The organism is Paraglaciecola arctica BSs20135 (genome assembly GCF_000314995.1).
Classification (GTDB): Bacteria; Pseudomonadota; Gammaproteobacteria; order Enterobacterales; family Alteromonadaceae; genus Paraglaciecola; species Paraglaciecola arctica.
The window spans coordinates 1-57,671 of the sequence record NZ_BAEO01000055.1 but is presented as its reverse complement, the minus strand read 5'-3'; the positions used below and the strand labels follow the sequence as shown (position 1 = coordinate 57,671).

General features: G+C 40.5%; 53 protein-coding genes (1 of these 53 running past the window's edge). 27 read left to right on the top strand and 26 right to left on the bottom strand.

Annotated features, from left to right (window positions below; all coding sequences use genetic code 11):
* The 8 genes from GARC_RS17320 to GARC_RS17285 form a co-directional block, all read left to right on the top strand.
* A protein-coding gene (locus GARC_RS17320; RefSeq protein WP_007622579.1) for a protein adenylyltransferase SelO crosses the window boundary here: on the top strand, positions 1-324 show its final stretch. The gene continues 1,128 nt to the left of window position 1, outside the view; 324 of the gene's 1,452 nt are visible here — the last part of the coding sequence; its start codon lies beyond the left edge, outside the window; it ends in the stop codon at positions 322-324.
* 101 nt (positions 325-425) lie between these two features.
* Entirely contained in the window at positions 426-3,272 is a 2,847-nt protein-coding gene (locus GARC_RS17315; RefSeq protein ID WP_007622574.1) for an EAL domain-containing protein, read from the top strand.
* A 191-nt stretch (positions 3,273-3,463) separates the two neighbouring features.
* Complete coding sequence (ribA, locus tag GARC_RS17310; protein ID WP_007622572.1) at positions 3,464-4,081, top strand: GTP cyclohydrolase II; 618 nt, start codon at positions 3,464-3,466, stop codon at positions 4,079-4,081.
* Between the two features lie 135 nt (positions 4,082-4,216).
* On the top strand, positions 4,217-5,611 hold the full coding sequence (locus tag GARC_RS17305; protein ID WP_007622571.1) for a DUF3300 domain-containing protein: 1,395 nt from the start codon (positions 4,217-4,219) through the stop codon (positions 5,609-5,611).
* A 72-nt stretch (positions 5,612-5,683) separates the two neighbouring features.
* Positions 5,684-6,151 (top strand): GNAT family N-acetyltransferase, encoded by a 468-nt coding sequence (locus GARC_RS17300; protein WP_007622568.1) that lies wholly within the window; start codon positions 5,684-5,686, stop codon positions 6,149-6,151.
* Positions 6,152-6,461: 310 nt separating this feature from the next.
* Positions 6,462-7,466: an aspartate carbamoyltransferase gene (locus GARC_RS17295; RefSeq protein ID WP_007622567.1), complete on the top strand. Its 1,005-nt coding sequence runs from the start codon at positions 6,462-6,464 to the stop codon at positions 7,464-7,466.
* A 47-nt stretch (positions 7,467-7,513) separates the two neighbouring features.
* Complete coding sequence (hemL, locus tag GARC_RS17290) at positions 7,514-8,809, top strand: glutamate-1-semialdehyde 2,1-aminomutase (RefSeq protein ID WP_007622566.1); 1,296 nt, start codon at positions 7,514-7,516, stop codon at positions 8,807-8,809.
* Positions 8,810-8,862: 53 nt separating this feature from the next.
* Positions 8,863-9,945, top strand: a complete 1,083-nt coding sequence (locus GARC_RS17285; RefSeq protein WP_007622565.1) for an adenylate/guanylate cyclase domain-containing protein — start codon at positions 8,863-8,865, stop codon at positions 9,943-9,945.
* Positions 9,946-10,013: 68 nt separating this feature from the next.
* Here GARC_RS17285 and GARC_RS17280 read toward each other — a convergent pair whose 3' ends face one another.
* The 5 genes from GARC_RS17280 to glnK all read right to left on the bottom strand — a co-directional run bounded on the left by GARC_RS17280 (position 10,014) and on the right by glnK (position 15,027).
* Positions 10,014-10,316 (bottom strand): hypothetical protein, encoded by a 303-nt coding sequence (locus GARC_RS17280; RefSeq protein WP_007622564.1) that lies wholly within the window; start codon positions 10,314-10,316, stop codon positions 10,014-10,016.
* Between the two features lie 122 nt (positions 10,317-10,438).
* Positions 10,439-11,353, bottom strand: coding sequence for a Dyp-type peroxidase (locus tag GARC_RS17275; protein ID WP_007622563.1), 915 nt, complete (start codon positions 11,351-11,353; stop codon positions 10,439-10,441).
* A gap of 169 nt (positions 11,354-11,522) precedes the next feature.
* Positions 11,523-13,214, bottom strand: coding sequence for a gamma-glutamyltransferase (ggt, locus tag GARC_RS17270; protein ID WP_039989958.1), 1,692 nt, complete (start codon positions 13,212-13,214; stop codon positions 11,523-11,525).
* A gap of 221 nt (positions 13,215-13,435) precedes the next feature.
* Entirely contained in the window at positions 13,436-14,671 is a 1,236-nt protein-coding gene (locus GARC_RS17265) for an ammonium transporter (RefSeq protein ID WP_007622554.1), read from the bottom strand.
* Between the two features lie 17 nt (positions 14,672-14,688).
* The gene (gene glnK / locus GARC_RS17260) at positions 14,689-15,027 is read right to left on the bottom strand and encodes a P-II family nitrogen regulator (RefSeq protein WP_007622553.1); all 339 of its coding nucleotides are present in this window, start codon (positions 15,025-15,027) and stop codon (positions 14,689-14,691) included.
* 294 nt (positions 15,028-15,321) lie between these two features.
* Between glnK and GARC_RS17255 the strand changes: the two genes are divergently transcribed.
* The 4 genes from GARC_RS17255 to GARC_RS17240 all read left to right on the top strand — a co-directional run bounded on the left by GARC_RS17255 (position 15,322) and on the right by GARC_RS17240 (position 20,017).
* Positions 15,322-15,693 carry a hypothetical protein gene (locus tag GARC_RS17255; RefSeq protein ID WP_007622552.1) on the top strand — a complete coding sequence of 124 codons (372 nt, stop codon included), beginning with the start codon at positions 15,322-15,324 and terminating at the stop codon, positions 15,691-15,693.
* A gap of 111 nt (positions 15,694-15,804) precedes the next feature.
* A complete protein-coding gene (locus GARC_RS17250) occupies positions 15,805-16,629 on the top strand; it encodes a hypothetical protein (RefSeq protein ID WP_226989209.1) in 825 nt (274 codons plus the stop codon).
* Between the two features lie 242 nt (positions 16,630-16,871).
* Positions 16,872-19,169: an aminotransferase class V-fold PLP-dependent enzyme gene (locus GARC_RS17245; protein ID WP_007622550.1), complete on the top strand. Its 2,298-nt coding sequence runs from the start codon at positions 16,872-16,874 to the stop codon at positions 19,167-19,169.
* Between the two features lie 92 nt (positions 19,170-19,261).
* Positions 19,262-20,017, top strand: a complete 756-nt coding sequence (locus GARC_RS17240; RefSeq protein WP_007622546.1) for a sulfite exporter TauE/SafE family protein — start codon at positions 19,262-19,264, stop codon at positions 20,015-20,017.
* A gap of 83 nt (positions 20,018-20,100) precedes the next feature.
* Here GARC_RS17240 and mrcB read toward each other — a convergent pair whose 3' ends face one another.
* Positions 20,101-22,470: a penicillin-binding protein 1B gene (gene mrcB, locus GARC_RS17235; RefSeq protein WP_007622545.1), complete on the bottom strand. Its 2,370-nt coding sequence runs from the start codon at positions 22,468-22,470 to the stop codon at positions 20,101-20,103.
* Complete coding sequence (hrpB, locus tag GARC_RS17230) at positions 22,470-24,929, bottom strand: ATP-dependent helicase HrpB (RefSeq protein WP_007622544.1); 2,460 nt, start codon at positions 24,927-24,929, stop codon at positions 22,470-22,472. The genes mrcB and hrpB overlap by 1 nt, the downstream gene beginning before the upstream one ends.
* 78 nt (positions 24,930-25,007) lie before the next feature.
* Between hrpB and thpR the strand changes: the two genes are divergently transcribed.
* From thpR to GARC_RS17215, 3 genes are all read left to right on the top strand, one after another.
* A complete protein-coding gene (gene thpR / locus GARC_RS17225) occupies positions 25,008-25,547 on the top strand; it encodes an RNA 2',3'-cyclic phosphodiesterase (protein WP_007622543.1) in 540 nt (179 codons plus the stop codon).
* Positions 25,548-25,692: 145 nt separating this feature from the next.
* Entirely contained in the window at positions 25,693-26,547 is an 855-nt protein-coding gene (gene purU / locus GARC_RS17220) for a formyltetrahydrofolate deformylase (RefSeq protein ID WP_007622535.1), read from the top strand.
* A 132-nt stretch (positions 26,548-26,679) separates the two neighbouring features.
* Positions 26,680-27,282 (top strand): histidine phosphatase family protein, encoded by a 603-nt coding sequence (locus tag GARC_RS17215; RefSeq protein ID WP_007622531.1) that lies wholly within the window; start codon positions 26,680-26,682, stop codon positions 27,280-27,282.
* A gap of 18 nt (positions 27,283-27,300) precedes the next feature.
* On the opposite strand, the gene GARC_RS17210 is transcribed toward GARC_RS17215, so the two are convergent.
* Positions 27,301-27,870 (bottom strand): hypothetical protein, encoded by a 570-nt coding sequence (locus GARC_RS17210; protein ID WP_007622529.1) that lies wholly within the window; start codon positions 27,868-27,870, stop codon positions 27,301-27,303.
* 235 nt (positions 27,871-28,105) lie between these two features.
* On the opposite strand from GARC_RS17210, the gene GARC_RS17205 reads away from it, so the two are divergent.
* Positions 28,106-30,274 (top strand): M3 family metallopeptidase, encoded by a 2,169-nt coding sequence (locus GARC_RS17205; protein ID WP_007622525.1) that lies wholly within the window; start codon positions 28,106-28,108, stop codon positions 30,272-30,274.
* Positions 30,275-30,436: 162 nt separating this feature from the next.
* Here the strand turns inward: GARC_RS17205 and GARC_RS17200 are convergent, their stop codons facing one another.
* The 3 genes from GARC_RS17200 to GARC_RS17190 all read right to left on the bottom strand — a co-directional run bounded on the left by GARC_RS17200 (position 30,437) and on the right by GARC_RS17190 (position 32,219).
* Entirely contained in the window at positions 30,437-31,084 is a 648-nt protein-coding gene (locus GARC_RS17200; protein ID WP_007622518.1) for a DsbA family oxidoreductase, read from the bottom strand.
* Positions 31,085-31,386: 302 nt separating this feature from the next.
* A complete protein-coding gene (locus GARC_RS17195; protein WP_007622515.1) occupies positions 31,387-31,695 on the bottom strand; it encodes an antibiotic biosynthesis monooxygenase family protein in 309 nt (102 codons plus the stop codon).
* Positions 31,692-32,219: a DUF2937 family protein gene (locus GARC_RS17190; protein ID WP_007622514.1), complete on the bottom strand. Its 528-nt coding sequence runs from the start codon at positions 32,217-32,219 to the stop codon at positions 31,692-31,694. The genes GARC_RS17195 and GARC_RS17190 overlap by 4 nt, the downstream gene beginning before the upstream one ends.
* Positions 32,220-32,326: 107 nt before the next feature.
* On the opposite strand from GARC_RS17190, the gene GARC_RS27410 reads away from it, so the two are divergent.
* Together GARC_RS27410 and GARC_RS17180 are read left to right on the top strand one after the other, a co-directional pair.
* Complete coding sequence (locus GARC_RS27410; protein ID WP_007622509.1) at positions 32,327-32,821, top strand: hypothetical protein; 495 nt, start codon at positions 32,327-32,329, stop codon at positions 32,819-32,821.
* 131 nt (positions 32,822-32,952) lie between these two features.
* Positions 32,953-33,573 carry a DUF2726 domain-containing protein gene (locus tag GARC_RS17180; protein WP_007622507.1) on the top strand — a complete coding sequence of 207 codons (621 nt, stop codon included), beginning with the start codon at positions 32,953-32,955 and terminating at the stop codon, positions 33,571-33,573.
* 346 nt (positions 33,574-33,919) lie between these two features.
* Here GARC_RS17180 and GARC_RS17175 read toward each other — a convergent pair whose 3' ends face one another.
* The gene (locus GARC_RS17175) at positions 33,920-34,609 is read right to left on the bottom strand and encodes a choice-of-anchor E domain-containing protein (RefSeq protein WP_007622505.1); all 690 of its coding nucleotides are present in this window, start codon (positions 34,607-34,609) and stop codon (positions 33,920-33,922) included.
* A gap of 544 nt (positions 34,610-35,153) precedes the next feature.
* On the bottom strand, positions 35,154-36,089 hold the full coding sequence (mdh, locus tag GARC_RS17170) for a malate dehydrogenase (protein WP_007622503.1): 936 nt from the start codon (positions 36,087-36,089) through the stop codon (positions 35,154-35,156).
* Between the two features lie 415 nt (positions 36,090-36,504).
* On the opposite strand from mdh, the gene argR reads away from it, so the two are divergent.
* From argR to GARC_RS17150, 4 genes are all read left to right on the top strand, one after another.
* Positions 36,505-36,969 carry a transcriptional regulator ArgR gene (gene argR, locus GARC_RS17165; protein WP_007622501.1) on the top strand — a complete coding sequence of 155 codons (465 nt, stop codon included), beginning with the start codon at positions 36,505-36,507 and terminating at the stop codon, positions 36,967-36,969.
* A gap of 2 nt (positions 36,970-36,971) precedes the next feature.
* Positions 36,972-37,544, top strand: coding sequence for a paraquat-inducible protein A (locus GARC_RS17160; protein WP_007622500.1), 573 nt, complete (start codon positions 36,972-36,974; stop codon positions 37,542-37,544).
* 84 nt (positions 37,545-37,628) lie between these two features.
* On the top strand, positions 37,629-39,224 hold the full coding sequence (locus tag GARC_RS17155; protein WP_039989956.1) for a S41 family peptidase: 1,596 nt from the start codon (positions 37,629-37,631) through the stop codon (positions 39,222-39,224).
* A complete protein-coding gene (locus GARC_RS17150) occupies positions 39,221-39,598 on the top strand; it encodes a hypothetical protein (RefSeq protein WP_226989207.1) in 378 nt (125 codons plus the stop codon). Before GARC_RS17155 ends, GARC_RS17150 begins: the two co-directional genes overlap by 4 nt.
* Positions 39,599-39,751: 153 nt before the next feature.
* On the opposite strand, the gene rpsQ is transcribed toward GARC_RS17150, so the two are convergent.
* Genes rpsQ through rpsJ form a run of 11 tightly spaced genes read right to left on the bottom strand, consistent with a single transcriptional unit; the run spans position 39,752 to position 44,695 of the window.
* Positions 39,752-40,003: a 30S ribosomal protein S17 gene (rpsQ, locus tag GARC_RS17145; RefSeq protein ID WP_007622496.1), complete on the bottom strand. Its 252-nt coding sequence runs from the start codon at positions 40,001-40,003 to the stop codon at positions 39,752-39,754.
* A 1-nt stretch (position 40,004) separates the two neighbouring features.
* Positions 40,005-40,208, bottom strand: coding sequence for a 50S ribosomal protein L29 (rpmC, locus tag GARC_RS17140; RefSeq protein ID WP_007622494.1), 204 nt, complete (start codon positions 40,206-40,208; stop codon positions 40,005-40,007).
* Positions 40,208-40,618, bottom strand: coding sequence for a 50S ribosomal protein L16 (rplP, locus tag GARC_RS17135; RefSeq protein ID WP_007622493.1), 411 nt, complete (start codon positions 40,616-40,618; stop codon positions 40,208-40,210). Before rplP ends, rpmC begins: the two co-directional genes overlap by 1 nt.
* A gap of 2 nt (positions 40,619-40,620) precedes the next feature.
* Complete coding sequence (gene rpsC / locus GARC_RS17130) at positions 40,621-41,322, bottom strand: 30S ribosomal protein S3 (RefSeq protein ID WP_007622491.1); 702 nt, start codon at positions 41,320-41,322, stop codon at positions 40,621-40,623.
* A 9-nt stretch (positions 41,323-41,331) separates the two neighbouring features.
* The gene (gene rplV, locus GARC_RS17125) at positions 41,332-41,664 is read right to left on the bottom strand and encodes a 50S ribosomal protein L22 (protein ID WP_007622489.1); all 333 of its coding nucleotides are present in this window, start codon (positions 41,662-41,664) and stop codon (positions 41,332-41,334) included.
* A 10-nt stretch (positions 41,665-41,674) separates the two neighbouring features.
* A complete protein-coding gene (gene rpsS / locus GARC_RS17120; RefSeq protein WP_014107406.1) occupies positions 41,675-41,950 on the bottom strand; it encodes a 30S ribosomal protein S19 in 276 nt (91 codons plus the stop codon).
* A 15-nt stretch (positions 41,951-41,965) separates the two neighbouring features.
* Complete coding sequence (gene rplB, locus GARC_RS17115) at positions 41,966-42,790, bottom strand: 50S ribosomal protein L2 (protein WP_007622483.1); 825 nt, start codon at positions 42,788-42,790, stop codon at positions 41,966-41,968.
* 14 nt (positions 42,791-42,804) lie between these two features.
* Positions 42,805-43,107: a 50S ribosomal protein L23 gene (gene rplW, locus GARC_RS17110; protein WP_007622481.1), complete on the bottom strand. Its 303-nt coding sequence runs from the start codon at positions 43,105-43,107 to the stop codon at positions 42,805-42,807.
* Positions 43,104-43,709, bottom strand: coding sequence for a 50S ribosomal protein L4 (gene rplD, locus GARC_RS17105; RefSeq protein WP_007622479.1), 606 nt, complete (start codon positions 43,707-43,709; stop codon positions 43,104-43,106). The genes rplW and rplD overlap by 4 nt, the downstream gene beginning before the upstream one ends.
* A gap of 18 nt (positions 43,710-43,727) precedes the next feature.
* The gene (gene rplC, locus GARC_RS17100; protein ID WP_007622478.1) at positions 43,728-44,366 is read right to left on the bottom strand and encodes a 50S ribosomal protein L3; all 639 of its coding nucleotides are present in this window, start codon (positions 44,364-44,366) and stop codon (positions 43,728-43,730) included.
* A gap of 17 nt (positions 44,367-44,383) precedes the next feature.
* Entirely contained in the window at positions 44,384-44,695 is a 312-nt protein-coding gene (rpsJ, locus tag GARC_RS17095; protein WP_006012796.1) for a 30S ribosomal protein S10, read from the bottom strand.
* A gap of 535 nt (positions 44,696-45,230) precedes the next feature.
* Here rpsJ and GARC_RS17090 point away from each other — a divergent pair.
* From GARC_RS17090 to GARC_RS17080, 3 genes are all read left to right on the top strand, one after another.
* Positions 45,231-47,384 carry a GspE/PulE family protein gene (locus tag GARC_RS17090; protein ID WP_007622477.1) on the top strand — a complete coding sequence of 718 codons (2,154 nt, stop codon included), beginning with the start codon at positions 45,231-45,233 and terminating at the stop codon, positions 47,382-47,384.
* A gap of 268 nt (positions 47,385-47,652) precedes the next feature.
* Positions 47,653-51,000 (top strand): amidohydrolase family protein, encoded by a 3,348-nt coding sequence (locus GARC_RS17085; protein ID WP_007622476.1) that lies wholly within the window; start codon positions 47,653-47,655, stop codon positions 50,998-51,000.
* 64 nt (positions 51,001-51,064) lie between these two features.
* Complete coding sequence (locus GARC_RS17080; RefSeq protein WP_007622474.1) at positions 51,065-51,748, top strand: cytochrome b/b6 domain-containing protein; 684 nt, start codon at positions 51,065-51,067, stop codon at positions 51,746-51,748.
* Positions 51,749-51,751: 3 nt separating this feature from the next.
* Here the strand turns inward: GARC_RS17080 and GARC_RS17075 are convergent, their stop codons facing one another.
* Positions 51,752-52,222, bottom strand: coding sequence for a c-type cytochrome (locus tag GARC_RS17075; protein WP_007622472.1), 471 nt, complete (start codon positions 52,220-52,222; stop codon positions 51,752-51,754).
* A 117-nt stretch (positions 52,223-52,339) separates the two neighbouring features.
* Positions 52,340-53,770, bottom strand: a complete 1,431-nt coding sequence (locus tag GARC_RS17070; RefSeq protein ID WP_007622470.1) for an alpha/beta fold hydrolase — start codon at positions 53,768-53,770, stop codon at positions 52,340-52,342.
* A 187-nt stretch (positions 53,771-53,957) separates the two neighbouring features.
* On the opposite strand from GARC_RS17070, the gene GARC_RS17065 reads away from it, so the two are divergent.
* Both GARC_RS17065 and fusA read left to right on the top strand, forming a co-directional pair.
* The gene (locus GARC_RS17065) at positions 53,958-54,974 is read left to right on the top strand and encodes a GGDEF domain-containing protein (RefSeq protein WP_007622467.1); all 1,017 of its coding nucleotides are present in this window, start codon (positions 53,958-53,960) and stop codon (positions 54,972-54,974) included.
* A 560-nt stretch (positions 54,975-55,534) separates the two neighbouring features.
* Positions 55,535-57,625, top strand: a complete 2,091-nt coding sequence (gene fusA / locus GARC_RS17060) for an elongation factor G (RefSeq protein WP_007622453.1) — start codon at positions 55,535-55,537, stop codon at positions 57,623-57,625.
* The last annotated feature ends 46 nt before the right edge of the window (positions 57,626-57,671 follow it).

Here is a 57,671-nt window from a genome sequence, read left to right as displayed (position 1 = left end):
AGTGATAATCAATCATTACGGGATCAGTTTATTAATCGTGAGAGATTTGATGAATGGGCAAAACACTATACTTTAGCGTTAATGGAACAAGGCATCAGCCAAACACTACGACAAGCAAAGATGCGTCGACACAACCCACATATATTATTGCGCAATTATTTAACTCAACAAGTGATTGATCGAGCAGAAGAGGGGAACTTTGATATGTTTCACCAATTTATTGCTGCTTTGAAAAAACCATACGAAGAAATTGAGGAATACCAAAAATTCTCTGCTCCTCCTCCCGATTGGGGAAAACAATTGGAAATATCCTGTAGTAGCTAAGTTTATTATTCTTGAGTTCGCACAGATATTTTTGCAAAAATAGTAGTAATAAAGTGCAATATGCGCCAACGTATATTACCCGTCATATTTACAGAGCAACCATGAAATCACACTATTCAATTGGTATAATATTATGTTTTTTAAGTGCTTTTTGGCACTCAAATAATATCGCATCAGAGCAAGTAGTGATATCAAAGCACAACTCCCATGTAAACTTACTAAGCCAAATTGACTGGTTAATCGCTGATAAGCGAACGCAATTATCTGACATCCAAAATTTACAAGATTGGCAACCTAGCTATAAACCTAATCAAGTAAACCAAGATAAAAGCCTATGGGGGAAATTCAACATTGTGTTTGATGCTCCTAATGAGGAACAGTACTTTTTGACTATTGGCAATCCTCACTTAGATTATGTTGATGTTTTTTTACTAGATGAAAAAGGTCGAATTTTAGGCTCCTACCTAATGGGTGGCAATCGAGATTTTGCAAAACGTGCATTTAGTCACCGATTATTTCTTACCCCAATAAGTGCAGAACAACAAGCGGTTACGGTTTTTTTAAGAATTAACGACGATGGCCCATTAGTCTTTTCTGTCGACCTAGACAAGCAATCATCATTGCTCGAAAGAGAGCAATTACTTGTAGCAATTATTGGTTTTATTAGTGGTGGCCTTGCTTTGCTGGCCTGCTATTTTTTGATTACTTATATATTTATGCGCAGCCCAGTGCGTTTTTGGTTTGCACTTTCCAGTGCAACTTTTTTATTATTGTTTTTAAACACTAAGGGCGTTTTAGGTCAATTAACGGGGATCACTGCCTACATATCCAATCTCAGCTGTGCATTGTTTGGGTTATTATTATTAACTTCGGCAAAAGTCATCTTTGCAATATTAGAAGAGGTCCCTACTGTTTGGCGCTATGCTTTATATAGTTTCGGGTTTATTACTCTGGGCATGGCTTTTTCCACAGATAGCGGACAACAGATAATATTTGCGGTGCTGATGGCGGCTTTATCTGGCTCACTTATCACTATACTTGGTTTTTTCTATCATAAACCCGACAAAAAAATTGCTAACTTGATTTGTTTATTGGGACTAACCTGCATTGCATTAAGTGGCTTTGGTCAGGTGACATTATTCTTATCTGGTATCCCATTAACTCAGAAGATATCTCTGCTGTTAGCAGTGTTAATCATACTAGGCATTATGCTAATCGCACTGGCGATTGAAGCTCATGAACGTGTGTTGACCTACCGTCGCAACATACAACAACAACTAGCCATTACAGATCTTCAACACTTTTACGACTTATTTAAAAATTCTGCAGAAGGGTTATATACCTCAAGTGTGGACGGTCAGCTCAAAAGCGTTAATCCTGCTATGTGCACTCTATTTGGTTATACCGACGAAGCTGAAATGTTACGTGAGATAAAAAATGCGTCGCAGTTTTATGCCAACCCCCAAGACCGCGCGATTATGCTGGGAGAAATACATAAAGGCGATAAAGTCATTGGCAAAGAAATAAAAGGCGTGCGCAAAGATGGTAGTGAATTTTGGTTTGCAATCTCAGGCCAAATCAAACGAGAACACGATAAACAGTATTTGTATGGCTCCATATCAGATGTCACTGAGCGCAAGCAGTCAAATATTAGTTTGGAGTATCTAGCCACACACGATTCACTCACAGGAGTCTACAACAGGCGTGAATTTGAACGTCGACTTCAAAGCGGTTTAGTTAATGCGCAAAATCAAAATAGTGATCTAACCCTACTTTACATGGACTTAGACCAGTTTAAGGTGGTGAACGATACCTGTGGGCACAAAGCAGGCGACTTATTAATCAAACAACTATCACAAAAATTAGATGCAGTAGTGATGGATAAAGGTATTTTAGCGAGACTTGGAGGTGATGAGTTTGGTGTATTACTTGAAGGTGATAATGCGCAAATGGCCTACTTGCTGGCTAACAAACTACTGAATGCAGTACAAGAATTTCGTTTTGTTTGGGAAAATCGGATCTTCACCTTAGGCATTAGTATTGGACAAGTGCCTTGGCAGCCTAATATCAATTCCCCAGAGCAATTATTAAGCATGGCTGATGCAGCCTGTTATTTAGCCAAAGAACGTGGCCGTAATCAAGTACATACTTATTCTAGTGAAGACAAACATATGCAGCGTTATGAGTCTGAAATGTCTTGGGTAACTCATATCAATCATGCCCTGCAACACGACAGTTTTGAATTGTATTACCAACATTATCAAGCACTAAGCCAACGTTCTGAAGGACATCATTATGAAATATTGCTCAGAATGCGAGATCAGGAAGGCAATATTGTCGCTCCTGGAGCTTTTTTACCTTCTGCCGAACGCTTTAACCTCACCGCAAAAATAGATCGCTGGGTTATAGAAAATTACTTTAGTTGGTTAGACAACAATCCCCAACATAACGCGGAACTGACACGAGTCAGTATTAATTTAAGTGGCCACTCTTTAGCCGATAAAGAGCTCAAATTATTTGTTTTAAATGCCTTTGAAAAACATAAAATTCCTTATAAAAAAGTGTGTTTTGAAATCACTGAAAGCATGGCCATTTTAAAGATGGATGAAACATTAGAGTTTATAAATACTTTCCACAAATTAGGCTGTTTGTTTGCCTTAGATGATTTTGGTAGTGGATTTTCTTCCTACAACTATTTAAAAAACCTGCCTGTTGATCAAGTCAAAATAGATGGTAGTTTTGTAAAAGATATATTGGTTGATCCTGTAGATATGGCCATGGTCAATTCCATTAAAGACGTGGCTAAAGCCATGGGAATGGAAACAGTCGCCGAGTTTGTTGAATCAACTGAAATAATGGTAGAACTAGGTAAAATGGGGGTTGATTTTGCCCAAGGATATGGTGTTGCTAAACCTCATGCGTTGACTGATTTTATTCAACTTAGATAATTATACCCAAACCACCTAAAAATACACATTTTGAGGTGGTTTGAGTATATCAGCTATTGTAAAAGCCTAAATCATTCCCATATACTCAAATACTTCCGGATAAGATATGTACTTAAATTTGCATGTTCAAGTACCCCGTAAATGGGCAAATAGCTTACAACTTTCCCTTTAATTAAGTACGTTTTACAAATATGAAGCCTAAATTAGATCAGTATCAATATGTTAGTTCTGCCAAATTACCCACTCATTGGGGTAAATTTCACATCCATGGTTTTATTGATAATGTACTAGGGCAAGAACATGTCGCCCTTTCATACGGTAAATGGGACATAGATGATATCGTGCCTATTCGTATTCATTCTGAATGCCTTACTGGTGATGCATTGTTTAGTACCCGATGTGACTGTGGTGCTCAACTAGAAAAGGCCTTGCAAAATATAGTTCAGCAGGGCAAAGGTGTACTCTTATATCTGCGTCAGGAAGGCAGAGGCATTGGTTTGCTAAACAAAATTCGCGCCTACCGTCTACAAGATGAAGGCATGGATACTGTTGAAGCAAATGAGCACTTAGGTTTTGATGCTGATATTAGAGATTATGGTATCTGTAAGTTGATTTTAGATAAATTGAACGTTAAAAATGTCAACCTTATGACCAATAACCCAAAGAAAAGTTTAGCTTTAACCAATATGGGTATTAACGTGGCACAACGTACTCCTATTGATCATGGAATAACCGATGACAATAGAAGTTACATTCGTACTAAAACAGAAAAGTTAGGCCATCAGTTCGATAAAGATTTGCTTAAATAACCTGAATTCGGATTAAATACCACTGCGCATTCAGCCATGGTTAAGACTAACAAAGGTATAACCTAATCTACAGTCTTAAGTGCGACCTCCATTTTTTGGTCACACTGGGATTTTCGATTACAGAAGGAAAGGGTTATGCGAAGTCAAACCAAGTACCTATTCATTTATTTATGTGTTGTTTGCCTATTGATAGGCAACCTTATACAAATTGCCCAAGCGCAGCAGGTTGTAGACTCAGACGCCTCTGAAGTTGTTGAGATTGACCAAGCACAACTTGATCAAATGTTAGCGCCTATTGCTCTATACCCTGATACCTTACTCTCACACATTTTGGTGGCCGCAACCTACCCTTTAGAGGTGATCCAAGCCGCACGTTGGCGAGCCACAAATAAAGATCTAGATGAACAACAAGCCCTTGATGCGGTAGAGGACAAAGATTGGGATCCCAGTGTTAAGGCTTTGGTACCTTTTAACGACTTATTACAGACACTCAGCGAAGATTTAGACTGGTTACAAGCCTTAGGTAGCGCTTTTTTAGTGAACGAAGAACAATTGTTAGCTAGCGTCCAAAACTTACGCCAAAAAGCTTACCAACAAGGTAATTTGACAAACAATGACTATGTGAACGTTGCACAAGAAAACGATGAAATCGTAATAGAAACCGTGCATAAAGAAGTTATTTACGTACCTTACTATGATACCCGTGTTGTTTATGGTGACTGGTGGTGGCATAACTACCAACCACTTTTTTGGCATAGACCTAGTCATTACGTTTTCAATTCAGGCTTCTATTGGAGTATTGGTTTCAATATGCGCCCAAACTTTTATTTTGGTGGTTTTAATTGGCGTAACCGCCATGTAGTGGCTAATTATGACTACCGTAGCCACGCCAATAGACGCTGGTCTAATAATCGCCAAGTTGTTCGAGTCACAGAATATCCTCGTTGGAGCCATAACCAACACCATAGACGTGGTGTGCAATACCGGGTTAATGGGCAGAATATTGTACGTCATATCAATGTCGGAAATAATAATATTAAGAGCAACAAACACTATCAACAAATTGATAAACAGAGAGTGTTAAATGTAAGTGATTATGCTAGAAAAGATCACAAACGTAATGCGGTACAAGTTAAACAGCACTTAACTCAACGTTCGACATCGGAACGTCATATTAAAACGAATAAGAGCAGCAATCGGGTAACTAACAAACAGCGGGTTATCGAACAGCACCAGAGCCCAAATCAACACAAACAAAAGCTGAAAAATGGTTATCAAGCTAACAAAACAGCTAAGTTTGATTCAGTGCAAAGGAATAGTGAGAAATCACAGAAGCATTCATCACAAAGAACACAAAATAATACCCAGAAACGCTCTACGGTTAACACTCAAAATAGTGCCAGAACTTACAATTCGAATCATAAAAGTAGTTATAAAAGTAATAGCCATCGCGCCAGTTCAAATAAACAAAATAAGTCCAGGCCGATAAAAGTTCACCGTCAAAGTAAGAGTAAAGATAAACAAAGATAATCCACTATTGAAAACGTTAAATGGCCTAAGTTATTATTCTTAATAATATAAAAATAATAACCTAGGCGTTTTGTGCGAATAGAAATAGATAAACTAACCCACCCCAAAGTAGCTAAACTATTGCAACAACATTTAGACGATATGTACGCCACTTCACCAGTTGAAAGTGTCCATGCCTTGGATCTAGACAAACTTCGCAAAACGGATATCACCTTCTGGACTGCTTGGCGACAACAAGAGCTATTAGGTTGTGGTGCTTTAAAAACCCTATCCCCGCAACATGCTGAAATCAAATCGATGCGCACGGCTCGCCAGCATTTACGTCAGGGTGTAGCAGCTCGGATACTCGAACATATTATCCAGCAAGCAAAAACACGTGATTTAAAACGTTTAAGTTTAGAGACAGGCTCCCAACCTTTTTTTCAACCTGCAATTGCACTGTACAAGAGTTACGGTTTTGAGTTTTGTGAGCCCTTTGCAAACTATAAAACCGACCCCAATAGTAAATTTATGACATTGTTATTAGAAAGGGTCTGTTGAGCTTTCATATGTCGCCGAGACTGAAGTCATTTATTTGGATACCGAGGCGCTCATTTTGAAGTTTAGTCATCCTAAACGAAAGATGAGGAACGAAGATAGGCGAATAAATGGCTCAGCCCGTAGGGTTTTCCTCGAAACGCCCTCACTCGGCGTTAAAACCAGTTTATTTGGATGCCCAAAATTCACAGGTTTTGCCTTGATTGAGAACATTTCGAAGAAAATCTCGACGACATATGAAAGTTCAACAGACCCAAGTCACTAACTTTGTTAAAATACTCAACATCCTAAGGTAGTATAAGTTACACAGCAAATGAATTTTAAAGGTAGCCATATTTTGTCGGTCAGTCAGTTTGATCGCGACGCAATTGAGCGAGTATTTAATGTCGCCCATCAAATGTTGCCTTACGCCAAACGGCAAAAGCGTACAACAGTGTTAAATGGCGCTATTTTAGGCAATTTGTTCTTCGAGCCGAGTACCCGCACCAGAGTCAGTTTTGGTACCGCATTTAATTTGTTAGGCGGTGAAGTACGTGAAACTACAGGGCTGAGTAACTCTGCTTTAGCTAAGGGTGAATCTTTATACGACACGGCACGAGTGCTAAGTGGTTATTCAGATATTATTGCAATGCGTCACCCTGACTCAGGATCTGTGGCTGAATTTGCACAAGGCAGTCGAATTCCTGTTATCAATGGTGGTGATGGTGCTAATGAACACCCTACTCAAGCATTATTAGACTTGTACACTATCCAAAAAGAACTACTCGATCATGGCAGTAGCATCGATGGTATGCATATCGCCATGATTGGTGATTTAAAGTACGGCAGAACTGTACATTCGTTGTCTAAATTATTGTGTTTATTTAACAATGTGCGTTTTACTTTGATATCACCTAAAGAATTAGCCATGCCCACCTATATTATCGATGCAATTGAAAATGCAGGGCATAAATACACCATTACCCATCAATTTGAAGGCAGTGTAGACGCAGATATTTGTTACCAGACACGGATCCAGGAAGAACGTTTTCCCTCCCAGGAAGAAGCGAATCAATATCGAGGGAAATTTCGCTTAAATCAGCAAATTTACACTAAACATTTTCAATCTAAAACGGTAATAATGCATCCACTACCCAGGGACTCGCGGGCAGAGGCCAACGAACTAGACAACGATTTGAATCTTAATCCTAATCTCGCTATTTTCCGCCAAACCGATAATGGTGTATTAGTACGCATGGCATTGTTTGCCATGACCCTTGGGGTCGAAAATATTGTTACCCAGTTTGATCGTGAAGTGCTCTGGCACGTAAACAGTTAGACTGCTAATTAAAAGCAAATAAATTCATTTAATAAAAAGAAGTCATTATGCAAAAATCAAAAAGCCTTTTCGCTCGCGCCAAGCAACATATCCCTGGCGGCGTCAATTCACCCGTTCGAGCTTTCAAAGCCGTAGGTGGTACACCTCCTTTTATCAGCAAAGCTGATGGCCCTTATATTTTTGATGTAGATGGCAAACGTTATATCGATTACGTGCAATCCTGGGGACCCATGGTGTTAGGCCACAACAATCCTAAAATTCGTCAGGCTGTGATTGATGCCGCAGCTAATGGATTAAGTTTTGGTGCACCGACTGAAGCAGAAGTGATCATGGCTGAAAAAGTCAGTGAACTAGTTCCCTCAATGCAAGTGTTACGTATGGTGAATTCAGGTACAGAAGCCACCATGAGCGCCATACGTTTAGCGCGAGGTTTTACCAATCGCGATAAAATTTTAAAATTTGAAGGTTGTTACCATGGTCATGCCGATGCGTTACTCGTAAAAGCAGGGTCTGGTGCACTCACGTTTGGCGTGCCTAGCTCACCAGGAATCCCAGCTGATTATGCTAAACATACCCTTACAGTGGAATACAATAACCTTGATTCAGTAGCTAATGCCTTTAAGCAACATCCTGAAGATATTGCTTGTATCATTGTTGAACCCGTCGCAGGTAATATGAACTGTATTCCCCCAGTTGATGGTTTTTTGCAGGGTCTTAGAGATATTTGTGACCAATACGGCGCGCTGCTTATTTTTGATGAGGTCATGACGGGGTTTCGTGTGGCAAGAGGCGGAGCCCAAGAAAAATACAATATCAAACCAGATCTCACATGTTTAGGTAAAGTAATAGGTGGTGGCATGCCAGTAGGCGCATTTGGTGGCAGAGCTGAAATCATGAGGCATATTTCCCCAGACGGCCCGGTATATCAAGCAGGCACATTGTCGGGAAATCCCGTTGCTATGGCAGCTGGTTTGGCATCCTTATGCGAAATCGAGCAAGTTGACTTATACGAACAACTTGCAAAAACCACGCAAACCTTAGCTGAAGGATTTAAAAAACTGGCGAACAAACATGGAATTCCGATGTCTGTTAACTACGCCGGCAGTATGTTTGGTCTGTTTTTTACCGACGTAGAGCGCGTCACCAATTACCAACAAGCCATTAGTTGCAATACCGAACAATTTAACCATTTCTATCATGGTATGTTAGAAAATGGCGTGTACTTAGCCCCTGCATCCTATGAAGCCGGTTTTGTATCTGCAGCACATAGTGATGAAATTGTGCAACAAACATTAGTAATAGCAGATAAAGTATTGGCTAATGTCGCAGCTCGCTGCAGTTAAAAATTATGAAATGAATAATAACTCGTTAGTTATAAAGAGATAAAATACACCTAATGCTTGAGCAAGTATTACAACCATTACCGCTGTTTTTATTAGCTATTATTGCACTCTACACAATAGTGTTAGTTGTGCTTCTTAAAAAAACAGCGGGTCTAACTGGTAGTACTTCAAGCAAGATCAAAAAAATACAACAATCTCAAAGTGAAGCAACACTACAACATTATAAAAACAAAGCCGACGAAGCCATGCGTTTAAACCAAACTTTTCGTAAGTTTGTACCTAAACAATTTGTTGATCACTTCGCCAAACATGGCTCAGAAACCTTAGAACTTGGCCGCGCAGACGAAGACGAACTGGCTATTTTATTTTCAGACATTCGTGGTTTTACTAGCTTATCCGAACAAATGAGCCCTCAAGAATTAATGAATTTTTTAAATTCCTATTTCTTGCGAATGAATGAACCCATTCATAAAAATAATGGTTTTATTGATAAATTTATCGGCGACGCTGTGATGGCGTTATTTGATAGACCTGCAGGCTCTAATACTGACAAAGCCCAAGACGCGATCCGTGCCGCACTCGATTTACGTTATGCAATTAACCTTTATAATGAACATCGAGCAAACTGTAATTACCCACCAGTAAATATTGGTATTGGCATCCATTTTGGCCCAGTGATTATTGGTACAGTTGGTTCAGATGACAGAATGGACACAACGGTAATAGGTGACAGCGTCAACATTGCCTATCGACTTGAAGCCCTAGCGCCTAAATACAATACCGACATCGTCATTAGCGCCCAGACTCTGCATCAAGCAGAAGCTAAAGGCTTGTTCGAATATCGCTTACTCGATTGGGTAAGAGTTAAAGGCAGAAAAGCCCCGATTGAAGTATATGAAATTATCGATCATCAAGACACAAACGTAAAACAATTGAAGTTAGCTAACGCTAAATTAATTGAACAAGGTTTGGATTATAGAAAACAACAAAACTGGCAACAAGCTATCATCCATTTCCAGCAAGCTCTGGATATGTACCCAGAAGACAGCCTCGCTATTCATCACCTCGAACAATGTGCCAAGTTACAACATTCAGCATTAGCCGATGATTGGGATGGTTCAATATTATTGTTGTAAATGCATTCCGGTTTTTTAAAGAGGGTCAGTGTTAAATAGCGCCTCAGGGATCGTTAATCAAAATCTTATCAAATCACTTTCAGCTGCGACCACAATTCACGCCAGCGTTTTACCTTTTCAGTTTTATCTAAGGTTTTAGGCGAAACAGTTAAACCACCCTGCAAGTTATCAAATTCATCTAACAGTCTGGCATTTAGACTGCCTATAGAAGCATCTTCGTCAATATAACCAACACCTACAACTGTTTGGAATTTTGCACAAAGTAAAAACTTAGCTTGCTCTGAGCCTTGTATTTCATGGCTCAGTGGCGTTTTAGATATAAAGGTAATCTGACTATGGGGATCAGATAAATATTCAATTCCTCGTTGCATACAATAATCGCAGTCACACTTACGTGACCTACAACGGCTTATCGCATCAGGGCTAGAAAAGTGAATAACTACTTTTCCACAGCTACATTTCCCAGAATATTGATACATAAGGTTAAGTGAACTTAGTCTTTAGCTTGTTGTTTGATAAAAGTAACTGATGGCGCAAAAAACGCCCCGCCAGTTTCGGCTGTAGTATAGTCGAGTAACTTATCGTAATTACCTTCTTCATCACCAACAACCCTACTTTGCAGTTGTTTAGCAAAAGGTTGTGGGCTATTCGCGCAAGATACAAAATATAATCCCTGAGTAGACATGTCTCCATAAGGCATATTCTGTGTCAGCATACCTCCACTTTGGCTGGCTAATTGAACACGTGCAGTATGGGAGTCCGAGACTAAATCGGCGCCATCTAGTGTTGTGTTATCGGTTTTCTTGCGACCAATGATCTGTTGTTGTTTAGCAACGGGCAATAACTGCCACTTTTGCATATTGTGCTGGTATCTTTGGATATGCACATAACTTCCGCCAGTAAAATCAGGGTCATCGTCACCTACTATAGCAACATTAAATTTCTGCATGCCTCTTGGATTTTCAGCACCATCAACAAATCCGGTTAGATCTCTGCCGTCTAAATATCTAAATCCTCTGACCTCTTCATATAAATCTACGTGAGGCTTTAACAATTGAATAATCTCAACACCAATAGCATGGCAAATATCAATACGATCAGCCTTAACTAGGATAAATAAATCACCAGGTGAGTTTGGAGAATTGCGATCTTCACAATGTATATTTGGAAAGGGTGCAAGTTCTCTGGGGATAATATTTGGATACAGTTCGTACCAATAATCGGTGCCTATGGCGAGCACACCAGACACCATAGCCTCGTAATATTCATCATCGAAATGAGACAATAAATCCAAAATTCGCACTAATTTGACGCGTATCGCTTGAGGGTCGTCGTCAACCACAGTAAAAGTCAAAAACAAACCATGTAAGTTAGGTTCTGCGCAGATGCCTTTTTGAGCTTGAGTCATAGTGCTAAAACCATAACAGCGCTATTGGTACTCAAAAATAAGAATATTCGCATTTTTTAAATTCCCCAGTAATAGACTTCAAAACCCGCATAGTGTATCGATTTTTAATGTGCTGCTATGACCTGTTACATCAGCCGCAATCATATTTTATCGTTTGCACTTTTATTACCTAAAAACCCGCCGCTTGCCCGTCTTTACGACTTTCTGACGCACCGTAATATACCCCTGTTTTGGGATCGCGCATAATAGCTTGATAACCACCATATGAACCCACTACATCCCGCAGTATATGACCTTTTTTAGTTAGCTCTCTTCTGACTTTAGAATCAAAACCTGACTCTAGGCTAACATAACCTCCGTCGGTCATTAACTCACCTGTAGGTTGGCTAGAACCAGAATGTAACATACGGGGCGCATCACCGGCTTCTTGCAAATTCATCCCAAAATCTATCAAATTCACCACAATTTGTGCATGTATTTGTGGCTGAGTTCCGCCGCCCATCACCCCGAAACTGACCCAAGGTTGACCATTACGGGTAATAAAAGCTGGGATAATAGTATGGAATGGTCGTTTATTAGGCGCATAAACATTAAAATGCCCTTTTTGTAAACTAAACAACTCACCTCTGTCCTGCAGCATAAAACCTAAACCTGTGGGTGTCATACCCGATCCCATACCACGATAGTTGCTTTGAATAAGGGACACCATATTGCCGTCTTTATCAGCGGTGGTGAGATAAATGGTATCTCCTTGATTTAACCCCGCATCAATACGTTTAGCTGCTTTATTATTGTCGATTAACTTTCGGCGCTGCTGGGCATACTTTTTAGAAGTTAACCAATCTACCGGAATATCGTTAAAGGCAGGATCCGCGTAATACTTGGCACGGTCTTCAAAAGCCAGTTTTTTAGCTTCGACGAAAGTGTGGATATATTGTTCTGAGCCAAACCCCATGCCCTCAACATCAAACTGTTCCAAAACATTCAGAATTTGCAGAGCAGCAATGCCCTGACCGTTAGGTGGTAATTCCCAAACATCATATCCTTTGTAATTAGTTGAGACTGGTTCAACCCACTCAGAGGTATGGCTGGCTAAGTCTTCATAACTTAAAAAGCCTCCTTGTTCTTTCATATAAGCTGCTATTGAGCGAGCAATATCTCCTTTGTAAAAAACATCCCGCCCACCGGTGGCAATTTTTTCATAAGTAACCGCTAAGCCTTTATTTTTAAATATCTGGCCTTTAGTTGGCGTCTTGCCATTAGGCATATAGGTTTCTTTAAAGCCTGCAAACTTACTTAGTTTAGGCGCACTTCGCTGCATGTAATAAGCAATTAGTTCGCTAACAGGAAAACCCTTTTTAGCATATTCAATACTAGGGGAAAGAATGCTGGTCATGGGTAAACTACCAAACTTAGCATGTAACTCAAACCAACCATCAACTGCACCGGGGACAGATACGGGTAAAGGCCCATGGGAAGGAATACTGTCTAGTCCTTGTAACTTAAAGTGCTCTAATGTCAGGGATTGTGGTGAGCGGCCCGAGGCATTAAGCCCATATAATTTCTGAGTTTTAGCATCCCATACAATAGCAAACAAATCCCCTCCTATGCCACTGCCAGTTGGCTCAACTAGCCCTAACATAGCATTGGCTGCAATGGCTGCATCTATAGCATTTCCACCTTGCCTGAGAATTTCCAAACCAACCTGAGTAGCCAAAGGTTGACTGGTTGCAACCATGGCATTTTGTGCTATCACTTCAGAACGAGAAGCAAAAGGTTCACCCGTTATTCGGTCATAAGCATAACTTTGAGAGCTAGTTAAACCCCAAATTACCAGACTCATTAATATAGATATTTTCATTGGCCACAATATGAAGGTTAACAGTGTTATTAGGATACTCTGATTTTGCTGTTCAATGCACTGACTTATACCAATCCGTATTAAACCCTGCAGAGTAAGACCTATAAAAAAGCCCCGCAAATGCGGGGCTAATAATTATCTAATCAATAAGTTAACTAAACGTCTTTATTACAACTAACTTATCTCTTCACTCATCTATCAATGACGAATGGTTGAGTACTTTACTTAGTGAAGTCAGGGTAAGCTTCTAAACCACACTCACTTATATCTACACCTTCGTACTCTTCTTCTTCAGTAACACGAATACCAATTACTGCTTTGATGATTGCCCAAACAATAAAGCTAGTACCAAACACCCATACAAAGATAGTAGCGGCACCAATCAACTGACCACTAAAAGTAGACCCATCGTTGGTCACTGGCACAAGTAGCAATCCTAATAGACCCACTACACCATGAACTGAAATGGCGCCAACTGGATCATCAATCTTAGCTTTATCAAGAGCAATAATGCTAAGCACAACGAAGATACCACCTAAAGCGCCAAACAAAGTTGCCTGCAAAGGTGAAGGAGTTGAAGGTTCAGCTGTAATAGCCACTAAACCGGCCAAAGCACCATTTAATGCCATAGTTAAGTCAGCTTTCTTAAATAAGATGTGGGCTAACATAAGCGCAGCAACTAGGCCACCAGCAGCAGCGGCATTAGTATTCATAAATACCACAGCAACGCTATTTGCACTTTCAACACTAGCAGTAGCTAAAACAGAACCGCCATTGAAACCGAACCACCCCATCCATAAGATAAATGTACCTAAGGTTGCCAAAGGTAAGTTAGCACCTGGTATAGCATGAGCTTTACCATCGGCTGTATATTTACCTTTACGAGCACCTAGTAATATCACACCAGCTAAAGCTGCTGACGCACCAGCCATATGCACTATGCCTGAGCCTGCAAAGTCAGAGAAGCCAAGGTCGCCTAGGGTGTATAAACCAAATACAGATTCGCCGCCCCACGTCCAAGCACCTTCCATAGGATAGATAAAGCCAGTAAGAACAACAGCAAAGGCTAAGAAAGCCCAGAGTTTCATACGCTCAGCAACCGCTCCTGAAACAATAGACATAGCAGTAGCTACGAATACCACTTGGAAGAAAAAGTCAGCAGATGGAGCATAAGTAGCTGGTTCCGCTACCCCTGTTGCGCCATCAGCAGTGATGCCACTTAGGAATAACGTAAAATCACCACCGCCATACATGATTGAATAACCACAAACCATGTACATGATGCAAGCAATCGCATACAAAGCGACGTTTTTAGTTAAAATTTCGGTAGTGTTTTTAGCGCGAACTAGACCCGCTTCGAGCATAGTAAAACCAGCGGCCATCCACATGACTAACGCACCGCATATCAAAAAGTAAAAAGTATCTAGGGCATAGCCCAATTCAAAAGTAATTTCCACGGTTCCTCTCCTAAAATCTAAATGGCTTCGCCATCTGTTTCGCCAGTACGAATACGAACGGCATGCTCTAAGTCATACACAAATACTTTACCGTCACCAATTTTGCCGGTTTTAGCAGCGCCAACAATGGCTTCAACTAAACGCTCGACGTGGTCGTCTTGCACGGCAACTTCAAGTTTCACTTTTGGTAAAAAGTCCACTTGATATTCCGCGCCACGATATAATTCGGTATGACCTTTTTGACGGCCAAAGCCTTTCACTTCGGTAACAGTCAAACCATCGATTCCGATTTCAGAGATTGCTTCGCGCACATCATCAAGCTTGAAAGGCTTAATGATCGCAGTAACTAATTTCATGGTGTAGCTCCCAGTTTATTGTTATGTGTTGTCAGTAATTGATAGAACTACAACAAGTCCCATGCCATATTTTTTTATCAACAAAATCAACATCTTAACAAGTCACGACTACTAATTACTGCATTTGGCTGCGTTTTTTTGGTGCAAAAGGTAATAATGGGATCAAGTTGGTGCATGTATTCAAAATGGGGCTTTGCTCAATACACAGTCTCAGCTTGAAAGAAAGATATCAGTGCGACATACTCAATTTTGGCTTACTCTTCAACTACACATTCGATGGATAATATACAAAAAATGCAATACCACATTTCCATTACAGAAAACATTGCTTGCATTACTCTTGAGGGCAATCTGAACTCATTAGACTTGATGTTTATGTTCCAAAGCAAAGAGTACAAAAGTGTCATCAGTCAATATAAAAAAATCCTAATTGACTACACCAATATCTCGGGAATATCGTTAACCACTGAGGATGTAGTTGCAATAACAATGCTTGGGAAGATGGATTTAGAAAATATTGGTAAAGTCACTATTGTGGTAGCGGTTAATGAGAACGAACATGATGTGATGGAAAAAGTCACTAAAAGTATATTTTCTGATAGCCAGTCCGAAGTACTTGTTACTGACTCTAGAAGTAGTGCCTTGAAAATACTGCATTTGTCCTAACTACTCCCACTCACCGTTATTGAATTTTGGTATCATTGCTATTTTGAACTAATTCAAAACAGGGTACTCTATTAAATCCTAAACATTCATCAAGGCCATGCGCGAGCAGCAGTGTTTAAAAGAAACAAGTTTCTATTTTTATCAGTTTTTGCGCACCTGGTAGTTATATATGTAGTTGCTCAGTCGGTTATATTTCCTTCAGTATTAGACTCGCCCCCAAAAAAGCCAGAGGTCATTCAGGCAATATTGATTTTTGATTTGCCCTCCAATACACCGGAAATCCCTGTAGATATTATTGAAGAGGAAAAACCTCAGCTAGTTGAGCCAGAAGAAGAGCTTCCCGTTGTCGAAACACCCGCAGATAGCGAAATTGCAACCACTTTGAACTCAGAGGTTCAATACCCTCCAGTTTCACCGCAAACGCAAACGCCTCAGCCAGAATTAGCTGAAGAAGTACCAGAAGAGATACCTGAAGAGCCCGTACAAAACGATGATATTAATGAAATCATCATTACGGATAGAAACATTGCAGTAACACCTAGTCCAGAAATCCGTACTCTTTCGAGCAGTATGGCAAGACGCCATCTAAACAGCTTTAACCAACAGCAGCAAAATAGGTTGGCGGAACAAGCATCTCGGAATTATCAGCAACATAAAAATTCGCCAATAATAGATGCAGAAGTCAAAGATCCTTTTATGACCGAAGATGAAAAACTAAGAGACAGCCTAAAAGTGCGTGCGGATTGCAGTAGTACTAGCAAACAAACAACTGCCGTACTATTAGGTTTTCTGGGGGCTCAAATTGATTGTTCAAAACCACCACCTATTAGTGGTTTTATCCAAAACAGGATAAATAAACAATCTCATTTACCTGGACAATATAGGCAAGAAGATCAAAAAAGACCGCAATCCGTTGTCATTAAAAAGACACCCTAGCCAGGTATTTAACTTCAAACTCTTATCTAACAAAACAGTAAAATTTACTCCCAACTCATCACTATGAGAATATTTTACTAACCAACCATAGTAACTTGAAATATAAAACTACAGGATCGTTATTTTAAAAGATAATAAGCAAAGAAAAACCTTACGATAGGTGAAAAAATTCCCTTAAGTTTGAAGTTGTTGGATCTAGCGCTTTTGCTGCAACGATTTACAGAATAATTTGAGAGAGTTTTATGATTAATTTACCTAACACCCCAAAGCAACCACTCAGCTTAATTTATCTGGATGCAAATGCTACGACTCAAGTGCTCCCGCAAGCCGCGAAGGCTGCTTTATCAACCATGGAAACACTCTTTGGCAACCCCAGTAGTAGTCATGTTACAGGGCTTCAGGCAAAACAGATAATTGAGGAAACTCGGCAGCAGGCAAAAAATATTATTGGCGCTGGTGACGGTAAAGTTATATTTACTAGTGGCGCTACAGAAGGCATTCAAACAGCTATTTTATCAGCATTATACAGTGCGAAAAAAACGCTTGATAGCAGTAAAAAATATTGTCTTTTGTATGGTGCTACTGAACATAAAGCAGTACCTGAGTCACTCAAGCACTGGAATAACATTCTTGAAATAAACGCCGAAGTGAAAGCAATTCCAGTGAATGAAATGGGTCAGCTTGATATGGATTTTATCGCAAAAGAGGTACCCAATGCCTTAATAATTTGTACCATGGCGGTTAATAACGAAACCGGTGTTTATCAAGACATCCAACTTTTAGACCAAACCATACGTGCCAATAATAAAAGTACTGCGTGGATGGTAGATTGCGTACAAGCATTAGGCAAAACAGATTTGAACTTGGCTAATACCAGTATTGACTATGCCCCCTTTAGTGGTCATAAGCTTTATGCTCCTAAAGGCATTGGTTTTATGTATGTTAAAGAAAACGCACCATTTACGGCATTTATTGCCGGTGGCGGCCAAGAAAGTGGTTTACGATCAGGTACTGAAAACTTACCAGGTGTAGCGGCTTTAAATGTAATATTTAGTATGCTCAACGGCGATAGTAAGAATACTTTTACACCTTTAAAAACACTCCACTTATTTCGCCAACAACTTGCCACTGCTTTAACCCAAGCCTTCCCGAAAATTGTGTTTAATCATAGTTTTGAAAATTCAGTACCAACTACCCTTAACTTTGCTATCCCTGAGTTTAGCTCTAAAGAAATAATGGATTTATTCGACGCCGCGAATTTAAGGGTCAGCTCAGGCTCTGCATGTAGTTCAAAGGTCACACGCAGTTTTGTATTAGACGCTATGGGACTTCCTGCATGGCAAAGTGGATCCGCAATTCGAATGTCCTTTGGGCCAGCGATGACACAACAACAAATTGACGAAGCTTGCACTCGAATAGTTTTTGCAGCTCAAGCGTTGACACAAAGCTGTTTAACTATAGACACAGATATCATTGCTGACAAAATACCCCTAGAAGGTCTAATTCAATTTAAAGTCGGTGGTGGATGCAGCTGGTTGTATGTGGATAAAAACACTAAATCTGCAATATTTATCGACCCGTTGCCCGAGTTAACTGAACGCCTGAAAACACTGCTGACCTGCCAGGACCTAAATTTAGTTGCCGTTATCGACACTCATGGCCACGCTGATCACCAGTCATGTCGAGGAGATATTGCCGAAGATTATTTGGCCCAGCAGCAAACAGACATTCTTGGATGGCCAATTAACTCAAAGACAACAATAATTCATGGCAAACCCTACTCCTACATTATCTTGGGCGATAAGTGGCTAGTCAAAGTAAACACGCCTGGCCATACCGCAGATAGTATTAGCCTATTACTTTGTGATCCTGCTAACGCTGCAACAGACGAATTGGTTGTTCATTACGGGTTTTGTGGTGATTTGCTCTTAATGGATAGTCTTGGCAGAACCAATTTTTCAGGCAGTAGTGCAGCAGCTATGTTTACAAGTTTGCAGTTATTAAAATCGCTTATCGGCACTGACAGCCTTATTTGTCCCAGTCATGATTATAATAATGAGTTTACTACTAGTATTACAGCCGAAATATCACGCAACTCGTTACTTGCACAAGTTATTGCTGACGAAATAGACAGCAAACAATTTGAAGTTCAAAAAACACTAATGGATACACATATTGTCGATCAATCAGGCTCTGAAATTATGTGTGGAGCTTTAATTGGTGATTGCCAAAAAGTATCAGTGCGTGAATATACTAGTCGCAGTTTGGCCGAAGCTTTAGAACAACCAAATAATATGAAATTAATTGACCTTCGTGAGCCCTACGAATACGCACTGCAGCACGACAAAAATTTCGAAAACAATGTGCCCTTGACGCAATTAGTCGAATTTGTGCAGCAACATAAACATAATAAACAACAACAACTCATACTGGTTTGTCGCAGTGGTAGCCGTTCTCAACTGGCTGCACAAGCTCTTGTACGCTTAGGATTTGAAAATGTCGGCCACTTAAAAGGTGGTTATGCATTGCACCAATACTAAGGTGTGTTCTTTTGTGTCAAAGCAGTATCTAGTTGCAATAGTGCAAAAATCAATAGCTAGTATTTCTATTGGTATAAGTAAGAGTTTATAAAATGTTTATTGTTTTTATTGGTGCAAGCCTTATTGGCCTGAGCCTAGGTATTTTAGGGGCAGGCGGTGCAATATTAACAGTTCCGATGCTAATTTATGGTTTGGGTTATTCTGAAAAAGTAGCCATAGCAAGTGCATTGCTTATTGTTGGTTCTATTAGTGCAACCACAGCTTTAATAGGTATAAAGCAAAAGAAGGTCGACTGGACACTGGTCATTTATTTTGGCGGACCAAGTATGCTCAGTGCCTATGTGGGAGCTTGGTCAAGTAGCTATGTTTCAGGCGCAACACAAGTCATAGTATTGGCAATTGTTATGCTTGCCGCTGCTTGGAGAATGTTTCACTCTTTTAAACCGCAAGCGCCTAACGAGTTAAATCGCTTGTTAACCATAATGCAGGGGATTGGTGTAGGTTTATTGACAGGCTTTGCTGGTGTTGGAGGTGGTTTTTTAATTGTGCCAGCCCTAGTTTTATTAGGTGGATTAGTAATGAGCCAAGCAATTTTTACTAGTTTGGTGGTGATATCAATCAATTCAGGTGCGGGATTTATTAAATATCAATCCATTCTTCACGAAAGTAACCTGCTATTGGATTGGTCGACTATTACCATAATATCAATTATAGGTATTCTGGGAAGTTTTATAGGTCAACGTTATTCAATGAAATTACCACAGCAAAAAATCAAACATGCTTTTGCCGTATTTTTAACCATAATGGCAATATTCATATTATGTCAAAAACTAATGATTAACACATGATAAGCGACTTACCATGCCCGACTAGTGGCGCTTATCAGCAGCTATAATTTAAATTACCCAGCTACAGTAAACACCTATATTTACTATCCAAATATCTTTTCCCACAAACTTTTGGGCTTATCAGGCACAGTGGACTCACCAAAACATTTTTTAGGTACTGGGGGCAGAGCATCGATGATAGCTGGCACACTAAAAGTGTCAGTACAGCCTGCTTTGCTTAAATGTCCTGTTGCATTATCAAAGTGGGCAATGCCTAAACCATCAGGGAAACGTCTCACCAGCGACTTAGGCTCTTGTTGTTGCTGATAAGCAATAAATAATTGCATGGCACCACTAGCACCACTTAAGTTAACAGGCTGATTGTTATCTTTGCCTATCCAACTGGTTACTAGAATATTTTTATCAAAACCACTGAACCAACTATCGCGATAATCATCTGTTGTACCCGTTTTGCCTGCCATATTGATATCAGGGAATTTATCTTTTATAGCTTTTGCCGTGCCCTCTAGCGTTACTTTGTGTAGTGCATAATTTAGTAAATAAGTAGCCTGTTCATCCACTCGTTGCTCTTCGGAAATATCGAAGTGCCACAATAACTTATCATCTGCTGACATAATGGCAGTAATGGAATGCAGAGGTATATAACGACCGTTGTTAGCTATGGTTTGATACATCTGGTTCACTTGAAGCGGCGAAAAATTTACCGCTCCCAAAGTAAGCGCCGGATACAACTCGAGTTCCTCTTCCACCCCTAAGCGCCAAATAGTATCGGCAATGTTCCCTAACCCTAGGTTCATTCCTAAAGTAACAGTGGGCACATTCAGCGACCGACTCAAAGCGGTCAATAGTGGCACTTCACCGCGGAATTTTTTATCTGAATTTTGTGGCTCCCACATTTTTCCATAGGTACTTTTAAGTTTTATTGGCTCGTCTTTTAAGTGTGTGGCTAAGTTATAGTCTGCTGCCTGCTCTAGCGCGGTAAGGTAAATTGCGGGTTTGATCAATGAACCAATAGAACGTTTGGCATCCAACGCTCTGTTAAAACCAGCATAATCAGTATTTCTGCCCCCAACAATCGAACGAATTTCTCCAGAATCAATGTTGGTTACTATCATAGCCGCCTCAAAACCGCTTAAGCCAATGCGTTTTTCCTGTACTGCGACACCTCGAGAAACCGCACGTTCGGCCTTCACTTGTGCATTAGAGTCTAAAGTCGTGAACACTTTTAAACCCGACTGGCGAATATCTGGGTTGTCTAGCACCATTCGCAGCTCACGTCTTACTTGATCCATAAAAGCCGGATGTTTATCTTTTTTCAAGCTGGCGCCAGTAGCCAGTTTAATCGGCAGCTTTACTAAATCTTGGTATTGGTTGGGTGACAAATGGTTACTTTCAAACATCGAACGCAACACTATATTGCGTCTTTCTAGAGCTCGCTCAGAATGTTTACGGGGATTGTAATATGAAGGGCCTTTGATAATGCCAACCAAGGTGGCCATTTCATCAATACTCAGTTCATTCAAGGGGCGGTCGTAATAAAAATAACTGGCTAAACCAAACCCATAAACACCGGTATCTCCATTTTGTCCTAAAAACACTTCGTTTAAATAAGCTTCGAGGATCACATCTTTGCTATATTGGACTTCAATAAGCAGTGCCATCATTGCTTCTTTTGCTTTACGAACTAAGGATTTTTCGCGGGTTAAAAACAGGTTTTTAACCAACTGCTGAGTCAAAGTACTGCCACCCTGAACGGTGCGCCCCGCTGAAATATTCGCCATTAAGGCTCTGATGATGGATAGTGGCGCCACTCCAAAGTGTTGATAAAAGTCCTTATCCTCCACTGCTACTAATGCCTGAGTCAAAATAGTCGGGACATCGTTGATTTGTACCAACATACGATCTTCTCGGCCACTACTGACCAAACGAGTAACCAGCCAAGGCTCGAGATAAACAGAATTAATACTTTGGCCCAGTTTGAGCTCTTGGATCTGGCTGATACGCTGATTTGTGATGCTTATCTCAATGTAACGTAAATCCTCAGTGCCGTGGGAGAAATCAAATTTACGACGCTGGATACGGATGCGATTATTTAAGACTTGGTATTCGCCAGAGCTGTCTGCACGGGTGACTTTTCGATAACCCAGCAACTGTAATTCTTCTACAATCTCTTTAATGCTGATTTCTTGTTTTACCCTCAAAAGCATCGGACGGGCATAGATTTGCGCTGGCACTTGCCATTTATTCCCCGCAAACTTCGCCCTTATTTGGGCGTCCAGATAAACCCCATAAGCCCCCACTACTAAGATAAATACACTCAGTAATTTAAGCCAATGTCGCCCAATCCAGCAAAAAGGGTTAAGCCGTTTCCAAATAGAAACTTTGCTACCTGAAGTCGATTTCGCTGTAGCAGTTTTTGTGGTTTTGGATTTACTTGCGGGGCTTTTACTCATTATTTACTGCTCATTCTTTTTTTAGTACGTGTTGTAGCTTGGGCATTGGCTGGATCATCAGGCCAGAAATGTCGAGGATAACGGCCTTTCATTTCTTTTTGTACCTCTTTATAACTGCCTTGCCAAAATCTAGGCAAATCTTGAGTCGTTTGTATCGGTCTACCTGCTGGAGAAAGTAACTCAACGGTAATGGGGAATTGTTGTGCAACTACTGGGTGAAGCTGCAATCCATACAATTCAGTCATACGTACCGATAACATCACGGTTTTGTCACTGGTATAGGTCAACTGGGCACTCCTACCACTAGGCAATGCCAAGCGTTTCGGTAACTCTTTGTTCAAATATTGTTGCTGCCCGTAGTCCAATTCATTGAGTAATTGTTGTAAAAAATGGCATTGAGTAAATTGCTGCCAAGTTAATGTATCAGTGAGGTAAGGAATTAACCATCGCTCAATTGAATTAAGCAATCCGGATTCAGTGAAATCTGGAAGTGACATTGCACCAGAAAAACTTGCTGCAATTTGAACTCGATAAATAAGTTGCTGTGCGTCTTCATTAAAAGGAATACTTGTTATGCCTTTGGCATGAATGACATCTTGCCAAATAGTCTGAATATGTTGCTGTGAAGGACGCTTGATGGATTGTTTGTTGATAACAACCTTGCCCAAGGTCTTTTGCATTTCGGACACTATTCTTTGGTTAACATTATCCCACTCAACACGCTCCTTTTTCTCTATCAAATAATAAAAATATTGCTCAATTTGCGACAAGGTTAAAGACTCAGCATAACGGATTTGCGCATTATCTTGTTGTCTATCACTGGTTTGCATATTCGCTATAGCTAGCCAAGTGTGTGCGGTTAAAGCGTCGTCTTCAAACAATACTGCGCCGCTTCCATTTACTAACTGATAACGTTCATCTTTTCTCTGTTTTGCGAGCCATTGCGGAAAAGCATAACCAACCAAAACAGCGGTATCTTCGATTGGCCAAATTAAAACACCACACGCCAATTTCGAATGCCATTGACGGATAGCTTGCCAAATAAGATGATTTTTTTGCTGTAATACAAAATGTAACCTAGCAGATAAGCTTGCACCGTTATTGGTTCTGCCCATAGGATCTTTATTTTCAATAAGTGCCGCTAACGCACAAGCCAGACTTAAGTGCTCTTTGCTCATCTGCGCACTTTTCACTAACATAACGGCGATACTAGGGTGGCAACCTAAACCATGGGCCTTGCGCCCTAAAGCGGTCAGTTTGTTGTTCTTATCAAATAATTCGAGCTGACTTAACAGAGCAAATCCTTGGGATAACTGAGCATCACTAGGGTGATCTAATAAAGCCAGCGTCCTAACATCCGCTCCCCAAATGGCACTTTCTAAAATAAAACTGCTCATATCACTCTGCATGATCTCAGGCGTACTTTGTTTGGCTAAGCGATCGTGCTGCTCTTTACCCCACATTCTGTAACATGTGCCAGCAGTTAACCGCCCTGCTCTACCTGCCCGCTGGGTTGCAGATGCTTGAGATATTTTTTGGCTTTGTAGGTGAGTGATACCGCGATTTAACTGAAAAATGGCCTTTTTTTCAATACCACTATCGACAACTACTTCAATACCCTCAATTGTTAAACTTGTTTCAGCGATATTGGTCGCGAGTACAATTTTTCGTTTTCCTTCGGGGTGAGGCAATAAAGCTTGTTGTTGTTCATTCTTAGATAATTCTGAGAACAACTTAAAAACCTCAACCTCAGTTCCAAAATATTGACTTAAACGCTGTGCGGCTTTGTTAATATCGGCTGCACCGGGTAAAAAAACCAAACAATCATCCTGATGTTTTGAGAAAACTTGGATCACTAGTCGACTGACTTTTTCAAATAAATGTAAGCCTGAATTGTCCCCTTGATACACTATGTCTACTGGATAACTTTTACCTTGAGACTCTAATAATTTAGCTTCAGGCAATAATTCACTTAAGGCTCCAACATCAAGTGTGGCCGACATCACTAACAAACGTAAATCTTCCCTAAGCGCCTGTTGCACCTCAATACACAGAGCCAAAGAGAAATCGGCATGTACACTGCGTTCATGAAACTCATCAAAAATCACTAAGCCCACATCAGGTAGTTCGGGCTGGTTTTGCAACATTCGGGTTAAAATGCCTTCTGTGACTATTACTAACCGTGTGTTAGCACTTACTTTTACTTCACCTCTTATTCGATAACCAATCGTTTGTCCAACAGACTCACCCAATTGGCTTGCTAGGTAAGCAGCAATAGCTCTAACCGCAATACGTCTTGGTTGTAGCAGGATGATCTTTTTGTCTTTAAATATTTCTAATTTGAGTAAAGACAAAGGCAAACACGTCGACTTTCCCGCCCCTGGAGGAGCGACAACAATGGCGTCACCAACTATAAGTTGTTGATGTAAAGCGGGTAAGATATGTTCAACAGGTAACAAATGAAATCTCTTTGGGTTTAATTATAAATTTGAGTAGAGTGTCTAGCAAAGATGATAACAAACATAAGGGGTAGCAGTATGCGGGCATTTTTTGGTTTATCACCCGATACTAAAACAAAATTGGCAATAGAGGTATGGCGTAATAAAGCTTTTCCGAAATTCGATGCACCGGTAGCGGCTGCCAATTTTCATGTCACCTTAGCGTTTTTGGGGCAAATCTCGCCTAAGCAAATGGATACATTATCTGAGGGAGTCGAGCAAATTTCTGATCTACATACATTTAATGTTTCCCTAAACCGTGTGGGTTATTGGTCAAAACCCAAGGCACTTTGGCTAGGCTGTGAAGATACTCAAATTGAACATCTACAACTTGCAAAACGCCTACATCAAATAGCTAATTCAGTAGGCTTACAACTCCCTAAACAAGATTATGTGGCGCATCTCACTCTTGCCAGAAAGTGCGCAAGCAATCCACCAGCATCTTTAATCGAACCAATATTTAATTGGCATAACGCTGAATTTCATTTATACGAGTCAGTTTCCGGTAAAAAAGGGGTGTCTTATCATATTCGCCAATCTTGGCCATTAGCTAAACGATTTGCTTTTAAATCATTCTGAGTTTAGGTGTTTACTTAGTAATCATTGCGTTAAAAATGCAAATGACAAGTACTATGTTTATTCTGAAATAGCAGTTTTTGTTCTTTACGCCATTGGCTTTAACGGGTGACAATAAGCCGCAAAGGAAATATAGGTTTTAATAGTTATGCCGCAAACATTTAGATTAGTCATCGATTGCCCTCATCAAGTAGGGTTAGTCGCAGCCGTGAGCCAATTTTTAGCTGACCAAAATGCCACTATTGTCGAGGCTAACCATCATACAGATCAGCAAACCGGACGTTTCTTTATGCGTCATGAGATCAAAGCGGCTTCGATTAATATGAGCATAGAAAGCGTCAAACAAGCGTTTACTCCTATTGCTAAAAAATTCCAGATGCATTGGAAAATTGCTGATTCACACAAAAAACAAAAAGTAGTGATGCTGGCTAGTCATGAGTCGCATTGTTTGATGGATATTTTGCATCGCTGGCACAGCGGTGAATTGCAATGCGATATACCTTGTATCATTGCCAATCACCCACAAATGAAACAATTTGCAGACTGGCACAATATCCCCTTTCATTGGGTGGATTTTAAAGACCAACCAAAAGAAAAGGCCTTTGCTGAAGTAGAAAAACTTATCGAAGCATATGATGCAGATTTAACCGTACTTGCTAGGTTTATGCAGATTATTCCTGAACACCTTTGCAAAAAATTAGCAGGTAAAGCGATCAACATTCACCACAGTTTTTTACCTTCATTTGCCGGCGCTAAACCTTATCTGCAAGCTTATAATCGTGGCGTTAAGTTAATTGGTGCCACTTGCCATTATGTGACTAGTGATCTAGATGAAGGACCTATCATTGAACAAGAAGTAATGCGAATTAGCCATAGTGATACTTCTGCAGATATGGTGCGTAAGGGTAAAAACTGTGAAAAAACCGCCTTAGCTAATGGAGTGCGTTACCATTTAGAAGACCGCGTTATTATTCATAAAAACAAAACTGTGGTTTTTGCATAGGGGCTGGGCCATTTATTCGCCTACCTTCGTTATTTACATTTCGTTTAGAATGACTAAACTTCAAGGCAAATGCCTTGGTATCCAAATAAATGACCTCAGTCTCGAGGATATATGAAGGATGAACAGCCCCTTATGTCTATTTATCTGATCCGCCACGGCCAAACTAACGGCAACAGGGATAGAATTGTACAAACACCTGATACTCCCCTTTCAGAACTAGGCCATCAACAAGCAAAACAACTAGCTCTGAGTTTTCAGCATATTGCCATAGGCAACATCATCAGCAGTGACTACATACGCACCCAACAAACAACGGCTCCTCTTCGAGCAATAAAACAATCGGCATTCAGTCTACAACCGCTACTTAGAGAAAGAAGTTTTGGCGATTTACGTGGTAAAGCCTACGCCGACATCACTCCTGACATTTTTGCTGAAGGATATGCACCGCCCAACGGTGAAACTCATCCGCAATTTATAGAGCGAATAAAGCTTGCGTGGGATTTTATATTGGCGACCTATCAGAATACTGCTGGGAGTCTAATTGTTATGACACATGGCTTAGTGTTGCGCGAATTGATTAAACAACATTTGATAGTAGCTGATGATATGTCGCCATTGTCAGATTTTCAAAATACCTGTATTACAGAAGTGGATGGTACAGATAAAAAAACAGTCTTGAGATTGTGCGATGCACAACATTTGGAAAACAAAGATGTGCTAGGGACAGCGGTTTAGATTGTTGATAATACAGGGCTAAAAATAGCCGTTGTAACTTAAAGCAATTTTGATGTTGGTTGCCCCGCTTTCAAATACCCCACCAAAGTCATCTGAAGCGCTCCATTTTTGACTGGACGCCGTCCATTCCCAATAATGTTCATTAGCAAAACCATCAGTGCGAGCATTCAGCAACCACTCAGTATTTTTGGGTAAGTCAAACTCAACCCCTTGAGTGGTTTTAAATTCAGTTTTTGATTGAGCAATCAAGCCGAAACCTATGCTAAAACCATGACTAACTTGATATCTAGGGATAAATGAAAATTCTTTCACTGAAACTTTTTGACTAAACACTCCCCAAGAATGTTTACCTTTGGCATAACCTAAGCCCACTTCAAGTACAAAGTTTTCGGTTAAAGGTTGGGTCAAAGCGGCTAAATACTCTTTCTGCTTACAGCCAGTAAATTTTATTGCAGACTTAGCTAGGTTGAATTCGATATTTTGTGGAGCCCAAGTTTGCAACCAGCTCATGGTTGTTGCAAGTGCATCTGAACTAGCAGCACAATGACTCGATACCAGTATACATGCAGCTAGTAGAACTGATTTCATGTCAGCCTCTCAACTTGGGTTTCAACATCATCACACTGTAACCAATGCACATCTAATTACCGTATAGCCAAGGCTACTCCGGTATGATAAATCATACCAAAATAGCAGGTTATGAAATTCAAAGTTCCCCCCTTACTCCCTTGTACTTTGATGCCAGAACATTACACTCACATCCTCGTTAGATTACTTTCTGACGAACTAAATCAAAACAATAAAAAATATCAGGCAAGGAATTATGAAAAAAAACCTAGTAGTGCTAGTTAGTAGTGCGGTATTAGTGGCATTAAGTGCATGTAGCGAAAATCTCTCCACGAAAACCCAAGAAACAAAATCAGCAACTCAAGTAAAAATACAACATCAAAATCCTTTATTAGCAGAATATGCTGGACCTTACGGCGGTGTTCCAGCTTTTGATAAGATGGCCTTAACAGATCTTAAAGCGGCGCTAGAAAAAGGTATGGCCCTGAAGTTGGCAGAAATAGATACAATAGTAGACAATCCAGAGCCTGCGAATTTTCAAAACACTATAGTGGCTTTAGAAAAAGCCGGCAGCGATTTAAGCAGAGTATTTAGCTATTGGGGTATTTGGGGTTCTAATAAAAACAGTCCTGAGTTTCGAGATATCCAAAAAGAAATGGTGCCAAAAATTTCTGCTTTTAATTCAACTATCACAGGTAACGAAAAACTGTTTGCTAAAGTAAAAGCCGTTTACCAAAGTGAAGAATTAAAAGCCTTAACCAGTGAAGAACAAAGAGTCACATGGTTAACCTATAATAGTTTTGCTCGTAACGGCGCAACACTAGAAGGCGAGGCTAAAGCCCGTTACGCTGCCATCAATCAAGAAGTAGCCGGTTTACAAACACAGTTTGCTAACAACATTTTGGCAGACGAAGAAAAATATGTGTTATTTCTAAATACCGACCAATTATCGGGTTTGTCAGAGTCATTGGTTTCGGCTGCGGCAAACGCTGCAAAGGGACTTGGTAAAGAAGGACAATATGCCATTACCAATTCTCGCTCTTCAATGGACCCATTTTTAACTTACTCCGACGAGAGAGAATTGAGAGAAAAGGTTTGGAAAACCTACTACAGCAGGGCTAACAACGGTGACGAGTTTGATAACAATGAACTGATCAAAAAAATCCTCACTTTACGTGATGAGCGTGTTGCACTGCTTGGTTACGATAACTATTCACAGTGGCGTTTAGAAGATCGCATGGCGAAAAACCCAGAAAATGCCATGGACTTAATGAAAAAAGTTTGGCCGGCAGCAATAGCACGTGTGGATGAAGAAGTGGCAGATATGCAAGCGATAGTAGATGCACAAGGAGCCAAATTTAAAATCGCACCTTGGGATTATCGCTATTACGCTGAAAAAGTCCGTAAAGACAAATACTCACTAGATTCAGATGAAGTAAAACAATATCTACAATTAGATAAGTTACGGGAAGCTATGTTTTATGTAGCGGGACGTTTGTTTAACTTTGATTTTACTCCTGTTCCAGAAGGTTCAGTACCGGTATTTCATGAAGACGTAAAAGTGTGGGAAGTTAAAGATAAAACTTCTGGCGAACATATTGGCCTTTGGTATTTAGACCCATTTGGTCGCAAAGGAAAACGTTCTGGTGCATGGGCCACCACCTATCGTAGTCATACCACTTTTGATGGTAAAAAGACGGTACTTTCCTCTAACAATTCTAATTTTGTTAAAGGTTCACAAGGCAAGCCAACACTCATATCTTGGGACGATGCAGAAACCTATTTCCACGAATTTGGGCATGCCTTGCACTTTTTGTCAGCCTCGGTCGCTTACCCGACTTCACACTCTGGGGTACGAGATTACACCGAATTTCAATCTCAGTTGTTAGAACGCTGGTTAACCACAGACGAAGTGATAAATAACTATTTAGTGCACTACAAAACAGGTGAGCCGATACCAGCTGATTTAGTGGCTAAAATCAAAAAAGCCGCCACTTTTAACGAGGGTTTTAAGACCACTGAATATATGGCGTCAGCCATTATGGACTTGTTATACCACACTACGGATCCGGCCAAAATTGAACCGCAGACCTTTGAAAAAGAACAATTAACCGCGCTGGGTATGCCAGAAGAAGTGGTAATGCGCCATCGCAGTACCCAGTTTGGACATGTATTTTCAAGTGAAGGGTATTCCTCTGGCTATTATGGTTATATGTGGGCAGAAGTACTCACCTCAGATGCTGCTGAAGCTTTTGCTGAAGCTCCCGGTGGTTTTTACGATAAAGACGTCAGTAAAAAACTAGTGGATCACTTGTTCTCGATCCGCAATGCTATGGATCCAGCTGAGGCTTATCGTTTATTCAGAGGACGTGATGCTAAAGTAGAAGCGCTGATGCGAGATAGGGGCTTTCCAGTCACCCAATAAACCCCATATTTATATACATAACCCGATTTCAGGTTAAATAGTGTTGAATAGTGTTGAATATTTGAGAAGTATGGACTCCCTACATTATAAAGAGTCCATACAGATTAACCTGTAATCATCATCCTCAGTTCAGTTTAAATAAGCTGAACTCTGGTTAAATACTCATGCTTCATCGGCAATTTGTTTTAATGCCTGCTCAAATACTTCAGTAGGCTGACCACCACTGATCAAATGTTTGTCATTCACTATCACCGCTGGTACCGAACTCACTCCGGCTGCTTGATAATGTTGTTGCAGTTTTCTCACTTCAGCCGTGTATTTATCTGAATCCAATATCTGCTTAGCTTGTGCTACATCTAACCCAAGACTTTCCACAACAGCTAACAATTGCTGATGATCACTAGGGTTACCACTTTGCTGAAAATACAAATCAAACAACGCCAACTTTAACTCAGTTTGTTTGCCAAACTCATGGGCCCAATGTAATAAACGATGTGCGTCAAAAGTATTGTAAATTCGACCGCCACCACGATTGCCAAATTCATAACCTACTGAAAGGCCACGCTCTTTAATTGCGGCTCGGTTTTGCTCAGCTTGTTGCTCGCTGATGCCATACTTCTGGGTAATGTGCTCGGTAATTTCCTGCCCTTCTTTTGGCATCTGAGGATTGAGCTCAAAAGGTTGCCAGGTTATATCAGCTTGAATATCTGGAGCTAAATTGGTTAAAGCTTGGTTTAATGCTTGATAGCCAATAATACACCAAGGGCAAGATACGTCGGATACAATGTCGATTTTCAATTGAGTAGTCATAACTTTCCTTTTTTGAGTCAGTCCTTAAAGGACAGTTAATTTACATTTATTATTTCAAGCTTATACCAATCCGCATAAATAAGTGACCTCTCAGCGAGATTTTAAAAGGGCTTAATCAAGGCGCTTGAATGAAGTAATAGTTATTCTATTGCGAATTCGAGCAACGCAGAGTAAGCCCTTTTAAAACTCGCCCTAAAGGGAAAGCACCAGCCATTCTTGCACTTCGTTCTCACTATTTGAAAGGGCTTGCCATTCCTGCATAGTGACGCCTTGTGCAAAAATGGCTGGTGATTTCTGAGTGGTCACTTCTTTATGCGGAATGGTATTAGAGATTGATAATGCTCCACTACAGGAAATGGCTGGTAGAAATAATGAAGTAAAGCTTTCCACTTTTTATAATCGCTGGATTGACGAAACCCAATGCTGTGATCTTCTAGCGTTTGCCATTGCACCAACAGCAAATAACGATTATCAGTTTCAATACACTTATGTAATTCATGACAAATGTAGCCGGGCAAAGCAGAAATGATTTTTTGCGCTTGTTGAAATGCTTGTTCAAACGCCTGCTGTTTACCTGGAATAACATCTAATACTGCTTGTTCTAATATCATGTATTTTTTCTATGTTTATGGGGAGTAAAACACAGTAAACAATAACCTAAAAGATGCAGTATTCCCTCCAACAATATGGCAATTAAAAAACCACATATGACTCCCCATATCAACGCTTGAGGGTCGATAAGTATCATGTAGCTATATTGCTCCATGGTTTGTTGAATAATTTGTTTGTCTGCTGCTGTGATGACATGAAGTACTCGCCACAAAGCAGCTTGTTGCAGAGTCTGAGCCTCAGCCTGAAGTGATGCGACACGGTCAGAGATGTAACGAATGTTACGGGCATCATTGTTAAAGACAGGATCGTCACTGCTTTCATAATGCTTGACAAGATTTTGTACACTGCCATTAAAATAGCGATCAGCGGTTTGTTGAAACCCTGCCAAAATCTGTAGTGCTTCTGTTAGGTGGGCATCTATGCGTTTTTCATATTGATCAACAACGGCGGGGACCTGAATGCCAATCAGTAAACCACTGCAAAACAGTATAAGTCGTAAATATTCTATGCAAAATTTTATCATTTCTATACTCATTCACGGGCAAACATACCTTTGTCCGCCTGAATTGCCTTGCCGCTAAGGTGATGAACTTCTATAGTAAACAAAAGCGCTACCTAGGGGATATATGTTTGTTAAATTTTAAATTGAAAATTTCAGTCTTGTTGGCTGCATTGACGAGTATCTCATTGCAGGCTCAAGATTACGAAGTTGCAGATACCCTGCCACAGCAAACTCAACTAGAAGTTACAAAAACGGAAGCCCAAGAGCCAGTGACCGCAGATACATCCATTCAAGAATCAAAACCAGAACCAGCAGAACTAGATAAAATACCAGAAACACTCAGCCCAACTTGCCCCACGGATTTCTACACTTTACCTTTATATCCTAATGCCAAATTTTGTCAGTTATTTGCACAAGGTCTACCTGCCAGCATGTCGTATTTTACGATCAGCGACCCCCAAAGTGCCAAAGAGTTTTATATCAACCAACTAGGCCAAGCCGAAGATCAAAAAATGCTCAAAGGCCGTATTGTACTGCAATATTCAAATGGTCAAAAAGTAATAGTGATATCTAAAGATGGCCAAGGTAGTCAAATCGACATACTCGTTAAATCAACTGGTTAAGCTTAGTTTTAAGCTATTTCCTCAATAAAAGTTAAAAGCCTCATTTTCTTCCCACCATTGGCACTTTCTTTGCTTAGTCATAAATAGACTAATACCTAGTCAATTTTCTGACATTGGCTTTTGGAGATACCATGGAACTAGCAATTGTATTGATGATGTTACTGATCATAGTAGCTGTAGGCGCAATGAAACTATATGAGCCCAGTTTGGCATTCCCTTTTAAAAAGAAAGGCAACTTGTTTACACCCGTTGAACGTACATTTTTAGGACTTATCGAGGAAGCCGTAGGAAACGAATTTCGCATCTTATGCAGAGTGAAGATGAGCGATATATTGACTATTCATCAAAAAACAGATAAAAAAACCAGTAAAAATGCAGCTTCACGAGCAGGCAGTAAACATCTTGATTTTGTGCTTTGTTCCAAAGCAGACATGTCACCTATCATGGCTATTGATTTAGTTCATAACAATGGCAAAGATGGTTACAAGAGTCAGCGCGACTTTTATGTAAGCGGCGCCCTTGATGCAGCGCATATACCTCACGTCAGGATAAAAGTTCGATCTGGCTACAAGGCACAAGATATTAGAGAGTGTATCCAAGCTAAACTACCTAAAACAAAGTTGAAGTTACTGAACGCACCAGTGCCTCAAAGTGGTGGTCGATTGGCCGCAGAATTCGCTAGGCAAGCTAAACCTACACGACCTATTCAAACTAATAAAACTGTAGCTAGTCGACCTGTAGCTGCAGCATAGAAATCGACGTAAAAGCCATCTTAAAAGAACTAATTAGAAAAGTTTGAGATGGCTTGTTTGTCCTTTGAGAATAACTGTTCCACCTAAACCCTGCCAAATGTATTTAAATTAAACCCACTAAACAATTACTCAAACGCTCTAATAATTATAGTCTTGCCTTATTCTACTAAACCTATGTTTTAACCTGCTATATCTTAGCTAATGACACGTTACCATTTGTAATACTTCTTCTTTATTAATACAAATCTAGAATTTTTTAATAAAACAGTTTTTCACACAAAAAAAACCACCCGTAAAGGTGGTCTTAATAATTGCCTATAATTGACAATCTATATTTAGCTACTTATTAGCTAGTTTTTTTATTACGTCTTGTAACAGCCAAACCCAACAGACCCGCTCCAAACAATAAAGCAGATGCAGGTGCAGATACTGGTGTAGCAGTGGTTTCAGTATAATCGTACGAGATACTAGCTGAGCAGAATGCCGATGTCGTTTGGTCATTACTGATATTAGCGCCACCGCCAACAAAAGTAGAACCAGATAGTGTAGAACAAGACGTATCAAAAAGGCCAGTACCAACAAAAGCAGTTAAATCACCACCAGTTAAGGTTACTGAATAACTAGCTATGTCTGAGACAGGGCCAAGATTTAGTGACGCGCCACTACCTAGATTTACAAATCCAGCAGTTGATGCCAATTGTGTTACGAAAGCTGGTACTGGAGTTGTCACGCCAACAGAACTTGCATCAAAGAAAAAGTTAAGTACCGAAGTAAAACTAAAGTTAGCCGGATTAGCCGCATTATTTGTTAACACAGTTGAACTTAAAGACTCTCCACTTAACGTTAGAGTAGCTGAGTTTAGAGTACCTAGCGCACTATCAAACTGACTTAACGACCCTGTTTGGTTGATTTCGGTAACTTCGAAAGCGTTTGTAAAAGAACTTGTGATGACAGTTGCCTGGGCGCTTGAGGCAATAGCTAGACTGCCAGTTAACAGTACAGAACCGATTATTTTATTAAGTGTTTTGATATTCATTTTTCATCCATTAATACTATAAGACTCCAACGACAATATTGGCGCTTTCTTTATTTCACATCAGCATAAGCAAAAAACAGGCCGAAATAATAAAACCAATATTAATCAATCAGTTAAAACCTAACAATTTAGTAATTTTTCTATAATGTAAAATTTACTGACACTATTTATAATTATATACATTGTATGTAAAATTTACTGACACTCCTTTTAAGGATAAAAGACTATCAACACCTATAACAATGCAACAAACATCCTGCTTGTTAGCTTGTGAATTATTGCTAATGTAATCACAAAATGCCCTTTTCAATTCAAGTTAGATGAAAGATTGTATAGGGGATGTAATTGTATTTTTATGTTTGACGTAACTCATACTCTAACCATACGCCCAAGTAAATTGCTCAAAAAAAAGAGCTACCCAGTTAACTTGGATAACTCTTTAAAGTTTGTAGCGCATCAATTTTACTGTAAATGCGTTATTTCTAAGAGGTATTTGTAAGTGCTCACTTATTACAAGTCAATGTAATCAGCACTTCAATAAAAACTAACCTTTAACGAATGCAACACCCATAGCGATATCACTACGTAAGCCATCTAACATTGCGTTTTTAGCGTTTTCTTCAAATTCACTCAACTCGCCGTAAGATAAAATTTCTTCTACGCCGTTTTTCCCTAAACGTACCGGATGAGCAAAAAATGCTGCGTCGTCACTATTAGTTTCAACGTAAGTATATTCAACCACGTTTTCACCGCGCATAGCATCAACCAAAGATAAACAAAACCTTGCTGCAGCTTGACCCATAGAAAGTGTAGCCGAACCGCCACCAGCCTTAGCTTCAACTACTTCAGTGCCAGCATTTTGGATGCGAGTAGTTAAACTTGCCACTTCTTCATCAGTGAAATCTACACCGTTAACTTGCGATAAAAGAGGCAATATTGTGGTGCCAGAGTGCCCACCAATTACTGGTACATGTACGTTCTCTGGGTTTAATCCTTTTAGATTGCCCACAAAGGTTTCTGAACGTATAACATCAAGGGTAGTAACACCGAACAATTTATTCTTGTTGTACACACCTTTAGCTTTTAACGCTTCTGCTGCAATAGCAACAGTAGTATTAACAGGGTTGGTGATAATACAAGTACAAGCTTCTGGACAATTATCTGCAATGGCATCAACTAAATTTCTAACGATCCCAGCATTAATGTTAAACAAATCAGAACGATCCATACCTGGCTTACGAGGTACACCTGCTGGGATCAACACTATGTCACAACCGCTTAAGCAAGCAGCTAAATCATCTTTCCCGAAACCTAGTACTTTCACATCAGTAGGTATGTGACTTAAATCGACCGCTACGCCCGGAACCACTGGAGCAACATCATACAAATTCAATTCTGAGCCAGCTGGCAATTGAGTTTTTAATAATAATGATAACGCTTGGCCGATACCACCGGCTGCACCTAATACGGCTATTTTCATGATTCTCTCCTGTGAAAAGCTTTCTGCTTTGCAATAATCAAAACTAACATGGGTTGTATACCCTTCCCCATTGAAACTGCGGCGTTGTTGGCTGCTATCACGTTCCCCAATCACTTAGTATATCTAAGTTCATGGGGCTAAGTTCCTTTGCCGCCTAGCTGCAATTCAAATGGCTTTGAGTATAAAATAACAATCTTGGTCAATATTTTAGACTGTGGGATTATACTAGGGTATTCCCCTATTTAATAGGCAACTGTGTTTTATCATATATTCATCATTATTGATGAATACCCATCCATCTCACTAAGTGCATAACAATTGAGTTGGGTTGTTATACTAATCCGTATAAAGGCAAATTGCTTAAACCCAAGCAATACGGCAAAATACAACTATCAACTCCAGCAACTAGTCCCTTATGGCCACCATTAAACAAGACGCATTGATAAAAGCATTTAAAAACATTCTTAAAACGGAAAGTTTTGGATCCCAAGGCGATATAGTCGAAGCGCTAAAAACACAGCAGTTTGATAATATCAGTCAATCCAAAGTGTCCCGGATGTTAAGTAAATTTGGCGCGGTTCGAACTCGCAACGCTCGGGGTGATATGGTTTACTGTTTGCCCCCTGAAATGGGTATGCCTACTGCAAAGAGCCCCCTTAAACAACTTGTTCTAGATATTGTACACAATAATGTGATGGTGATTATTCGCACTAGCCCGGGCGCAGCTCAGTTAATTGCTCGTCTATTAGACTCTTTAGGCAAAAAAGATGGCGTGTTAGGCACTATTGCGGGGGATGACACTATTTTTATCGCTCCTGCCGATATAAGTACTATCGAAGATACTCGCAAGCGAGTCGAAGCATTATTTGAAAACGTTTGAAAATGTATAAAAAACACCTTGGCTTTGCCTTTAACATTATTGCATTAGGGCTATTTTTCCCCGGCATACTACTGACTATGTTTTCCTTTAATATGGAAATGGCAGCCAATCTTAGTGGCTCCGCCCTAACTTCGTCGCTAATAGATAAAGAATTATCAATTATGGCTACTATTAGTGAACTATGGAAAGACCAACGATTATTAGTTGCAGCGCTAATATTTGCATTTTCAGTGTGTATACCTCTGGTAAAAACAGTACTGCTCTGTTTCGGCTACTTTACTAAATCACTACAAGTTGAAAAAAGACTGATCAACTTTGTGAGCGCCATAGGCAAGTGGTCGATGGCAGACGTGTTTGTCATCGCTATTTTCCTGGCGATTATGTCTACCAACCATGCAGATACCACTACATCTGAACAATTCAGTGTGTTTGGCTTTAAGGTTGCTATAGATATCAGCACTCAAACCTTGTCTGCTGCTGGTGAGGGGTTTTATTACTTCACAGCCTACTGTGTGCTGTCTTTGATTGGTACTCAGTTTGCAAGTTCTGCTATTAAATCTAAGTATGCAACTTAAGCCAGACTTGGTTATCATCTTCCTAAATGCTCTTAAAAAAACACTAACTGCTATTAAATCAGGTCGAAAATAAGAAATGTATTTATGAATCACAAACTATTATCAGCTGTCATTATAGTTATCAGCCTAATATTTTATGCATGCGGGGGGAGCTCGAAGCCATCACTTGTGCCCCCAAAACCTAGTATTAACGAGCCTAAATGGATAGCAGGGCAATTTTCAGATGATTCAATTTACAAAAATCTTTGTGCAGTTCCACGAGTAGCTCCAGATAGTAATGGCGATTCATTTTTGGATGCTCAAGGCACCATCATGCATGAAAAAATGTGGCTACGCTCTTGGACTAACGATACATATCTTTGGTACCGCGAAGTAGATGACAACAACCCCGCACTTTTTTCTGTGGCTGATTATTTTAGCCAACTAAAAACCAATGAGCTCACTGCATCAGGTTCCTTTAAAGATAACTTTCATTTTACTCAATCAACCGAAGAGTACAATCAACGCACTCAAAGTGGCGTGTCCTCTGGTTATGGCATCAGTTGGGAATATGTGAGTTCCAGCTCTCCTAGACGTTTGATTGTGCGTTACACCGAACCAAGCTCACCTGCCGCCATCGCCAGTGTTAGTAGAGGATACGAATTAAAAAAAATTGATGGTATTGATTTTAAAAATGCAACTTCTCAGACCGAGGTGGACAAAATTAATGCTGCATTAAACCCAACAGATCCGGGGCAGACCTTCAATTTTGTATTTACTGATAATGCTGGAAAAGTGTTGTTAGAAACTAACCTAACATCCGCCAATATTGAGTTACAGCCGGTACAAAACGTAAAAATAATAGACACGGCCGCTGGAAAAATGGGCTACATGCAATTCAATTCCTTTATTAGAGCCGGGCAAGCAGGGTTAATTACTGCTTTTCAAGAATTTGTTGACCAAGGTATCACTGAACTAGTTATCGACCTACGTTATAACGGTGGCGGTTTGTTAGCTATGGCCTCACAAGTCGCTTATATGGTTGCAGGGAGCGGACAAACTAATAATCAAATTTTTGAAACACTACAATTCAATGATAAATATCCTAATAACGATCCAGTAACAGGTAACACGCTGCAACCAACTCCCTTTTACAGCAACGAAATTAACTGGACTACCAACACGCTTACAGATAATAACTTACCATCTGTTGCTTTGACCCGAGTGTTTATTCTGGCAACAGACAATACCTGTTCAGCTAGCGAGGCGGTAATTAATGGCCTAAGTGGAATTGATGTTGAAGTCGTATTAATTGGCGATACCACCTGTGGCAAACCATTTGGTTTTTACGCAACAGATAATTGCAGTACCACTTATTTCACCATTCAATTTCAAGGTGTAAATGCCAAAGGTTTTGGGGAGTACTCTGACGGATTTTCACCTGTCATCAGCCCAGTATTTGATGATCAACTAGTAGGTTGCACAATAAACGATGACTTCACTCACGTCCTAGGTAATGAAGATGAGTCCCTGTTAGCGGCGGCGATTAGTTATGCCGAAACCGGTTTATGCCCAGTTCAAAATAAATCTGCGAGTAAAATGGTGAAGACCCAAGGCACAGGTATTGCCATCAAAACACCTAATACCATCTTAGACTCGATAAAGATTTTAACGCCTATCAATGAGCCCTCAACGTTATGAGAGAAACACTGCTTATCATTATTGCCCTCTTTATCTTGAGTAGTTGCTTAGCCCCCCTACCTTTGCCACCTGCTGAGGCATTGTTAACACAGCCCTCAGCAGAAAGTCGAAAGATAATAGAAAACGCGATAGGTGAGTTACTGAATAGCCAACCCATAAAGCTCGCGGATAATGCATTTACTGAACAAAGTACTGTCATTATTGAGCGTATTCAGTCTAAAGATAGCCGAGGCAAGCTTCTTAATGGACGAGAAGTAGACCAAGCAGACACATTTTCATTACTCTCAAGAGATAGCAACTGTTATGTGAGGCATGACCAAAGTGGAACTACCAAACTCCTGGTCAACATCAGCTGCGAGCCCCCGGAACTTTAATAAGTAACCTGAGTTTGGTATAAGCATCACACCTGACACAATTTCGAAAATAAACCCTATCCCTGTATTGTTTGGTATAAAACACTTAAAAAATGGCAAAAAAAAGGCGCTAACCTTGCGGGTAGCGCCATTTCGATTTTTTTACTAAAACAATTATGCTTTAGTAATAACTTCCACTAACGTCCAGTTTTTGGACTTAGATAAAGGACGACATTCACGTATTGTTACTACGTCACCTTGATTACATTGGTTAGTTTCGTCATGTGCGTGTAGCTTAGTAGTGCGTTTGATGAATTTCCCATAAATTGGGTGCTTCACTTTACGTTCTACTGCAACAGTGATGGATTTCTCCATTTTGTTGCTAACCACACGACCTTGTACTGTACGAAATGTTTGTTCAGTCATCTTACGCTCCTACTGGGGCTGCAGACTTTTCAGTCAGAATGGTTTTAACACGCGCGATAGTGCGACGCACTTTACGAAGACCGTCAGTTTTTTCAAGCTGACCTGTGCTCGCTTGCATACGCAAGTTGAATTGTTCACGAAGCAAGCTAAGTAGCTCTGCGTTCAATTCTTCTACGCTCTTTTCTTTCAGTTCTGTGGCTTTCATTACATCACCGTCCGAGTTACGAAAGTTGTTTTAAAGGGCAGTTTTGAAGCTGCCAATGCAAACGCTTCGCGTGCTACTTCTTCTGGAACACCTTCCATTTCGTATAAAACACGACCTGGCTGAATTTGGCATACCCAGTATTCAACGTTACCTTTACCTTTACCTTGACGCACTTCTAGAGGCTTCTCAGTAATTGGCTTGTCAGGGAAAACTCGTATCCAAATTTTACCTTGACGTTTAACGGCACGTGTCATTGCACGACGAGCTGCTTCGATTTGGCGCGCAGTCATTCGACCACGTCCTACGGATTTAAGTCCGTAAGTTCCGAAACTTACACTGTCACCCGAGGCTAAACCACGGTTGCGACCTTTGTGCATTTTACGAAACTTCATACGTTTAGGTTGTAACATAATTAGCCCTCACGCTTAGGAGCACGGCCTTTCTTCTTAGGTGCGGCAGCGGGCTGCTCGTGAGTAAGTGGCATGCCACCTAATACTTCACCTTTGAAGATCCATACTTTTACGCCAATGATACCGTAAGTTGTAGCAGCTTCTGACGTTGCATAGTCGATGTCAGCACGGAAAGTGTGTAATGGAACACGACCTTCACGATACCATTCGGCTCGTGCAATTTCAGCTCCGCCTAAACGGCCGCTTACTTGAACTTTGATACCTTTAGCACCAATTCGCATTGCATTTTGCACTGCACGCTTCATAGCACGACGAAACATTACGCGACGTTCTAATTGGCTAGCAATACTATCTGCAACAAGTTGTCCGTCTAATTCTGGCTTGCGTACTTCAGCAATGTTGATCTGAGCTGGCACACCGGCTAGCTTAGATACATACTTACGTAGCTTCTCAACGTCTTCACCTTTTTTACCGATAACAACACCAGGGCGAGCAGTGTGAATAGTCACACGAATGCTTTTCGCTGGACGTTCGATAACGATTTTCGAAAGTGAAGCAGTTTTAAGTGCCTTAGTCAGATACTGACGTACCTGATGATCATTAAACAGGTTATCTGCATAATCTGCAGTATTAGCGTACCAGGTAGATGTCCATGGTTTGCTGATACCCAGGCGTATACCTGTAGGATGTACCTTCTGTCCCATTACTTTCTCCTAGTTATCAGACACAACAACAGTGATGTGACTGCTACGCTTCAATATACGATCAGCACGGCCTTTGGCTCTAGGCTTGATACGCTTCATAGTTGGACCTTCGTCAACAAAGATTTTAGATACTAACAATTCGTCAATATCTGCACCTTCGTTATGTTCGGCGTTCGCAATCGCTGACTCTAGTACTTTCTTGACTAGATCGGCACCTTTTTTAGGGCTGTAAGACAGCACCTCAAGGGCTTTTTCAACGTGTAAACCACGAATTTGATCTGCTACCAAGCGAGCCTTCTGAGCAGAGGTACGAGCATGACGATGTTTAGCAAAAGCTTCCATAATCTATTTCCTATCTCTTGGCTTTCTTATCCGCGACATGGCCACGGTAAGTACGCGTTGGAGCAAATTCGCCCAATTTATGGCCGACCATTTCGTCACTGACAAATACAGGAACGTGTTGGCGACCGTTATGGACTGCAATGGTCAACCCAATCATATCTGGGATGATCATAGAGCGACGAGACCAAGTCTTTATTGGTTTTTTCTCGCCTTTCTCCACTGCAGCCTCAACCTTCTTCAGCAAGTGTAGGTCTATGAAAGGACCCTTCTTGAGAGAACGTGGCATGGTGAATCCTCGCTGTTACTTATTACGACGACGTACGATTAATTTATCAGTACGCTTGTTACTACGTGTTTTCTTGCCCTTAGTTGGAACGCCCCAAGGTGAAACAGGATGACGGCCACCAGAGGTACGACCTTCACCACCACCATGTGGGTGATCAACAGGGTTCATGGCAACACCACGTACAGTTGGGCGGATACCGCGCCATCTGTTCGCACCGGCTTTACCAAGTGAACGTAGCATATGTTCTGCATTACCGATTTCGCCAATAGTGGCACGGCAATCTGCTAATACTCGACGAACTTCACCAGAACGTAGACGAAGAGTTACATAACCCTCGGCACGCGCTAGGATCTGTGCATAAGTACCTGCAGAACGAGCAATTTGGGCACCTTTACCTGGCTTCATTTCAATAGCGTGTACCGTAGTACCTACTGGAATGTTACGCATTGGCAAAGTATTACCTGCTTTAATCGGCGCATCAGAACCTGACTGGATTGCATCGCCTGCTTTAGCACCTTTAGGCGCTAAAATATAACGACGCTCACCATCTGCATATAACACCAAACAGATGTTTGCAGAACGGTTTGGATCATATTCTAAACGTTCAATTTTGGCTGGAATGCCATCTTTGTTACGTTTAAAATCGATAACACGATAATGATGCTTGTGACCGCCACCAATATGACGCACGGTAATGCGACCATTGTTGTTACGACCACCAGACTTGCTGTTTTTTTCAAGCAAAGGAGCATAAGGTGCGCCTTTGTGTAGATCATGGTTAACAACCTGAACTACGTGACGACGACCAGGAGAAGTCGGTTTAGCTTTTAATAATGGCATATCTAATCCCCTTCTTAGCCTTCGCTGCCAGTAAAGTCGATGTCTTGACCTTCTTTAAGCACAACGTAAGCTTTTTTCCAGTCTTTACGCTTGCCAAATGATGCACCATGACGCTTGGTTTTACCCTTCACGTTTAGGGTACGAACAGAGTCAACTTCAACTTCGAACAATTTTTCAACTGCCGCTTTGATTTCTTCTTTGTTCGCATCTTTGACTACTTTCAAAACAACAGTGTTGTTTGTCTCGGCAGCTAGCGTTGCTTTTTCAGAAACATGTGGTGCTAGTAGCACCTTAAGTAGACGCTCTTCATTTATCATGCTAGCGACTCCTCTAATTGTTTAACTGCATCAGCAGTCATCAATACTTTTTCGAATGCAATAAGACTTACTGGGTCAATACCCTGAACATCACGAACGTCAACTTTATACAAGTTACGTGCTGACAAGAACAAGTTCTCATCAACTTCTGATGTCACAATAAGTACATCTTTAAGTTCAAGCTCTTTTAACTTAGAAATTAATTCTTTAGTTTTTGGAGTTTCAACTGCAAATTTTTCAACCACGATTAAACGTTCTTGACGTACCAATTCTGAAAGGATGCTTTGAATAGCACCACGGTACATCTTTTTGTTAACCTTTTGGCTGTGATCCTGTGGCTTAGCTGCAAAAGTTACACCACCAGAACGCCAGATAGGACTACGGATTGTACCAGCACGGGCACGACCTGTTCCTTTTTGACGCCAAGGTTTGGCACCACCACCGCGTACTTCAGAGCGTGTTTTTTGCGCTTTAGAACCCTGACGAGCTCCAGCACCGAATGCTACTACTACTTGATGTACTAGTGCTTCGTTAAAATCACGTCCAAAGGTTGCTTCGGATACTTCAAGAGCGCTTTTCGCGTCTTTCAATACTAATTCCATCACTTAACTCCCCAGACGTTACGCTTTGATAGCAGCTTTGATAATGACATCGCCACCAGGAGCACCAGGAACTGTACCTTTAACTAATAAAAGGTTGTTCTCAGTATCAACTCTGACTACGTCCAAAGACTGCATAGTTACACGTTTGTTACCCATCTGACCGGCCATTTTCTTACCTTTGAAAACTTTACCAGGTGATTGGTTTTGACCAATCGAACCAGGTGCACGATGCGACAATGAGTTACCATGTGTGTTACGTTGGTGGCTAAAGTTCCAGCGCTTAATAGCACCTTGGAAACCTTTACCTTTAGAAGTTCCGACAACGTCAACCATTTTAGTGTCTGCAAAAATTTCAACAGTAATTTCACTGCCAACTTCTATGCCTTCACCTTCATTGTTGTCTAAACGGAATTCCCATAAACCGCGGCCTGCTTCCACGCCAGCTTTAGCAAAATGACCTGCTGCAGCTTTATTAACGCGGCTAGCTTTTTTCTCGCCAGCGGTGACTTGAAGCGCTTTATACCCGTCAGTTTCGTCAGTACGTAACTGAGTCACACGATTCGGGGTGGCTTCTATAACAGTCACAGGAATAGACACACCATCTTCAGTGAAGATGCGAGTCATACCTACTTTACGACCGATAAGTCCTATCGCCATGTTAAAACCCTCTCTTGTTAGCCCAGGCTGATTTGAACATCAACACCGGCAGCCAAGTCCAATCTCATCAACGCATCTACTGTTTTATCAGTAGGTTCAATGATATCCACTAAACGCTTATGTGTACGAATTTCATACTGATCACGCGCATCTTTGTTTACGTGAGGTGAAGTAAGTACTGTATAACGCTCTTTACGTGTAGGTAGTGGAATAGGACCGCTAACCTGAGCACCTGTACGTTTCGCAGTTTCAACGATTTCAGCCGTAGACTGATCGATCAACTTGTGATCAAACGCTTTCAAACGAATACGAATTCTTTGATTTGGCATCGATTAAGCTCCAATCGAAAGAACAAAAAAAATCATCCACACCATCAATTATTATTTGATAGGAGGATGCATGTATACTGCTGACCCAATATTAGGGCCCTGTTGTTATTTGGTTGTATATTGAATATCAGTAAAAGCACCTCAATTCTAACCAAATGCACTTGTTCCGAAGAATCAGTGGGCGCGAATTATATACAGATTTGATATTTATGCAAGAGAGAATATCAAATTAGACATAACTCAGTCATATGGTCGCTACTTAACAACTGTTTATGAATGTATGATCTATATATTAGAGTATCCGCACAGCAAGCAGAAATATTTGTAATCCATGATTTGCCAGCCTTTTTCTATAGCTAACAATGCTAGTAACAGTAAAAGCTATTTGCTGTCTGTAGCGCGTCAGTTATAGTAAGGTTTCCAATATAAGAAAATACAATAGCCTAGAAGTACATTAAGCAACTATATGAATGCCGAACTTAATCAAAATCATCTCGACCGAATTAACCAGTTGCTTAAGACGTATCCTTCTCTTATGGATGCGTATCACAAGTTAGAGCCCTTCGTATTGGGTTTATTTGATGCCGAACGTATGAGTATTTTCCAGCGCCGCAGGCAGCACCAAGATTTGGTAGCTCGTTTTAAAACAGGTAAAGAAACCCGTGAAATCAAAGTGCCTATTAGCCCGATGTCTATTGCCGGTTACGTAGCACTAAGCCAATTACCCCTCATTATTAATGACCCATATAATAAAGAAGAACTAGCTAGTATCCATAAACGCTTAAACTTCGCCGATAAGTTCGATAAAGGCTCCACCTTTAAGACTCGGAATATTATTTGTATTCCGATCCTCGACTCTGGCGTATTAATGGGCGTGATGCAGATCATCAATAAGAAAGATGCTGCTTTTACCGAAGACGACCTTAACCTTGCCAATGCCATCGCAGAAATCATGGGCAAAAAATTTCGTTATGAATTAGGCGGCACCAGTCAACCCTTTGATTATTTAGTACACCGCAACCTTATTTCTGAAAAAGAGCTGAAGAAACTTCAAGAATCCAGTCATGACAATAGACAGTTGGTGCAACGTCTGACATCTGAGCACAGAGTACCTGAGGATGACTTAGGCAATGCATTATCTGTGCACTATCAGGTACCTTATATTGCGTATTTACCTGATAAGTTTCACCTATTTCAAAGCGACAGTAAGCTGAATCTCTCTTACCTTAAACGTAATTTTGTTGCGGTGTTAGCAGACGTAAAAGATAACCCTATTGTGTTGATGGCAGAGCCAAATAATGCCACTTTATTAATGGAAATTGAAAGTGCGTTAGGTATAGACAGTTACGAGATATCGGTCAGCTTACCCAATGTCATCCTGCAATATTTAGGGGAAGCGTCAGGAGGCGGTGCAGGTCCAGGTGCGATGGACGAGATCCTTGATGAGATTGGCACCAGCGCAGATGAACTAGATGAACAGTCTGATGAAATGTCAGACGACGCGCCTGCAGTTGTTAGGTTGGTTAGTCGCGTCTTACATGATGCCAAACGCTTAAATGCTTCTGATATTCATGTTGATCCAGAAAAAAATGCACCTACTCGAGTACGTATGCGTATAGATGGAGTATGTAGAGATGTTACTCAAGTACCTGCATCGCACCATAGTGCCGTGATTGCCCGTATAAAAATCATGTCGAATCTGAACATTGCTGAAAAACGTGTACCACAAGATGGCAAACTGTCCTTTAGAATGTCGGGGCAACTTATTGAAGTCCGAGTAGCGACTATTCCAACTATTGCCGGCGAAGGTGTAGTTATGCGGATATTGGCTGCAGGTGGTGCAATGCCTTTGAGTAAGCTAAATCTATCGCCACGCAATCACGAAAAAATTCTTGAGTTAGTGCAAAAACCCCACGGCATTATATTAGTAGTAGGACCTACGGGTTCGGGTAAAACCACTACTTTGCATGCTGTTTTAGGGCACATCAATACACCAGAAAAGAAAATTTGGACTGCAGAAGACCCAGTAGAAATAACTCAACCTGGCCTACAACAAGTACAAGTCAGCGCTAAGATTGGTTTTACGTTCGCCAATGCATTAAGAGCATTTTTACGTGCCGACCCAGACATCATACTAATTGGCGAAATGCGTGATAAAGAAACCGCACATGCCGGCATAGAGGCCTCTCTCACCGGACATTTAGTATTTTCTACTTTACATACCAACTCAGCTCCAGAAACCATTTCTCGTTTGTTGGACTTGGGGCTTGATCCGGTCAACTTCTCTGATGCTTGTGTGGGTATTTTAGCCCAGCGTTTGATCAGAACCATCTGCCCGAATTGCAAAGAGAAATACCCTGCAACTGAGTCGGATATTGCCTTTATTAAAAGACAATATGGTGAAGAATACCTTGCAGAGCTTAATTTACCTGAACCGCTAATGTTATTTAAAGGCAAAGGCTGTGATGAATGCGGAGACACCGGATATAGAGGCAGAACTGGGGTACATGAATTGTTATCCATGACCGGGGAATTACGCTCTCTGGTATATAAAGAAGCCTCTGTACACGAAATGAAAGCCCAGGCTATGAAAGATGGCATGCGGACACTCACCCAAGACGGCATTTTAAAAGTGTTAAAAGGTGATACCGATATTCCGCAAATTCAAATTATTAGCGGCACTGGTTAAACATTTATTTCAACTAAAGTGCCAGGCTAATAACGCCATATAATGCTTATACACTCTAGAGCTTTACTCAAGCATATAAGATATCTACTGAAGAATTGAAGCTGTTACTGTGTTGATAGCTATACACTCTGCCTCAGCTAGTTTTTAACATTTTTCAAAGCCTGTCTTGCAGATATTAACCATAATGCTAATGTATTTATTTTCAGCCGCCAATGACACAGTCTTAATATAAATCTATAAAAATCAATGAGAATCTAGGGAATTAACTATGACACGCTTCAATAAAAATCTGCTGCAAGCAGCGGGTTTAGCCACAGTGCTATGTTTTTCAACTTTGACGTTTGGCCAAACTGAGCAAGAAGATGAGCAAACATCAGCTGAACAAGAGCAGAAAAATCAAGACTGGGACGTACTTAATCCACCTTTTGATTTAGCCACTGTATCAATCGATACAGACAACACCACTTGGTCTAGTCTAGATATCACTCCCGATGGTAAGAGTTTGGTGTTTGATATGTTAGGCGACATTTATGTTGTTGCTTTAGATGGGGGCAAAGCCAAGGCACTGACACAAGATTTTGCATGGAATATTCACCCTGCTGTTAGTCCAGACGGAGAAAAAATAGCCTTTATCTCTGACCGAGGAGGACTATCTAACCTATGGGTGATGGACAAAGACGGCAGCCATTTAAAACAACTTAGTAAAGAAAAGAACAACTTAATCCATTCACCTAAATGGAGTCCAGATGGACAATATATAGCAGTGAGCAAAGGCATAATGTCGAGTCGTAGTATTCCGGCCGGTGAAATTTGGCTTTATCATCATTCTGGCGGTGACGGCTTAGCAATTAAAAAGCGAGTAAACGGTAAAAAAGACCAAAAAAACATTGCTGATCCCGCTTTCTCTCCTGATGGAAAGTATCTGTACTTTACTCAAGACGTATCTGGGGGCAGTACGTTTAGCTATAACCGAGATCCACTAAAAGGCATTTTTGCCATTACCCGATACGAATTAGCCAATGGTGAGGAAGAACGTTTTGTCAGTGGCACAGGCGGTGCTGTTGTCCCAACTCCCTCTCCTGACGGTAAACACCTTGCTTTTATTCGAAGAGTAAAAGAAAAAACCGTACTTTTTGTTAAAGACTTAGCTACGGGAATGGAAAAACCTCTGTACATGGATCTCGAGCGAGACATGCAAGAAGGTTTTGGCTCAGAAGGGTATTTTGCCTACTTTGATTGGACACCAGATTCCAAATATATCGTTTTCTGGACAGCTGGAAAATTTCATAAACTCACAGTTAAAGACCAGTCTATCGCCACCATACCAGTGCAGGTTCATGCAGAACTAAAATATGCTGACGCGGTGCGTTTTGATGTAGATGTAGCGCCTGACAGTTTCCCTATAAAAATGACGCGCTGGGCACAAAAGTCACCTGATGGTAAATCGATATTGTTTCAGGCTTTAGGTAAACTTTATGTGAAAAATATTAAGTCTGGTAAAACCGAACGATTAACCAAACAAAATGAGCACGAAGAACTTTACCCGCGTTACTCAAATGACGGAAAAAATATTGTTTACACCACTTGGCACGACCAAGAATTAGGTTCAATTAGGATCATCAAAGCCCGTGGCGGCAAAGGTAAAGTATTAACTACAACACCAGGTCACTATATCGAACCCAGTTTCTCAACCGACGGAAAATTAGTGGTCTATGACAAAATCACTGGTGGCTATCTACTGAGCCCAAAATATTCGGTCGAACCGGGTATTTACGTGGCAAATGTTAAAAGTGGTGAAACTAAACGTATTGCCAAATCTGGTTCAGCCCCACACTTTGCCGGCGACAACACACGCATTTATATGACCACTTCAGTTTCAGGTAGCAGTTACCCTGAAACTCAATTAGTCAGTGTAGATTTAAATGGTGAAGACAAACGAGAGCATTTATACGGCGCCGATAAAGTCACTGAATATCGCTTATCTCATGACAAAAAATGGGTCGCCTTTGTACATCAATATAATGCTTATGTTGCACCTTTTGTGGATACCGGTAAGCGGGTCAATATAGGTCCTAAAATGTCTTCATTGCCCGTTAAACAGATATCAAGCCGCGCAGGTGAATACCTAACTTGGAGCGCCGATAATCAGTCTGTAAGTTGGTATCACGGCGCTACTTTTTATGAGCGGAAATTACAAGATGCCTTTGAGTTTTTTGCAAATTCACCAGAAGAATTACCGGAACCAGTCAGTGAAGGTATTGACTTATCTTTTCAACAAAAAGCAGACAAACCTTCAGGTTACAAAGCCTTAGTAGGTGGCACAGTTGTCACCATGCGCGATGCAAATAGGCAGCGAGAAGTCATTGAAAACGGCGTGGTATTAATCAAGGACAATAAAATTGTCGAAGTTGGAAAATCTGGCGATGTGTCTATTCCTAGTGAAACATTACTTATTGATACTAAAGGTAAAACCATATTACCTGGGCTTATCGACGCTCACGCTCATGGTTCGCAAGGCAGTAATGAAATAATCCCGCAACAAAACTGGAGCATGTATTCAAGCCTAGCCTTTGGTGTCACTACTATTCATGATCCATCAAATGATACCACCGAGATCTTCTCGGCTGCCGAATTGCAAAAAGCAGGAAAAATTGTCGCCCCTAGAATTTATTCAACCGGTACTATTTTATATGGTGCCGAAGCAGTAAATTATAGGGCGATAATCAACAGTTACGACGATGCTTTATTTCACATACAACGACTAAAAGATACCGGGGCTATTTCGGTTAAAAGTTACAATCAACCTAGGCGCGATACACGTCAGCAAATATTAGCTGCCGCCAAACAACTAGGCATGATGGTAGTGCCAGAAGGCGGTGGCAAATTCCAACAAAACATATCAATGTTAGTAGACGGTCATACAGGCCTGGAACATTCTTTACCTATAGCCAAAGGTTATGACGATTTAACGGCTTTATGGTCAGCCACAAAATTTGGCTACACCCCAACATTTGTAGTGTCATACGGCGGCATGATGGGTGAAGAATACTTTTATGACAGAACCGAAGTATGGAAAAACCCTCGCTTAATGCGTTATACCCCAAGCTTTTTGGTAGATAAACGTTCTATTAGACGCCCTACTGCACCTGACAATCAGTACAATCATGTTGCTGTTGCTGAGTATGCCAAAACATTACGAGACAAAGGCGTAAGCGTACATATAGGCGCCCATGGTCAGCGCGAGGGGTTAGCCGCTCACTGGGAATTGTGGTTAATGAATAAAGGTGGATTTACACCTTGGGAAGCGCTTCGAGGTGGAACAATTGACGGTGCGACTCACTTAGGCATGGACAAACAAATAGGCAGTATTGAAGTAGGTAAAATAGCGGACTTAATGATAATAGACGGTGATGTACTTAACGATATTCGCCGCAGTGAGTTTGTTGAATACACAGTGTTAAATGGCCGAATTTATGAGGCGGCAACCATGAATGAAGTAGGCAGTAAAAAACAACGTAAAGCGTTTTTCTTTGAACAAAACAATCAGTTGTTTATGCCCAAAGCAACACAACAAGCCATAAACGCTAAAGCACAAAAGCATCATTGGGTGCATTAGTCTTTTTTTCTAAACAAGCCCTAACAATTTTTGTTAGGGCTTTCTATTTAAGATGCGTTCATATATGAAAAAAAATTTAGTTTGGGACATTCCGGTAAGATTATTCCACTGGTTATTAGTGCTCTGTTTGTTTGGCCAATGGTTAACTGCAGAGGTGTTAGAAGATGCGATGGATATCCATTTCTATATTGGATACTTCACTTTAGGATTGATTATTTTTCGATTAATTTGGGGATTTGTTGGTACCAAATATGCCAAATTCAACAGTTTTATTGCAGGACCAAAGGCAATGTTAGCCTATTTACGTAGTGTGATATCCAAACAACATACCTTGAGTATTGGTCACAACTCTGTGGGTGGATTAATATTACCTGGGGTAATAATTCTAGTGGGTTTGCAGGCCATCAGCGGCTTGTTTACTACAGACGACATCGTCTACTCTGGCCCCTATTACGCCAGTGCTGACACAGATTTACAGCAATTAATGCAATGGTTGCATCATAATGTTTTTGACATTCTACTAGCCATTATTGGGTTACATTTAGTCGCTATTGGATGGTATTTGATTTTCCTTAAACACAATCTTATAGGGCCAATGTTAGATGGTAAAAAAGCAGTAGCGCCAAAAGATGGTATCGAACATTCTCAACTTATTAAGGCTATATTGGTAATGTGTTTAGTGGCGATATTTGTTTATTGGTTGGTAGAAATAAACCCGCCTCCAATAGAAGACGGTTATTACTATTAAATATTAATCTTCTTTGTAGTTGTCGTGACAACCTTTGCAGCTTTTGAACACTTGACCAATAGCGGGCTTAAACTGACTTGTATCTCCTGCTTTAGCAACTTTGTTCAAGTTACTGGCGGCAGCCGTTAAAGCACTTATTTTGTTTTTAAAATCAGCTTGATTTTCCCAAATTTTGTCCAATGCAGCAGTTTCAACATCAAAGCCAGTTGTATCTGTTGCAAAATAGTCTTCCAACATCAAAGACAATTGTTCAATACGTATGGCGTTGGTTTGCATTGTTTGCGCGTCAAACGGGATAGCACCTTTATTCATTGCCCCTAAAACACCCACATTGCTCTTTACAAGTGTAAGGATCGCTTGTCTAAACTCAGTAACGTCTTTGGCCTGTTTGTCCGATTTGGCGGGTTCTGCAAACACAGAAAATGTACTCAACAGCGCTGAACCTACAATTACTGCAATAGCCTTCTTGATCATATTACCTTCTCCAGTAGTTAAATTTGATAAAGTGTAGAACGATGATAACGGTTTTTATTCTTCCATTCCTGCTATTTAACAACAACAGCTTTAAATGCTAAAGACTTTTAGTTGGGCTTACCTCAAATCGTAAACGTTTCCCTCTGACATACCGTGAAGATACTGTAACTTACCATTGTAATATTGACGGCTAACAGATAAATATAAAAGTGAATCAGCAACAACTTGGATTGGATGATTTGAACCTGTGAATTCTGCTCCAGCCGCATCAACTGTACTACCCTTCACTTTCAACGCAGTTTTACCCTGCAAACGCACGTTAGTCATAGTAACAAAGGAATTATTCACCTCCATAGTCAAGTTATCCGATTGAACAACAACCTGCTGCATAGTTACATCGGAGTTTTCAATATAAATCTGCTTTGCAGTGAGATTGCTTAAGGTAATATATTTACAGCCACTAATATAAACAAAATCATAGTGCCCACTAAAAGATCGATCATTTTGGTTGTTGCAGGTTAAAGTAGCTAAATCTTCGCTTTCTATATAAGTTAAATGCTGCCGTTTTATAGGTGGGTTGTTTAATGCATAATTTAACTTCTGCATAAATTCTGTGGGTTTATCTTTCATTGGCACATGGCCTGCGTCTTGGATAACATTTAACTCAGCATTGTCTAAGTGAAACTGCAACAATTCTCCAGTTCGTAGTGGCGCAACTCGATCATATTCTCCCCAGATTATGTGAGTGGGCACCAAAAGTTTATCTATTGCCTGGGAGAAATCTTCATTAATGAGTCCAATAGCTGCGTTTAAAGTAGGGCGATCTTTATAAACATATTTTTGCGCAAATTTATTTTGCAGCAACACTTGTGTGGGATCTGGCAACTTATCCATCTGACTAAGCACTGAACCACTGACACTATTAATAAATCTATTGAACCTGCTCACTGCGGTATCTATAAAATTAAAGCGTTGTTGATATTTTGCTAACCATTCATAACGATCGGGCATTTGTGTCATATGCCGAACAAATACTGAGCGTTGCAACACTCCGGCAGTATCTACCATAATGAGGCGTTCAACCATGTTAGGAAATTCTGACGCAAAACGTAAGCTGATTGCAGCGCCCATAGAATGGCCAATTACAGTCACTTTTTGTGATGAAAACTGCGGGATCAACCATTGTAGTAGTTGTGCATAACGTTGTGGGGCTAGTTGTAATGATGTTGGATCGGACTCTCCAAAACCTGGTAAATCTAAGGCAATAATATGATAATCAGACTCAAGTTGCGGAATAATATCTAACCAATCTCGTAAGCCACTGTAGCCAAGACCGTGTACTAAAATAATGGCTTTTTTGTGCTTTTCCCCCGTTTCTATTACATGAACAATCCCACCAAATATAGGTTCATTTATTCGCGACTGTTGCCAATGCGCAGGCAGTGGAGCTAAGGTTTGTTGTAGAGCGTCATCGCTATTTTCTTTTTCTTGAGCAAAGCTATTGATGGCAAAAAAACAGCAAAAAAATACAACTTTAAAACAGCTCATAGAGACATAAAGACCAGCAGCAGAATAGGTAACTTTTAAATTAGAGATGAGTTAGTATCATGTCAAGTAAAGCGATTGTTAATCAACATCTCGGCTTTACTCTCAAAAGAAACCGGATATAGCGCGAGCACCTGTATTCTTTAAAGTAAAATGAACTTGAAAACATGGTAAAGATGGGACTTATTTAATGGCAGATAATAATTTAGAAAAATCTTTCGCAACATTAAAACAAACAATACCTCTAATGCTGAAGCATAAAATTCCTGCCATTCCTAACAATTATGCGCTTTGGTATACCTATGTTTCTAATGAATCGCCTGAGTTAAAAAACGCTATTGATTATGTCTTAGATAATAAAATGCAGTTTTCTAAGATAAAAACAAAAGAACTTTATCGCAATTACCTTGCAGAAGCTGAAGAAGTTTCAGCTTGGGAACTACGTCAGTCTGTGGAAGCTATGTTGATTGAGTTATCTCAATCCTTGCGGGACACCCGCTCTGAAACTACCAGCTTCAAAGAAACTATGGACACTTGTGTTGATGACCTAACTAAAGTTGAAAAAGAAGGATTGTCAGTAATAGAAGTGATGGCCTTAGTGCGTAATTTGGTCGAAAACACACAAAACATCAGGCGTAGCACTATAAACTTTAATGCTGCCTTAAAGGACGCTCAAAACGAAATAGAAGCACTCAGAGGCCAGCTTGAACAAAGCCAACAAGAAGCTTTGTATGATGCCCTAACAGGGTTATGTAACAGACGTTACTTTGATGAAGAACTAGCCACTCAGTCTTTAAAACCTAACTTATGTTTGATACTGGTTGATCTTGATTACTTCAAAAATATCAATGATAACTACGGCCATCTTATGGGAGACTTAATTTTAAAAGCTACCGCTAAAAAGCTCCAAGCAACATGTCGAGATGGTGCGCAGGCCTTTCGATTTGGTGGTGAAGAATTTGCCATTATTGTGCCTAACGTAAATATTGCTAAAGCAAGAAGCATGGCTGAATCGATGCGTAAAGCCATAGAAAAAATAAGAGTAAAAGACAAACGCACAGGTGAAATATTGGGCGATATAGCGGCCTCATTTGGAGTTGCAGAACTAATAAAAGGCATGAATCCATTGGCTCTGGTGGAGCAAGCAGACAAACAACTTTACGAAGCTAAACGTCTAGGCCGTAATCGTGTTATGCCTATGATGTAATAGAAAAAAGTAGGTCAACAGCCTAATTACCAACAATCAAACAGGAACAGACGGTGACCGGATGCATCACTGCTCCGCAGCCTTTGGCCCCTTTGTTAATATGAGCAACAGGTATGCCTCTTTCATCTGACATATGTTGATCTCCCCATCTAACTGACGCCAACAAAATAGGGGGTAACTCCAAACCTTTTTAGTAAGACGGTATTCCTCCCGTAATGATCGTTGTTGGTAGGGCGTTTTGAATAAGACCCTCTGCTTTCAGAAGGGTGGTAACAAACTAACAATGAATACTCAATGTTATTCCCATAAAAATCTTGAATACCGGACTTTATTCACGCAGGTAAGATCGGATATCAAAAATATCAAAAGCCTATGTAAATATCCTTAAATAGCTCGTTGGCTAACACTTTAAGCAGCTTTTTCATGGATTTTTTTTATCTTCCAAATAAAAAAATGCAATTAACTTTAAAATGTTTGCATCTTAAGTAAAGAAAATAGGCAATTACTTAAAATATCTTGTATAATCCTGCGCAATTTTTACTCATACTGAAGTTGGAATAATGACAGATTTAGCGAAGTACAGAAACATCGGTATTTTTGCCCACGTTGACGCGGGTAAAACGACCACTACAGAACGGATCCTTAAACTTACTGGTCAAATACATAAGACCGGTGAAGTACATGACGGTGAATCAACTACCGATTTCATGGAACAAGAAGCCGAGCGCGGTATAACAATTCAATCAGCAGCAGTAAGCTGTTTCTGGAAAGATCACCGTTTTAACGTTATCGATACTCCTGGACACGTTGACTTCACAGTTGAAGTATACCGTTCACTTAAAGTACTAGACGGCGGTATCGGCGTATTTTGTGGATCTGGTGGGGTTGAACCTCAATCAGAAACTAACTGGCGTTATGCGAATGACTCAAGAGTTGCGCGTATTATCTTCGTTAATAAATTAGACCGTATGGGTGCTGATTTCTATCGCGTTGTTGCTCAAACTAAAAAGGTACTCGGTGCTAACCCTCTAATCATGGTTCTGCCAATAGGTATCGAAGATGATTTTGTTGGGGTAGTTGACCTTCTTACTCGTAAAGCCTACGTTTGGGATGACACTGGTCTTCCTGAAAACTACGAAATCACTGATGTGCCTGCGGACATGGTTGATAAAGTAGAAGAATATCGTGAAATGCTGCTTGAGACAGCTCTTGAGCAAGATGATGACTTATTGATGGCTTACATGGAAGGCGAAGAGCCTTCTGTTGACGAAATCAAACGTTGTATCCGTAAAGGCACACGTACTATGGATATATTTCCAACCTACTGTGGTTCTGCATTCAAAAACAAAGGTATGCAATTAATTCTTGACGCCGTTGTAGATTACCTACCTAGCCCTACAGAGGTTGATCCTCAACCACTTACGGATGAAGAAGGTGAACCTAATGGTGAATACGCAATCGTTTCTGCAGATGAAACCTTTAAAGCGTTAGCTTTTAAAATTACAGATGACCGCTTTGGTTCACTTACTTTCGTACGTATCTACTCAGGTACGCTTAAGAAAGGTGATACCATAATGAACGCCGCAACAGGTAAAACTGAGCGTGTTGGCCGTATGTGTGAAATGCAAGCTGATGACCGTAACGAGTTATCATCAGCACAAGCTGGCGATATCATCGCTATTGTTGGTATGAAAGGTAACGTGCAAACTGGTCACACTTTATGTGATCCAAAACACCCAATCATCTTAGAAGCTATGGTATTCCCTGAGCCAGTCATCTCTATCTCTGTTACACCAAAAGATAAAGGTTCAACTGAGAAAATGGGTATTGCTATCGGTAAAATGGTTGCTGAAGATCCTACTTTCCGTGTTGAAACTGACCAAGATTCAGGTGAAACAATCCTATCTGGTATGGGTGAGCTTCACTTAGATATCAAAGTAGATATTCTTAAGCGTACTTACGGCGTTGAATTAACAGTAGGTGAACCTCAGGTTGCTTACCGTGAAACTATCACACAAGAAATTGAAGATTCTTATACCCATAAGAAACAATCTGGTGGTTCTGGTCAATTCGGTAAAATCGATTATCGCATTAAGCCTGGCGAAGCCAATTCTGGCTTTACATTCACCTCTAAAGTTGTTGGCGGTAATGTACCTAAAGAATTCTTCCCTGCGATTGAAAAAGGTTTCAAGAGCATGATGGATACTGGTGTTCTAGCTGGTTTCCCAGTGCTAGATGTTGAAGTTGAATTATTCGACGGTGGCTTCCACGCAGTGGATTCATCAGCGGTTGCATTTGAAATTGCGGCTAAAGGCGCATTCCGTCAATCAATTCCTAAGGCTGGACCTCAGCTAATTGAACCTATCATGAAAGTTGACGTGTTTACGCCTGACGATCACGTAGGTGATGTAATTGGTGACTTAAACCGTCGTCGTGGCATGATCAAAGATCAAGAGCCTAGTGCAACAGGTGTTCGAGTTAAAGCTGACATTCCTCTTTCTGAAATGTTTGGTTATATCGGAAGCCTACGTACTATGACATCTGGTCGTGGTCAGTTCTCTATGGAATTCTCGCATTACAGCCCTTGTCCACAAAATGTGTCTGAGAAAGTCATTGCAGAAACCAAAGAGCGTAACGCTGCTAAGAAGTAAAAACGTCTAACGACTTAAAAAGCCCCATTAATTTCAATTAATGGGG

What these genes read in the sequence shown, in the direction of transcription:
- GARC_RS17315 (WP_007622574.1), top strand. Translation starts at nt 426, where the DNA reads ATGAAATCACACTATTCAATTGGTATAATATTATGTTTTTTAAGTGCT.
- ribA (WP_007622572.1), top strand. Translation starts at nt 3,464, where the DNA reads ATGAAGCCTAAATTAGATCAGTATCAATATGTTAGTTCTGCCAAATTA.
- GARC_RS17305 (WP_007622571.1), top strand. Translation starts at nt 4,217, where the DNA reads ATGCGAAGTCAAACCAAGTACCTATTCATTTATTTATGTGTTGTTTGC.
- GARC_RS17295 (WP_007622567.1), top strand. Translation starts at nt 6,462, where the DNA reads ATGAATTTTAAAGGTAGCCATATTTTGTCGGTCAGTCAGTTTGATCGC.
- hemL (WP_007622566.1), top strand. Translation starts at nt 7,514, where the DNA reads ATGCAAAAATCAAAAAGCCTTTTCGCTCGCGCCAAGCAACATATCCCT.
- GARC_RS17285 (WP_007622565.1), top strand. Translation starts at nt 8,863, where the DNA reads ATGCTTGAGCAAGTATTACAACCATTACCGCTGTTTTTATTAGCTATT.
- GARC_RS17280 (WP_007622564.1), bottom strand. Translation starts at nt 10,316, where the DNA reads ATGCAACGAGGAATTGAATATTTATCTGATCCCCATAGTCAGATTACC.
- GARC_RS17275 (WP_007622563.1), bottom strand. Translation starts at nt 11,353, where the DNA reads ATGACTCAAGCTCAAAAAGGCATCTGCGCAGAACCTAACTTACATGGT.
- ggt (WP_039989958.1), bottom strand. Translation starts at nt 13,214, where the DNA reads ATGAAAATATCTATATTAATGAGTCTGGTAATTTGGGGTTTAACTAGC.
- glnK (WP_007622553.1), bottom strand. Translation starts at nt 15,027, where the DNA reads ATGAAATTAGTTACTGCGATCATTAAGCCTTTCAAGCTTGATGATGTG.
- GARC_RS17255 (WP_007622552.1), top strand. Translation starts at nt 15,322, where the DNA reads ATGCAATACCACATTTCCATTACAGAAAACATTGCTTGCATTACTCTT.
- GARC_RS17245 (WP_007622550.1), top strand. Translation starts at nt 16,872, where the DNA reads ATGATTAATTTACCTAACACCCCAAAGCAACCACTCAGCTTAATTTAT.
- GARC_RS17240 (WP_007622546.1), top strand. Translation starts at nt 19,262, where the DNA reads ATGTTTATTGTTTTTATTGGTGCAAGCCTTATTGGCCTGAGCCTAGGT.
- mrcB (WP_007622545.1), bottom strand. Translation starts at nt 22,470, where the DNA reads ATGAGTAAAAGCCCCGCAAGTAAATCCAAAACCACAAAAACTGCTACA.
- thpR (WP_007622543.1), top strand. Translation starts at nt 25,008, where the DNA reads ATGCGGGCATTTTTTGGTTTATCACCCGATACTAAAACAAAATTGGCA.
- purU (WP_007622535.1), top strand. Translation starts at nt 25,693, where the DNA reads ATGCCGCAAACATTTAGATTAGTCATCGATTGCCCTCATCAAGTAGGG.
- GARC_RS17215 (WP_007622531.1), top strand. Translation starts at nt 26,680, where the DNA reads ATGTCTATTTATCTGATCCGCCACGGCCAAACTAACGGCAACAGGGAT.
- GARC_RS17210 (WP_007622529.1), bottom strand. Translation starts at nt 27,870, where the DNA reads ATGAAATCAGTTCTACTAGCTGCATGTATACTGGTATCGAGTCATTGT.
- GARC_RS17205 (WP_007622525.1), top strand. Translation starts at nt 28,106, where the DNA reads ATGAAAAAAAACCTAGTAGTGCTAGTTAGTAGTGCGGTATTAGTGGCA.
- GARC_RS17200 (WP_007622518.1), bottom strand. Translation starts at nt 31,084, where the DNA reads ATGACTACTCAATTGAAAATCGACATTGTATCCGACGTATCTTGCCCT.
- GARC_RS17195 (WP_007622515.1), bottom strand. Translation starts at nt 31,695, where the DNA reads ATGATATTAGAACAAGCAGTATTAGATGTTATTCCAGGTAAACAGCAG.
- GARC_RS17190 (WP_007622514.1), bottom strand. Translation starts at nt 32,219, where the DNA reads ATGATAAAATTTTGCATAGAATATTTACGACTTATACTGTTTTGCAGT.
- GARC_RS17180 (WP_007622507.1), top strand. Translation starts at nt 32,953, where the DNA reads ATGGAACTAGCAATTGTATTGATGATGTTACTGATCATAGTAGCTGTA.
- GARC_RS17175 (WP_007622505.1), bottom strand. Translation starts at nt 34,609, where the DNA reads ATGAATATCAAAACACTTAATAAAATAATCGGTTCTGTACTGTTAACT.
- mdh (WP_007622503.1), bottom strand. Translation starts at nt 36,089, where the DNA reads ATGAAAATAGCCGTATTAGGTGCAGCCGGTGGTATCGGCCAAGCGTTA.
- argR (WP_007622501.1), top strand. Translation starts at nt 36,505, where the DNA reads ATGGCCACCATTAAACAAGACGCATTGATAAAAGCATTTAAAAACATT.
- GARC_RS17160 (WP_007622500.1), top strand. Translation starts at nt 36,972, where the DNA reads ATGTATAAAAAACACCTTGGCTTTGCCTTTAACATTATTGCATTAGGG.
- GARC_RS17155 (WP_039989956.1), top strand. Translation starts at nt 37,629, where the DNA reads ATGAATCACAAACTATTATCAGCTGTCATTATAGTTATCAGCCTAATA.
- GARC_RS17150 (WP_226989207.1), top strand. Translation starts at nt 39,221, where the DNA reads ATGAGAGAAACACTGCTTATCATTATTGCCCTCTTTATCTTGAGTAGT.
- rpsQ (WP_007622496.1), bottom strand. Translation starts at nt 40,003, where the DNA reads ATGACTGAACAAACATTTCGTACAGTACAAGGTCGTGTGGTTAGCAAC.
- rpmC (WP_007622494.1), bottom strand. Translation starts at nt 40,208, where the DNA reads ATGAAAGCCACAGAACTGAAAGAAAAGAGCGTAGAAGAATTGAACGCA.
- rplP (WP_007622493.1), bottom strand. Translation starts at nt 40,618, where the DNA reads ATGTTACAACCTAAACGTATGAAGTTTCGTAAAATGCACAAAGGTCGC.
- rpsC (WP_007622491.1), bottom strand. Translation starts at nt 41,322, where the DNA reads ATGGGACAGAAGGTACATCCTACAGGTATACGCCTGGGTATCAGCAAA.
- rplV (WP_007622489.1), bottom strand. Translation starts at nt 41,664, where the DNA reads ATGGAAGCTTTTGCTAAACATCGTCATGCTCGTACCTCTGCTCAGAAG.
- rpsS (WP_014107406.1), bottom strand. Translation starts at nt 41,950, where the DNA reads ATGCCACGTTCTCTCAAGAAGGGTCCTTTCATAGACCTACACTTGCTG.
- rplB (WP_007622483.1), bottom strand. Translation starts at nt 42,790, where the DNA reads ATGCCATTATTAAAAGCTAAACCGACTTCTCCTGGTCGTCGTCACGTA.
- rplW (WP_007622481.1), bottom strand. Translation starts at nt 43,107, where the DNA reads ATGATAAATGAAGAGCGTCTACTTAAGGTGCTACTAGCACCACATGTT.
- rplD (WP_007622479.1), bottom strand. Translation starts at nt 43,709, where the DNA reads ATGGAATTAGTATTGAAAGACGCGAAAAGCGCTCTTGAAGTATCCGAA.
- rplC (WP_007622478.1), bottom strand. Translation starts at nt 44,366, where the DNA reads ATGGCGATAGGACTTATCGGTCGTAAAGTAGGTATGACTCGCATCTTC.
- rpsJ (WP_006012796.1), bottom strand. Translation starts at nt 44,695, where the DNA reads ATGCCAAATCAAAGAATTCGTATTCGTTTGAAAGCGTTTGATCACAAG.
- GARC_RS17090 (WP_007622477.1), top strand. Translation starts at nt 45,231, where the DNA reads ATGGATGCGTATCACAAGTTAGAGCCCTTCGTATTGGGTTTATTTGAT.
- GARC_RS17085 (WP_007622476.1), top strand. Translation starts at nt 47,653, where the DNA reads ATGACACGCTTCAATAAAAATCTGCTGCAAGCAGCGGGTTTAGCCACA.
- GARC_RS17080 (WP_007622474.1), top strand. Translation starts at nt 51,065, where the DNA reads ATGAAAAAAAATTTAGTTTGGGACATTCCGGTAAGATTATTCCACTGG.
- GARC_RS17075 (WP_007622472.1), bottom strand. Translation starts at nt 52,222, where the DNA reads ATGATCAAGAAGGCTATTGCAGTAATTGTAGGTTCAGCGCTGTTGAGT.
- GARC_RS17070 (WP_007622470.1), bottom strand. Translation starts at nt 53,770, where the DNA reads ATGAGCTGTTTTAAAGTTGTATTTTTTTGCTGTTTTTTTGCCATCAAT.
- GARC_RS17065 (WP_007622467.1), top strand. Translation starts at nt 53,958, where the DNA reads ATGGCAGATAATAATTTAGAAAAATCTTTCGCAACATTAAAACAAACA.
- fusA (WP_007622453.1), top strand. Translation starts at nt 55,535, where the DNA reads ATGACAGATTTAGCGAAGTACAGAAACATCGGTATTTTTGCCCACGTT.